The organism is Aureimonas sp. CAS (assembly GCF_059838215.1).
Genome location: NZ_CM187563.1, coordinates 1,958,278 through 2,013,428 on the forward strand (window position 1 = coordinate 1,958,278; position 55,151 = coordinate 2,013,428).

Annotated in this window: 54 protein-coding genes and 1 tRNA gene (2 of these 55 only partly in view); 20 read left to right on the top strand and 35 right to left on the bottom strand. The window is 68.8% G+C overall.

Annotated elements, in window-relative coordinates; genetic code table 11:
* Positions 1-61: the end of a hypothetical protein gene (locus tag AC6R2M_RS09510; RefSeq protein ID WP_500481535.1), read on the top strand. The gene continues 863 nt to the left of window position 1, outside the view; 61 of the gene's 924 nt are visible here — the last part of the coding sequence; its start codon lies beyond the left edge, outside the window; its stop codon occupies positions 59-61.
* A gap of 54 nt (positions 62-115) precedes the next feature.
* Positions 116-1,177: a dipeptidase gene (locus AC6R2M_RS09515; protein WP_500481537.1), complete on the top strand. Its 1,062-nt coding sequence runs from the start codon at positions 116-118 to the stop codon at positions 1,175-1,177.
* Between the two features lie 172 nt (positions 1,178-1,349).
* On the opposite strand, the gene glmM is transcribed toward AC6R2M_RS09515, so the two are convergent.
* The 15 genes from glmM to ruvC all read right to left on the bottom strand — a co-directional run bounded on the left by glmM (position 1,350) and on the right by ruvC (position 15,580).
* Positions 1,350-2,699 (bottom strand): phosphoglucosamine mutase, encoded by a 1,350-nt coding sequence (glmM, locus tag AC6R2M_RS09520; RefSeq protein ID WP_500481539.1) that lies wholly within the window; start codon positions 2,697-2,699, stop codon positions 1,350-1,352.
* A 159-nt stretch (positions 2,700-2,858) separates the two neighbouring features.
* Complete coding sequence (gene ftsH / locus AC6R2M_RS09525; RefSeq protein WP_500481541.1) at positions 2,859-4,796, bottom strand: ATP-dependent zinc metalloprotease FtsH; 1,938 nt, start codon at positions 4,794-4,796, stop codon at positions 2,859-2,861.
* Positions 4,793-6,220, bottom strand: coding sequence for a tRNA lysidine(34) synthetase TilS (gene tilS / locus AC6R2M_RS09530; protein WP_500487551.1), 1,428 nt, complete (start codon positions 6,218-6,220; stop codon positions 4,793-4,795). Before tilS ends, ftsH begins: the two co-directional genes overlap by 4 nt.
* A 4-nt stretch (positions 6,221-6,224) precedes the next feature.
* On the bottom strand, positions 6,225-7,163 hold the full coding sequence (gene ybgF / locus AC6R2M_RS09535) for a tol-pal system protein YbgF (protein WP_500481543.1): 939 nt from the start codon (positions 7,161-7,163) through the stop codon (positions 6,225-6,227).
* A 189-nt stretch (positions 7,164-7,352) separates the two neighbouring features.
* A complete protein-coding gene (gene pal / locus AC6R2M_RS09540; RefSeq protein ID WP_500481545.1) occupies positions 7,353-7,904 on the bottom strand; it encodes a peptidoglycan-associated lipoprotein Pal in 552 nt (183 codons plus the stop codon).
* A 215-nt stretch (positions 7,905-8,119) separates the two neighbouring features.
* A complete protein-coding gene (tolB, locus tag AC6R2M_RS09545) occupies positions 8,120-9,430 on the bottom strand; it encodes a Tol-Pal system beta propeller repeat protein TolB (RefSeq protein WP_500481547.1) in 1,311 nt (436 codons plus the stop codon).
* A gap of 110 nt (positions 9,431-9,540) precedes the next feature.
* Entirely contained in the window at positions 9,541-10,608 is a 1,068-nt protein-coding gene (gene tolA / locus AC6R2M_RS09550) for a cell envelope integrity protein TolA (protein ID WP_500481549.1), read from the bottom strand.
* Positions 10,609-10,618: 10 nt separating this feature from the next.
* Positions 10,619-11,077, bottom strand: a complete 459-nt coding sequence (gene tolR / locus AC6R2M_RS09555) for a protein TolR (RefSeq protein WP_500481551.1) — start codon at positions 11,075-11,077, stop codon at positions 10,619-10,621.
* Positions 11,078-11,107: 30 nt separating this feature from the next.
* Entirely contained in the window at positions 11,108-11,824 is a 717-nt protein-coding gene (gene tolQ / locus AC6R2M_RS09560; RefSeq protein WP_500481553.1) for a protein TolQ, read from the bottom strand.
* Positions 11,825-12,056: 232 nt separating this feature from the next.
* Entirely contained in the window at positions 12,057-12,533 is a 477-nt protein-coding gene (gene ybgC / locus AC6R2M_RS09565; protein WP_500481555.1) for a tol-pal system-associated acyl-CoA thioesterase, read from the bottom strand.
* A 78-nt stretch (positions 12,534-12,611) separates the two neighbouring features.
* A complete protein-coding gene (gene ruvB, locus AC6R2M_RS09570) occupies positions 12,612-13,646 on the bottom strand; it encodes a Holliday junction branch migration DNA helicase RuvB (RefSeq protein WP_500481557.1) in 1,035 nt (344 codons plus the stop codon).
* 43 nt (positions 13,647-13,689) lie between these two features.
* A complete protein-coding gene (ruvA, locus tag AC6R2M_RS09575) occupies positions 13,690-14,310 on the bottom strand; it encodes a Holliday junction branch migration protein RuvA (protein WP_500481559.1) in 621 nt (206 codons plus the stop codon).
* On the bottom strand, positions 14,307-14,720 hold the full coding sequence (locus AC6R2M_RS09580; RefSeq protein ID WP_500481561.1) for a type II toxin-antitoxin system VapC family toxin: 414 nt from the start codon (positions 14,718-14,720) through the stop codon (positions 14,307-14,309). The genes ruvA and AC6R2M_RS09580 overlap by 4 nt, the downstream gene beginning before the upstream one ends.
* Positions 14,701-14,982 (bottom strand): AbrB/MazE/SpoVT family DNA-binding domain-containing protein, encoded by a 282-nt coding sequence (locus AC6R2M_RS09585; protein ID WP_500481563.1) that lies wholly within the window; start codon positions 14,980-14,982, stop codon positions 14,701-14,703. Before AC6R2M_RS09585 ends, AC6R2M_RS09580 begins: the two co-directional genes overlap by 20 nt.
* A 79-nt stretch (positions 14,983-15,061) precedes the next feature.
* Positions 15,062-15,580 carry a crossover junction endodeoxyribonuclease RuvC gene (gene ruvC, locus AC6R2M_RS09590; protein WP_500481565.1) on the bottom strand — a complete coding sequence of 173 codons (519 nt, stop codon included), beginning with the start codon at positions 15,578-15,580 and terminating at the stop codon, positions 15,062-15,064.
* A 154-nt stretch (positions 15,581-15,734) separates the two neighbouring features.
* On the opposite strand from ruvC, the gene AC6R2M_RS09595 reads away from it, so the two are divergent.
* Positions 15,735-16,784, top strand: a complete 1,050-nt coding sequence (locus AC6R2M_RS09595) for a serine hydrolase domain-containing protein (RefSeq protein WP_500481567.1) — start codon at positions 15,735-15,737, stop codon at positions 16,782-16,784.
* Positions 16,785-16,790: 6 nt separating this feature from the next.
* Here AC6R2M_RS09595 and AC6R2M_RS09600 read toward each other — a convergent pair whose 3' ends face one another.
* The 6 genes from AC6R2M_RS09600 to gatB form a co-directional block, all read right to left on the bottom strand.
* Positions 16,791-17,411 (bottom strand): cell wall hydrolase, encoded by a 621-nt coding sequence (locus AC6R2M_RS09600; protein WP_500481569.1) that lies wholly within the window; start codon positions 17,409-17,411, stop codon positions 16,791-16,793.
* 88 nt (positions 17,412-17,499) lie between these two features.
* On the bottom strand, positions 17,500-18,183 hold the full coding sequence (locus AC6R2M_RS09605; protein WP_500481571.1) for a DUF2155 domain-containing protein: 684 nt from the start codon (positions 18,181-18,183) through the stop codon (positions 17,500-17,502).
* 64 nt (positions 18,184-18,247) lie between these two features.
* Positions 18,248-18,646: an NADH:ubiquinone oxidoreductase subunit NDUFA12 gene (locus tag AC6R2M_RS09610; RefSeq protein WP_500481573.1), complete on the bottom strand. Its 399-nt coding sequence runs from the start codon at positions 18,644-18,646 to the stop codon at positions 18,248-18,250.
* A 108-nt stretch (positions 18,647-18,754) separates the two neighbouring features.
* Positions 18,755-19,447: a dihydrofolate reductase family protein gene (locus AC6R2M_RS09615; protein ID WP_500481575.1), complete on the bottom strand. Its 693-nt coding sequence runs from the start codon at positions 19,445-19,447 to the stop codon at positions 18,755-18,757.
* 74 nt (positions 19,448-19,521) lie between these two features.
* Complete coding sequence (locus tag AC6R2M_RS09620; protein WP_500481577.1) at positions 19,522-20,025, bottom strand: GNAT family N-acetyltransferase; 504 nt, start codon at positions 20,023-20,025, stop codon at positions 19,522-19,524.
* On the bottom strand, positions 20,022-21,518 hold the full coding sequence (gene gatB, locus AC6R2M_RS09625) for an Asp-tRNA(Asn)/Glu-tRNA(Gln) amidotransferase subunit GatB (protein WP_500481578.1): 1,497 nt from the start codon (positions 21,516-21,518) through the stop codon (positions 20,022-20,024). Before gatB ends, AC6R2M_RS09620 begins: the two co-directional genes overlap by 4 nt.
* Before the next feature lie 136 nt (positions 21,519-21,654).
* On the opposite strand from gatB, the gene AC6R2M_RS09630 reads away from it, so the two are divergent.
* Entirely contained in the window at positions 21,655-22,242 is a 588-nt protein-coding gene (locus AC6R2M_RS09630) for a Uma2 family endonuclease (RefSeq protein WP_500481580.1), read from the top strand.
* Between the two features lie 4 nt (positions 22,243-22,246).
* Here AC6R2M_RS09630 and gatA read toward each other — a convergent pair whose 3' ends face one another.
* From gatA to AC6R2M_RS09650, 4 genes are all read right to left on the bottom strand, one after another.
* The gene (gatA, locus tag AC6R2M_RS09635; protein WP_500481582.1) at positions 22,247-23,728 is read right to left on the bottom strand and encodes an Asp-tRNA(Asn)/Glu-tRNA(Gln) amidotransferase subunit GatA; all 1,482 of its coding nucleotides are present in this window, start codon (positions 23,726-23,728) and stop codon (positions 22,247-22,249) included.
* Positions 23,725-24,240 carry a GNAT family N-acetyltransferase gene (locus AC6R2M_RS09640; RefSeq protein ID WP_500481584.1) on the bottom strand — a complete coding sequence of 172 codons (516 nt, stop codon included), beginning with the start codon at positions 24,238-24,240 and terminating at the stop codon, positions 23,725-23,727. The genes gatA and AC6R2M_RS09640 overlap by 4 nt, the downstream gene beginning before the upstream one ends.
* On the bottom strand, positions 24,237-24,524 hold the full coding sequence (gene gatC / locus AC6R2M_RS09645) for an Asp-tRNA(Asn)/Glu-tRNA(Gln) amidotransferase subunit GatC (protein ID WP_500481585.1): 288 nt from the start codon (positions 24,522-24,524) through the stop codon (positions 24,237-24,239). The genes AC6R2M_RS09640 and gatC overlap by 4 nt, the downstream gene beginning before the upstream one ends.
* 97 nt (positions 24,525-24,621) lie before the next feature.
* Entirely contained in the window at positions 24,622-25,323 is a 702-nt protein-coding gene (locus AC6R2M_RS09650; RefSeq protein WP_500481586.1) for a metal-dependent hydrolase, read from the bottom strand.
* Between the two features lie 70 nt (positions 25,324-25,393).
* On the opposite strand from AC6R2M_RS09650, the gene ruvX reads away from it, so the two are divergent.
* Complete coding sequence (gene ruvX, locus AC6R2M_RS09655; protein WP_500481587.1) at positions 25,394-25,879, top strand: Holliday junction resolvase RuvX; 486 nt, start codon at positions 25,394-25,396, stop codon at positions 25,877-25,879.
* 116 nt (positions 25,880-25,995) lie between these two features.
* Here the strand turns inward: ruvX and AC6R2M_RS09660 are convergent, their stop codons facing one another.
* Positions 25,996-26,478 (bottom strand): hypothetical protein, encoded by a 483-nt coding sequence (locus AC6R2M_RS09660; protein WP_500481588.1) that lies wholly within the window; start codon positions 26,476-26,478, stop codon positions 25,996-25,998.
* A gap of 172 nt (positions 26,479-26,650) precedes the next feature.
* On the opposite strand from AC6R2M_RS09660, the gene AC6R2M_RS09665 reads away from it, so the two are divergent.
* From AC6R2M_RS09665 to speB, 11 genes are all read left to right on the top strand, one after another.
* Positions 26,651-27,604 carry an aspartate carbamoyltransferase catalytic subunit gene (locus tag AC6R2M_RS09665; RefSeq protein ID WP_500481589.1) on the top strand — a complete coding sequence of 318 codons (954 nt, stop codon included), beginning with the start codon at positions 26,651-26,653 and terminating at the stop codon, positions 27,602-27,604.
* A complete protein-coding gene (locus tag AC6R2M_RS09670; RefSeq protein ID WP_500481590.1) occupies positions 27,601-28,905 on the top strand; it encodes a dihydroorotase in 1,305 nt (434 codons plus the stop codon). Before AC6R2M_RS09665 ends, AC6R2M_RS09670 begins: the two co-directional genes overlap by 4 nt.
* On the top strand, positions 28,902-29,513 hold the full coding sequence (gene plsY, locus AC6R2M_RS09675; RefSeq protein ID WP_500481592.1) for a glycerol-3-phosphate 1-O-acyltransferase PlsY: 612 nt from the start codon (positions 28,902-28,904) through the stop codon (positions 29,511-29,513). The genes AC6R2M_RS09670 and plsY overlap by 4 nt, the downstream gene beginning before the upstream one ends.
* A complete protein-coding gene (gene dprA / locus AC6R2M_RS09680; RefSeq protein WP_500481594.1) occupies positions 29,510-30,625 on the top strand; it encodes a DNA-processing protein DprA in 1,116 nt (371 codons plus the stop codon). Before plsY ends, dprA begins: the two co-directional genes overlap by 4 nt.
* A gap of 115 nt (positions 30,626-30,740) precedes the next feature.
* On the top strand, positions 30,741-33,428 hold the full coding sequence (gene topA, locus AC6R2M_RS09685) for a type I DNA topoisomerase (protein ID WP_500481596.1): 2,688 nt from the start codon (positions 30,741-30,743) through the stop codon (positions 33,426-33,428).
* 5 nt (positions 33,429-33,433) lie between these two features.
* Complete coding sequence (gene rnr, locus AC6R2M_RS09690; RefSeq protein WP_500481598.1) at positions 33,434-35,692, top strand: ribonuclease R; 2,259 nt, start codon at positions 33,434-33,436, stop codon at positions 35,690-35,692.
* Positions 35,689-36,126: a DUF983 domain-containing protein gene (locus tag AC6R2M_RS09695; protein ID WP_500481600.1), complete on the top strand. Its 438-nt coding sequence runs from the start codon at positions 35,689-35,691 to the stop codon at positions 36,124-36,126. The genes rnr and AC6R2M_RS09695 overlap by 4 nt, the downstream gene beginning before the upstream one ends.
* Positions 36,127-36,224: 98 nt before the next feature.
* Positions 36,225-36,854, top strand: coding sequence for an NUDIX hydrolase (locus tag AC6R2M_RS09700; protein WP_500481602.1), 630 nt, complete (start codon positions 36,225-36,227; stop codon positions 36,852-36,854).
* A 216-nt stretch (positions 36,855-37,070) separates the two neighbouring features.
* Positions 37,071-37,238: a 50S ribosomal protein L33 gene (gene rpmG / locus AC6R2M_RS09705; RefSeq protein WP_500481604.1), complete on the top strand. Its 168-nt coding sequence runs from the start codon at positions 37,071-37,073 to the stop codon at positions 37,236-37,238.
* Positions 37,239-37,757: 519 nt separating this feature from the next.
* A tRNA-Asp gene (locus AC6R2M_RS09710) sits at positions 37,758-37,834 on the top strand.
* Positions 37,835-38,179: 345 nt separating this feature from the next.
* A complete protein-coding gene (gene speB, locus AC6R2M_RS09715; RefSeq protein ID WP_500481607.1) occupies positions 38,180-39,259 on the top strand; it encodes an agmatinase in 1,080 nt (359 codons plus the stop codon).
* Positions 39,260-39,289: 30 nt separating this feature from the next.
* Here the strand turns inward: speB and rnhB are convergent, their stop codons facing one another.
* The 9 genes from rnhB to AC6R2M_RS09760 form a co-directional block, all read right to left on the bottom strand.
* Positions 39,290-39,979 (bottom strand): ribonuclease HII, encoded by a 690-nt coding sequence (gene rnhB, locus AC6R2M_RS09720; RefSeq protein WP_500487553.1) that lies wholly within the window; start codon positions 39,977-39,979, stop codon positions 39,290-39,292.
* A 40-nt stretch (positions 39,980-40,019) separates the two neighbouring features.
* Positions 40,020-41,777, bottom strand: a complete 1,758-nt coding sequence (gene ggt / locus AC6R2M_RS09725) for a gamma-glutamyltransferase (protein ID WP_500481609.1) — start codon at positions 41,775-41,777, stop codon at positions 40,020-40,022.
* A 91-nt stretch (positions 41,778-41,868) separates the two neighbouring features.
* A complete protein-coding gene (locus tag AC6R2M_RS09730) occupies positions 41,869-43,293 on the bottom strand; it encodes a phosphomannomutase (RefSeq protein ID WP_500481611.1) in 1,425 nt (474 codons plus the stop codon).
* 120 nt (positions 43,294-43,413) lie between these two features.
* A complete protein-coding gene (locus tag AC6R2M_RS09735) occupies positions 43,414-44,841 on the bottom strand; it encodes a M20 family metallopeptidase (protein ID WP_500481613.1) in 1,428 nt (475 codons plus the stop codon).
* Between the two features lie 39 nt (positions 44,842-44,880).
* Positions 44,881-45,882, bottom strand: a complete 1,002-nt coding sequence (locus AC6R2M_RS09740; protein ID WP_500481615.1) for an ABC transporter ATP-binding protein — start codon at positions 45,880-45,882, stop codon at positions 44,881-44,883.
* Positions 45,879-46,862 carry an ABC transporter ATP-binding protein gene (locus AC6R2M_RS09745; RefSeq protein WP_500481617.1) on the bottom strand — a complete coding sequence of 328 codons (984 nt, stop codon included), beginning with the start codon at positions 46,860-46,862 and terminating at the stop codon, positions 45,879-45,881. The genes AC6R2M_RS09740 and AC6R2M_RS09745 overlap by 4 nt, the downstream gene beginning before the upstream one ends.
* Complete coding sequence (locus AC6R2M_RS09750) at positions 46,859-47,782, bottom strand: ABC transporter permease (RefSeq protein ID WP_500481619.1); 924 nt, start codon at positions 47,780-47,782, stop codon at positions 46,859-46,861. The genes AC6R2M_RS09745 and AC6R2M_RS09750 overlap by 4 nt, the downstream gene beginning before the upstream one ends.
* Positions 47,779-48,756 (bottom strand): ABC transporter permease, encoded by a 978-nt coding sequence (locus tag AC6R2M_RS09755; protein ID WP_500481621.1) that lies wholly within the window; start codon positions 48,754-48,756, stop codon positions 47,779-47,781. The genes AC6R2M_RS09750 and AC6R2M_RS09755 overlap by 4 nt, the downstream gene beginning before the upstream one ends.
* A gap of 68 nt (positions 48,757-48,824) precedes the next feature.
* Positions 48,825-50,441 (bottom strand): ABC transporter substrate-binding protein, encoded by a 1,617-nt coding sequence (locus tag AC6R2M_RS09760; protein WP_500481622.1) that lies wholly within the window; start codon positions 50,439-50,441, stop codon positions 48,825-48,827.
* Between the two features lie 60 nt (positions 50,442-50,501).
* Here AC6R2M_RS09760 and AC6R2M_RS09765 point away from each other — a divergent pair, with 60 nt between their 5' ends.
* The 4 genes from AC6R2M_RS09765 to AC6R2M_RS09780 all read left to right on the top strand — a co-directional run.
* Positions 50,502-51,524: a LysR substrate-binding domain-containing protein gene (locus AC6R2M_RS09765; protein WP_500481623.1), complete on the top strand. Its 1,023-nt coding sequence runs from the start codon at positions 50,502-50,504 to the stop codon at positions 51,522-51,524.
* On the top strand, positions 51,521-52,687 hold the full coding sequence (gene argE / locus AC6R2M_RS09770; RefSeq protein WP_500481624.1) for an acetylornithine deacetylase: 1,167 nt from the start codon (positions 51,521-51,523) through the stop codon (positions 52,685-52,687). The genes AC6R2M_RS09765 and argE overlap by 4 nt, the downstream gene beginning before the upstream one ends.
* A gap of 174 nt (positions 52,688-52,861) precedes the next feature.
* Positions 52,862-53,059: a hypothetical protein gene (locus AC6R2M_RS09775; RefSeq protein ID WP_500481625.1), complete on the top strand. Its 198-nt coding sequence runs from the start codon at positions 52,862-52,864 to the stop codon at positions 53,057-53,059.
* Positions 53,060-53,112: 53 nt separating this feature from the next.
* Positions 53,113-55,151: the 5' portion of a helicase-related protein gene (locus AC6R2M_RS09780; RefSeq protein WP_500481626.1), read on the top strand. It continues 1,222 nt past the right edge of the window; only the first 2,039 of its 3,261 coding nucleotides appear in the window; its start codon is at positions 53,113-53,115; its stop codon lies beyond the right edge, outside the window.

Consider the following 55,151-nt stretch of genomic DNA (forward strand, 5'->3'; position numbering starts at 1 on the left):
CGGCCCGCGGCCCAAGCGCCGTCGCGGCTCGCAGCGGAACCGCTCGCAGCCGCCGCGCTGACGGGCAGGCACGACGCCGACCCCGACCAGGGGCCGATCACCGAAAGGATCGTCGATGGATCAGCCCGTTCGCGTTTTCGACGGTCACAACGACACCCTGCTGCGGCTTCTCCTCGACGGTTCGGATCAGGCCCTCGACCGCTTCCTGAACGGCGGTTCGGACGGCCACATCGATCTGGAGAAAGCTCGTTCGGGCGGTCTGGCGGGTGGTCTCTTCGCCATCTTCCCGCCTTCGGCCGACATCGCCGCCGTGGTCGACAGGCCGGACGGTGCGCCCCACGATTTTCCCCTGCCGCCGCCCTTGCCGGAAGCCGAGGCGATCCGCACGACCATCGCCATGGCCGCGATCCTGCACCGCCTCGAGCGCCGGTCCGGCGGCCGCCTGAGGATCTGCCGATCGGTCCCCGGGATCGAAGCCGCGATGGCGGACGGCGCCCTCGCCGCCGTTCTCCATGTCGAGGGCGCCGAGGCGATCGGCCCCGATCTCGACATGCTGGACGTTCTCCACGCCGCCGGGCTGCGCTCGCTCGGGCCCGTCTGGAGCCGGCCCAACATCTTCGGCCACGGCGTGCCCATGCGCTACGGCGACACGCCCGATGTCGGAGACGGCCTGACGGACGCCGGAAAGCGGCTGATCGAGCGCTGCGGCGAGTTGCGGATCATGATCGACCTGTCGCATCTCAATCTGAAGGGCTTCGAGGACGTCGCGAACCTCTCGCGCGCGCCGCTGGTCGCGACGCACAGCAACGCCCACGCCGTGACGCCCCATTGCCGGAACCTGACGGACCCGCAGCTGGACATGATCGCGGGCAGCAAGGGGCTGGTCGGCCTGAACTTCGCCACGGCCTTCCTTCGCCCGGACGGGCGGACGGACGCCGACACGCCGCTGGACGACATGCTGCGCCACCTCGACCATCTGCTGTCGAAGCTGGGGGAGGACGGCGTCGCGCTCGGATCGGACTTCGACGGCGCGACGATCCCGCAGGCGATCGGATCGGCGGCCGGCCTGCCGCGACTGGCGGACGCGATGCAAAAGGCCGGCTACGGCGCCGAGCTGATCGATAAGATCACCTGGCGCAACTGGCTTTCGGTTCTGTCGCGCACCTGGGAGCGATAGAGCGCCGTGCGTCCGGTTGGACGCCCAAAGGACGCTCTATCGCTTTGAATCGACGCATCAGGCTTTCCGAAGATCGATTCGGATTTTCGGGCCGATGCTGTAGCACCCTCGCTCTTTCGCGAAGGGCACCGGGGTCGGGCCGCGGCCGAGCGGCGGCCCGCAGACCGTCCGATCAGGCGGCCACCTGACGCAGGGCGTCCACGATGTCGTCCACGACGTTGTGGACGAGGTCGCGGTCGTCCCCTTCCGCCATCACGCGGATCAGGGGCTCGGTGCCGGACGGACGGATCACGATCCGCCCGGATGCGCCGAGGCGCCCCTTTCCGTCCTCGATCGCGCGGCGAACGCCATCGCGCTCCAGCGCGCCGCCATCCGCGATCCGCACGTTCTTCAGAAGCTGGGGCACCGGCTCGAACTTGCGGCAGACCTCCGAGACGAGACCGCCCGTCTTGCGCACCACGGACAGGATTTGGAGGGCCGCCACGAGCCCGTCGCCCGTGGTGCCGAAATCGGACATGACGATGTGGCCGGACTGCTCGCCGCCGAGATTGTAGCCGTGCTGGCGCATGTGCTCGACGACGTAGCGGTCTCCGACCTTGGTGCGCGCGAGCTCGATGCCCTGGCCCTCGAAGAAGCGCTCCAGGCCGAGATTCGACATGATCGTCGCGACCACCCCGCCCGCCGCCAGACGGCCGTCGGCCGCCCAGGCCTCGCCGATGACCGCCATCAGCTGGTCGCCGTCGATGATCTCGCCTTCCTCGTCGACGATCATGACGCGGTCCGCGTCGCCGTCGAGCGCGATGCCGATGTCGGCGCGCACCTCGCGCACCTTTTCCTGGAGCGCGAGCGGATTCGTCGAGCCGCAATTCAGGTTGATGTTCGTCCCGTTGGGCTCGACCCCGATCCGCACGACTTCCGCGCCGAGCTCCCAGAGAACGTCGGGCGCGACGCGATAGGCCGCGCCGTTGGCGCAGTCGATCGCGACGCGCATCCCGTCCAGCGTCAGTTCACGCGGCAGAGTGCGCTTGGCGAACTCGGCATAGCGGTCGCGTCCGCCGTCGTCGTAATGCTTGGCGCGCCCGAGATGCGCGCCGACGGCGAGACGGGAGCTCAGGTCCTGGTCGATCAGCGCGTTGATCTCGGCTTCCACCTCGTCGGAAAGCTTGTAGCCGTCGGGGCCGAAGAGCTTGATCCCGTTGTCGTCGAAAGGATTGTGCGAGGCTGAGATCATCACCCCGATGTCGGCGCGCATGGAACGGGTCAACATGGCGACGGCCGGGGTCGGGATCGGCCCGAGCATCAGGACGTCGACGCCTGCTGCGGTGAAGCCGGCGCAAAGCGCCGGCTCGATCATGTAGCCGGACAGGCGCGTGTCCTTACCGATCACGACCCGGTGCCGGTAGCTGCCCCTTCGGAACGCGAGTCCGGCGGCCATGCCGACCTTCATCGCGATCTCCGGCGTCATCGGATGGCGGTTGGCGCGCCCGCGAATGCCGTCGGTGCCGAAATAGGACTTGGCCATGAACACTCGTTCCCGTTGATCGCCGGAGGGTCTAGCCTTCCGAGCATAGTCCAAGAAGTAAAAACTTGCGTTTGCGCGAAGCGCGGCGTGATCACCGCCACCGCAACACGAAAAGGCCGGCGTCTCCGCCGGCCTTTCACTGTCGTCTCGATTCAGCCGTCAGGCCGAGGGCTGCGGCTCCAGCCCGTCCTCCGGCCGGTCGCGCGGCCCGAGCGGCTTGGCGGTGCCGACCTTGGGAACGGCAGAGCCGCGGCTCGGCGGCGTGTCGTCGCCCATGTCGCGGGCCAGCGGCTTGCCCGCCAGTAGATCGCGAACCTCGTCGCCCGACAGCGTCTCGTATTCGAGAAGGCCGTTGGTCAGCGTGTGAAGCTCGTCGATGCGCTCCTGCAGGACCTGCCGGGCCTTGTTCTCCGCGACCTCGATGATCGCGCGGACCTCCTGGTCGATCAGGCGCGCGGTGTCCTCGCTCATGTTCTGCTGCTGCGAGACGGAGTGGCCGAGGAAGACCTCCTCCTGGTTCTGGCGGTAGCGCAGACGGCCGAGCTTGTCGCTCATGCCGTATTCCATGACCATCGCGCGGGCCATGTTCGTGGCCTGCTGGATATCGTTCGAGGCGCCGGTCGTCACGTTCTCCGGGCCGTAGATGATCTCCTCGGCGGCGCGGCCGCCGAAAATCATCGCCAGACGCGCCTCCATCTCGCTCTTGCGCATGCCGTAACGGTCGCGCTCGGGCAGGTTCATCGTCACGCCCAGCGCGCGGCCGCGCGGGATGATGGTGACCTTGTGCAGCGGATCGTTGCCCGGAACGTGGAGGCCGACGAGAGCGTGGCCCGCCTCGTGATAGGCGGTCAGCTTCTTCTCTTCTTCGGTCATGGCCATGGAGCGGCGCTCAGCGCCCATCATCACCTTGTCCTTGGCGTCCTCGAACTCCAGCATGGTGACGAGGCGCTTGGAGCGACGCGCCGCCATCAGCGCCGCCTCGTTGACGAGGTTGGCGAGATCAGCGCCCGAGAAGCCGGGCGTGCCGCGCGCGATGGTCCGCAGATCGACGTTCGGGGCCAGCGGCACGTTGCGCACATGGACCTTCAGGATCTTCTCGCGCCCGCCCACATCCGGGTTCGGCACCATCACCTGACGGTCGAAGCGGCCCGGACGCAGGAGCGCGGGGTCGAGAACGTCGGGGCGGTTGGTCGCCGCGATGAGGATGATGCCCTCGTTCGCCTCGAAGCCGTCCATTTCGACGAGGAGCTGGTTCAGCGTCTGCTCGCGCTCGTCGTTGCCGCCGCCCAGACCCGCGCCGCGATGACGGCCGACCGCGTCGATCTCGTCGATGAAGATGATGCAGGGCGCGTTCTTCTTGGCCTGCTCGAACATGTCGCGCACGCGACTCGCGCCGACGCCGACGAACATCTCGACGAAGTCCGAACCCGAGATCGTGAAGAAGGGAACGTTGGCCTCGCCCGCGACGGCGCGCGCGGTCAGCGTCTTACCGGTTCCCGGAGGTCCGACGAGGAGGACGCCGCGCGGGATCTTGCCGCCGAGGCGCTGGAATTTCTGCGGCTCGCGCAGGAATTCGACGATCTCCTCGAGGTCGGCCTTGGCCTCGTCGACGCCCGCCACGTCCGCGAACGTGACCCGGCCGTGCGCCTCGGTCAGGAGCTTGGCCTTGGACTTGCCGAAGCCCATGGCCTTGCCGCCCGCGCCGCCCTGCATCTGGCGCATCAGGAAGATCCAGACGCCGAGGATGAGGAGGATCGGACCGAAGGACAGCAGCATCGACCAGATCGGGTTGGTGTTGTCCTGCAGCGGGCTCGCCGAGATCTGGACGTTCGAGTTCTCCAGACGCTGCACGAGGCCGGGGTCCTCCGGCGCGTAGGTCTGGAAGCCCGTCGACTGGTCGTTGTAGGTGCCGGAAATGCGCTGGCCCTGAATGGTCACGGAGCGCACGCGGTTGTTGTCGACCTCGGAGAGGAACTGCGAATACGGGATCTCCCGGGTGTTCGCCTGCTGGCCTCCGTTGGAGAAGAGCTGGAAGAGCGCGATCAGGAGAAGCGCGATGATCGCCCAGAGGGCGAAGTTACGGAAGTTCTGATTCATCGTCCGTCCTGAGACTGCGCCACCACGGGCCGGGCTGTCGCGTCGGCCTGCATGCGCTCCATATGTCGAAGGGGAAGATAGTCAGCCGGAAAATCCTTGCCAACCTGCGAGGGCTCTTTTGCCGCGATTTGGCTAATGGGCTCTGCGCTTTGCAGGTCGCGGGCAAGGCGCCAGGACACGCGCTCCGTCAGACGGAGGGCCCGGACCGGCTCGCGCAGGCGGCGGAGCGCCGCCGGGTGCGCCGCGACCGGCCGACCGTCCCGATCGATGGCGACCGGCAACGCCGCATCGAGGATTCCGCCCCGGCCCAGCGCGCCGAGCGCGACGATGCGGTCCGGGCGAGGCTCTTCCGGATCGAGATCGAAGCGCTCGTCGAAGCAGGTCCCTTCGGCCGTATCGAGCGTCGGCGGTCCGACGCGTCCGAACTCCCGGCTCACGCAGATGTCATCGGGACCGGCCGCCAGCCGGCAGCCGCCGAGCGTCGCGACGAAGCCCCCCTCGCCGCCGGCCAGCCGTTCGGCCAGGCGCAGGACGGACGAGCCGGACGCGGGGCGGGCCGACCCGCCCGCGGCCGACAGGATGCGCGAGAGAAGCGCGATTCCGCCCGCGTCGGGGGCCGCGACGAGCGCGCGCGGAGCCGCGACGAGCCCCCTCGCATCGACGGTGATTTCGCTCAGGCGCCGTGCGACCGCGTCATCGACGGCAACGCGGGCCTCCGCCGCCTCGGCGATGGCGCGAAGCAGCCGGTGACGTTCCGCCGAACTGGCCTCGGCTAGGTGCCGGCGCCAGCGCACCCGCGTATAACGCGGGTCGGAATTGGTCGGATCGCTGGCCCAGGCCAAGCCGCGTGTCCGCAGGCTCGCCACGAGCCGGGCCTTCGGCAGGCCGAGGAACGGGCGCAGAAGCACGAGACCGGGCTCGATGTCGCGACGCTCGCGCATGCCCGCCCGACGCTGGACGCCCTCGCCGCGCTCCATCGCCATGAGATGCGTCTCGATCTGATCGTCCTGGTGATGCGCGGTGACGAGGGCCTGCGCTCCGCACTCCCGCGCGGCGGCGGCCAGCAGACGGTAGCGCCCGTCCCGCGCGGCGGCCGACAGATTGCCGGAGCGAGACCCGCGCCGCCATCGCAGCGTCCGGTGCGGCAGGCCGTAGCGCGCGGCCAGACGACCGACCGCCCTCGCCTCCGCGTCCGCCTCCGGACGCAGGCCGTGATCGACGGTCGCGACGCTGAACCGGCCACCGAGGCGCTCGCGGTTCTCGCCGACGAAGACGAGGAGCGCCAGGGAGTCGGGCCCGCCCGAGACCGCGAGCAGGCGATGACCGGACGAGGACAGGCAACGGCTGAGAAGGCCGTAGGCTTCCTCCGCCCCGACCGGCCAATCGAGGCAGGGTTCGGGCGCGAAGGGTACGGGTGCGCCCAGCGGATCAGCTGCAGCTGGCGGTGCGCTCTTCCTCGCCGAGCTTGCGGCGCACGTTCTCGCTCATCTGCGGGTAGCGGCGCTCGACCTCGGCATAGGTCACGCAGGCGGTGTCGCGGTTGTCGAGGCGCGCGAGCGACATGCCGAGCTTCAGCATCATCTCCGGCGCCTTGCCGCTGTCGGGATGAGCCTTTTGCGCGTTCAGGAACACCTCGGCCGCGTCGCGGAACTTGTTCTGCGCGAAGAGGCTCTCGCCGAGCCAGTAGCGGGCGTCGGCCGCTTCGGCCGAGTCGGGATAGGTGTCCGCGTACCGCCGGAAGGTCTGCTCGGCCAGCTGGTAGTCGCCGGCGAGGAGGTAATTGTAGGCCAGCGAATACATCTCCGCCGGACCGCTCGGGTCGATCGAGGCGACGGTGGAGGACGGGGCAGGCTGCGAGCTGGCGCTGCCCGGCTGGGGCAGGCCGGTCGCGGCCACGCTTCCGAGAATGCTGCCGATCTCGTCGTTCTGCGTGGGCGAGGTCGCGGAGGTCGGCGGCGTCACCGGCGGGAGGCCGAGCGCGAACTCCTGATCGCCGCTGGACGGCGTCCCGGGCACGGGCGCCGCCTCGCTGCGGCGCTCGCCGTTGCCGCCGGAGGACGAGCCGCCTTCCAGATCCTGGAAGCGGAGCTCGTTGTCCTCCTGCGCATTGCGCAGCTGCTCCTGCAATTGCAGGACGAGGAAGGACATCTCCTCGACCTTGCCGGTGAGCCGACGCATCTCCTCCTCCATCTGCGAGATGCGGACGGACGCATCGCTGGACTGGGCGAGGATGACGGGAGCCTCCTGTCCGGACGGCGCACGGGAGTTGCCCCAGCCGAACGGGAGATCGATGGCTGCCGCCGGGGCCGCACCCATCAGGAGAGCGAGGGAGGCTGCGCCGGTCAGGCGCGAAAGGAACTGGGCCATGCCGCTGAACTCCGCTGCGGAGACGGGGTCCTTCCGCCGCTCCGGCGGATCTGGCAGGTACGCCGCTCCTGAAATTCAGGCAAGCCGGGTGAGTTCGTCCAAAGTTTGGCCGCTCGGCCCGACCCGAGGCTCAAACGGAAGCGGGCCGCGTCAGCGGCCCGCAAAGGCAACAGCTGTTGCCGAATTGCCTCAGGAGCCGGCGCCGGAGAGCACTGTCACCGCGCGGCGATTCTGCGACCAGCAGGAGATGTCGTCGCAGACCGCGACGGGCCGCTCCTTGCCGAAGGAGATCGTGCGCATGCGGTTCGGCGCGACGCCCTGGGTGGCGAGGAAGTCGCGGGTCGCGGCGGCGCGGCGGGCGCCCAGCGCGATGTTGTATTCGCGCGTGCCGCGCTCGTCGGCATGGCCTTCGATCACGATCGCATAGGCCGGATACTGGTTCAGCCAGCGGGCCTGGTTGGCGAGGGTCTGCTGGGCGTCGGCGCGGATCGAGGAGGAGTCCGTGTCGAAGAAGATGCGGTCGCCGACATTGACCGTGAAGTCCTGGCTGGAGCCCGGAGCGGCCGAACCGCCCGCGCCGCCGAGACCACCGGCACCGCCCATGCCGCCCGGCCCGCCGAGGCCGAGACCGGCCGCGTTGTCGGGGAGCGTCTGGTTGCGGTTGGCGCAGCCCGCGATCATCAGCGTCGCGGCGAGAACGAGTGCGATGCGGCCGGACGGCCCCGAGGCGAGACGGCGCATGGCCTGCTCCTTGAAAACGATGGATTCGCGTAAGGCGGTCTTTACCATGACGAGGATTAACGGCCCGTCAACGCTGGCGGATTCCCTAGCGATCCAGAACGGGAACCCGGTGCCGCGATTGACGCGCGATTGAGTCCGCACCGCGGCAGATCGCGCTCGAACGACGAAAGGCGGGCACGAGGGCCGCCTTTCGTTCAGCCTCGCGAAAGCTTCGGTCAGTCGAGCGCCGGCGACCAGGCCGGGTCGGAGCCGAAGTTCGGCGTCGCCACGCGCTGCTCGTTCCGCCCGGTCAGGTCGATCGAGTAGAGCTGCGGGCCACCCGCCCCCTGCGCGTCGCGGAAGAACATCAGGACGCGTCCGTTCGGAGCCCAGGTCGGCCCCTCGTTGTGGAAGCCCGAGGTGAGGATGCGCTCGCCCGAGCCGTCCGGCCGCATCACGCCGATCTGGAACTGCCCGCCCGACTGCTTGGTGAAGGCGATCAGATCGCCCCGCGGGCTCCAGACGGGCGTGTTGTAGGAGCCCTGGCCGAACGAGATGCGCTGCTGGTTCGAGCCGTCGGCGTTCATCGTGTAGATCTGCGGGCGCCCGCCCCGGTCGCTTTCGAAGGCGATGCGGGTGCCGTCCGGCGAGTAGGACGGCGAGGTGTCGATCGCGTTGGTCGAGGTCAGGCGCGTCGTGGCGCGCGAGCGCAGATCCATCGCGTAGATGTTGGACGCCGCGTCCTGCTGCAGGCTCATGATCACGCGCTGCCCGTCCGGGGAGAAGCGCGGCGAGAAGGTCATGCCGGGGAAGTTGCCGACGATCTCGCGCGCGCCCGTCTCCAGCTGGAGAAGGTACACGCGCGGCTCGCCCTGGCCGTAGGACATGTAGGTGATTTCCTGCCGGCTCGGCGAGAAGCGCGGCGTCAGCACCAGATCGCGCCCGTCGGTCAGGTAGCGCACGTTCGCGCCGTCCTGGTCCATGATGGCGAGCCGCTTGAGGCGCTGTTCCTTCGGGCCGGTCTCGTCCACGAAGACGACGCGCGTGTCGAAATAGCCCTTCTCGCCCGTCAGCCGCTCGTAGATCGCGTCGGAGATGATGTGGGCGATGCGGCGCCAATTGTCCGGGTTGGCGTAGAACTGCTGCCCGTCCAGCTGGCTCTGGTTCACCACGTCCCAGAGGCGGAACTCGACGCGCAGCCGCCCGTCGGCCTCCGGCGTCACGCGTCCGGCGACCAGCGCCTGCGCGTTGATGACGGTCCAGTCCTGGAACCGGGGCGTCGTGTCCGGTCCGACGTCGCGCTGGATGAACGCCGCCTGGTCGATCGGCGCGAAGAGGCCCGAGCGCTGCAGGTTCGAGCGCACCACGTCGACGATCTGGCTGCCGAGCTGATTCGACGACTGGAACGGCGGCAGCGCGATCGGCAGCGGCTGGATGTTGCCCTGCGTGATGTCGATCTCGATCTGGGCGTGCGCCGGCGCGGCATAGCCTGCGACGGCGGCCGTCAGAGCGAGCGCGGCGGCCAGCGTCCGGATGGTGGTCTTCATGGGTCAGTCCCCTTGGAAACGTTTGTCGCGCGCGCCGTCTTCGCGCGCCGCCGCGGGCCTTCGTCGGTCGAACTCGTGCGGCCGCCCTCGCCGGGCGGCCGAGCCTGTCGTCAGAACATCTCGCTCGGATCGAAGTTGATCTGCACCTGGCTCCAGGTCTCGTACTTCTCAATCGGGAGATTGTATGGCGCGCAGCGCCGGATCGCCCGCAGCGCGGCCTCGCCGGCCACGCGCTCGATGGTCGAGGCGCCGCCACCGGACACGATGGTCGGGACACCCTGGAGCGCCCCGGAGGGATCGAGCTGCATCTGGATCGAGATCCGCAGCGAACCGGCTTCGGAGACCCCGGCAGGCGGGCTCCAGCAGCGCTGGATCTGGCCGCGAAGCGCGTCGAGCTCGCTCTGCGTCAACCGCTCGCCCGTCGAGCGGGTGTTGCCGATCGCCGCCTGCGTCTCGGACCGGCGCGCGCCGCCGCCTGCCGATTCCTGCCGGTTCAGGAGCGCCGCGATCTCGTCGGCGTCGAACTCCGGCTCGGAATCGTTCGCGGCCTGGGCGGTCTGCGTCTCGCGCGGGGTCTCCTGCCGCTCCGGCGTCGGGGTCGGCGGCGTCTCGCGCACCGGCTCGGCCTGCCGCACCGGCGGCGTCGGGCGCGCCTGCGGGGCCGGGATGTTGCGCGGCGTCGGCTCGGGCTCGGGCGCGGCCTCCGCGACCTGCGGGGCGGCCTCGTCGATGACGGGCTCCGGCTCCGGCGCGGGTTCCGCGACCTCCGGCTCGGCGGGAGCGGGCTCGGGCTCCGGTTCGGCGACGGGCTCGGGCGCGGGCGCGGGCGCGGGCGGCGGCGGAGGGGGCGGCGGCGCCTCGGCGGTCGCCGTGTTCACCTGCTCGCGCGGCGCCGTCACGGGCCGCGGGGGCGAGGCCAGGTCCACCTCGTTATCGCCGACGTTTTCCGCTGGCATCGGCAGCGTCTCGGGCGTCTCCGTCGGAGCCGGCGCAGGCGTCTCGGCGGCGTCGGCCTCCCGCTCGCCCTGCACCATGGTCGTGAACTCCTCGATCGACACGACCTCGACCGGCAGGGACTCGCCGGTGGTCATGTCGAGCTCGCGCGCGCCGCCGAACGACCACAGCCCCCAGGTCAGGAGCACGGCATGCAGCGCGGTGGAGGTTGCGAAGGACTTCATGGGATCGCGGTCAGCTGCCCGACTCGCTCGCCGTGACGAGGCCGATGTTGCGAAAGCCGGCGGACGAGATTCGCGCCATGACGCGCATCACGGTGCCGTAGTCGGTCGCCTGATCGCCGCGCACGAAGATGCGCTCGTCATAGCCGGCCATGCCGATCGCCTGGAGCTGGGCCACAACGTCTTCGGCCGCGACCGGCGTGTCCTGGATGAAGATCGAGCCGTCCTGCTGGACGGAGATGGTGATCGGCTGCGTGTCGGAATTGAGCGCGCGAGCCGCCGTCTCGGGCAGCTGCAGCGGAACGCCGACCGTCATCAGCGGCGCGGCGACCATGAAGACGATGAGGAGCACGAGCATGACGTCGACGAAGGGCGTGACGTTGATCTCGCTCATCGGCGCGCGGCGACGACCGCCGCCGCGCCGACGGCGCCCTCCTCCGGACGATGCTGCTGTGCCTGCGGACATGCCCATGGCGAACGGCTCCCTGGCTTCGCTCGGCGCTCAGCGCGCCTGCGAGCGCTCGTCGATCTGACGCGACAGGATGGCGGAGAACTCGTCCGCGAAGGCCTCGAGGCGCGCCCCGATCCGCCCGGCGTCCGCCGTCAGCTTGTTGTAGGCGACGACGGCGGGAATGGCCGCGACGAGGCCGATGGCCGTGGCCAGAAGCGCTTCCGCGATGCCGGGCGCCACGACGGCGAGGCTCGTCTGCTCGGAGGCGGCGATCGCCTGGAACGAGGTCATGATGCCGACGACCGTGCCGAAGAGGCCGACGAAGGGCGCGGCCGAGCCGACGGTCGCGAGAAAGCCGAGGCGCGATTCCAGCCCGTCCATCTCGCGCGCGATGGTCACGTCCATCGCCTTCTCGATGCGCTGCTGAAGGCCGATCGGCGAGCGTGCGCCCTTCTCGAAGCTCTTCTTCCATTCGCGCATGGCCGCGACGAAGAGCGCGCCCATGCCGCTCGTCTTGCGGTCGGCGAGCGTGTGATACAGCTCCTCCAGCGACTGGCCGGACCAGAAATTGCTCTCGAACTTGTTGAGCTGGCGGCTGAAGGCCGCGTAGCGCATCCACTTGTCGAAGATGATCGTCCAGGTCCAGACCGAGGCCGCCACCAGACCGATCATGACCAGCTTGACGATGAAACCGGCCTGCCAGAACAGTCCGAGAAGCGACATGTCATGGCCTGGCGCAGCAAGCGCCGTCTGGGCGACTTCGTTCATGCCTTGTGGTCCCTCGAAAGATCGGCGGCTTCGCGTCGGAACGAAGCCGGGCAGGCGTTGAAGTGATCGTCGGAAGGAAGCCTCGCATGCGAGGCATTCCGCCCTGCCGCCGCACGTCGCCCCCGGCCCCTCCCTTCACCTTCGATTCCGGTGAAAGAATGGCGTCGGGCGCTCGCTGCGGCACCGCACAATCATCGGACCTTAAGGTTAACAGGCGGTTAGCGGACGCTCTTCAGGCGTCGGACGCGGGAGGCCCGAGCCGTTCCGCGACCGCTGGCGGCATTCGGCGCGGCTTGCCCTCGGGCGAGATGACCGCAACCTTGACCGAGGCCGTCACGAGGACCGTTTCGCCTCTGGATATGCGCTGGTCGAGGAGGACGCGCGCGCCGCCGAGCAGACGCGTACGGGTCTCCACCGTCAGCACGTCGTCGATGCGGGCGGGCGCGAGAAAATCGATGTGCATGTGCCGGACGGCGAAGGCCATCGGCTCGCCGAACCGGCCGTCCATCAGCTCGCGATGGCCGATGCCGTGAAGGCGAAGATAGTCGGTCCGCCCGCGCTCCAGGAAGTGCAGGTAGCGCGCGTGATAGACGACGCCGGAAAAGTCCGTGTCCTCGAAGTAGACGCGCACGTCCAGCCGGTGCCCGCCCTCAATGAGGCGGCCGGCGAGCCCCCCGCCCGCTTCGTTCGTGGAATGCTCTCGCGTCATCGCCCCGCGCATAGAGGAATGTCGGCCGTCTGTCATGGGCACGCGGCCCTTGCGGCTGCCCGCCTCCGCCCTCGAAGACTACTCGTCGAAGAGCGCGCCCTGCGCCCCCTGCCATCCGCCCGGCACGGCGAGCCCGAGATGGCGGAACGCCTGCGCGGTCATCATCCGGCCGCGCGGGGTGCGCTGGATGAAGCCCTGCTGAAGGAGATAGGGCTCGACGATGTCCTCGATGGCGTCGCGCGGCTCCGACAGCGCGGCGGCGATCGTCTCGATCCCGACCGGGCCGCCGCCGAAGCTCATCGCGATCAGGTCAAGATAGCGTCGGTCCAGTTGGTCGAGACCGAGGCTGTCGACCTCCAGCCGCGAGAGCGCTTCGTCGGCGATGCGACGGTCGACGATCGCCGCGCCTGCGACATCGGCGAAATCGCGCACGCGCCGCAGCAGCCGCCCGGCGATGCGTGGCGTGCCGCGCGAACGCCGGGCGATCTCGCGCGCGCCGTCATCGCCCATGGAAAGGCCCATGAGCCGTGAGCCGCGCCGTACGATGTGCTCCAGTTCCTCGACCGTGTAGAAGTTCAGCCGCACGGGAATGCCGAACCGGTCCCGCAGCGGCGTCGTCAGGAGCCCGATGCGGGTCGTGGCCGCCACCAGCGTGAACTTCGAAAGATCGATCTTCACCGATCGCGCGGCCGGTCCCTCGCCGATGATGAGGTCGAGCTGGAAATCCTCCATCGCGGGATAGAGGATCTCCTCCACGGCCGGCGACAGACGGTGGATCTCGTCGATGAAGAGAACGTCGCGCTCTTCCAGATTGGTGAGCAGCGCGGCCAGATCGCCGGCCTTGGCGATCACGGGACCGGAGGTGGAGCGGAAGTTGACCCCCAGCTCCTTCGCCATGATCTGCGCCAGCGTCGTCTTGCCAAGTCCCGGCGGGCCGACGAAGAGCACGTGATCGAGCGCCTCGCCCCGCGTGCGCGCCGCCTCGATGAACACCTTCAGGTTCGCGCGCGCGGCCGCCTGCCCGACGAAATCGTCGAGCCGCTGAGGACGCAGCGTGACGTCGATGTCCTCGCCCCGCTTCTCCGGGCTGATGATGCGTGTGCCGTCGCTCATGAGCGGAGGGCTTCGCGGTCGCGGGCCGACCTGTCAACGGCTCTCATCGGCTGAGCGCCTTCAGCGCCAGCCGGATGAGCGTGGCCGACGAGGCGCCCTCGCCCGCCTCCTTCACGCCCTGCGCGACGGCGCCCGCCGCCTGATCGCGCGAGTAGCCGAGATTGGCGAGCGCGGAGACCGCGTCCGCGACGGGGGCCGAGGCGACGCCCTCCCCGATGTCGCGCTTGAGGCCGAAGGACGCGATCTCGCCGGCGCCGGAGAAGGCCGGCGCCTTGTCCTTCAGTTCGGCGACGATGCGCGCGGCGACCTTCGGCCCCACGCCGGGCGCGCGGGCGACCATCGCCTTGTCCTGAAGCGCCACCGCGTTAGCGAGATCGCCCGCCGACAGGGTTCCGAGAACCGCGAGCGCGACCTTGGCGCCCACCCCCTGAACGTTCTGGAGCAGACGGAACCAGCCGCGCTCGGATTCGCTGGCGAACCCGTAGAGCCGGATCATGTCCTCCCGGACATAGGTCTCGACGAAGAGGATCACCGCCTCGCCGACCGTCCCGATCGAGCCGAGCGTGCGCGCGCCGCAGAAGGCGACATAGCCGACGCCGTGGACATCGACGACGACGTGGTCCTCGCCGATCTCGTCGATCGTACCCTTCAACTTGCCGATCAAGGATGGGTCTCCGGGCAGATGATGTTGAGGTCCGGGAAATAGGCGCGGTAGCGGCCCGCGTCCCGCGTCAGAAGGCGATGGCCGGCGACGAGGGCATGGGCGCCGATCAGGAAGTCCGGCAGGGTCCGGTCGCGCCGCCCGCCGCGCTGGCGGTAAAGACGATGGGCCTGCCCAGCCGGGAACGCGGCGGCGAAGGGGAGCGGTTCCGCGACGGGCTGCAGCCATGCCACCCGCTCCCAGAGCTCGCCTTCCCGAGGCATACCGAACGCAAGCTCCGCCCAGACGACGGCGCTGAGAACGAGGGGACCTGTCTGGCTGGCGTCCAAGACCGCATTCCGCGACGCGTCCGAAAAAGGACCGCCGCCGAGAAAGTCGATCAGGATGTTGGTATCAAGAAGGGTCGATGTCATCGCGGGGTCCACGAAGCCAGTCAACATACTCCTTGCCGTCCATTCCCATCGTATCGATCGTTCCCCTCATGCGTTCGACATGGCGATCGAACCATTCGCGAAACTCTTCGGGGTCCTGCGGCCGCTCGTCCTCGGCCTTCGTGCGAACGAGCTGGACGACATTGTCCTTTTCGACGAACTCGACCTCGCTGCCCGGCACGATGCCGAGCTTGTCCCGAATGGCCTTGGGGATCGTCACCTGCCCCTTTTCCGTCACGCGCATGGCGGCTCCGAGCGAGTAATACCAGTCGGTATTACCTAACGGTGAGCGAAGAACAAGTCAAGAACACCGCATTCGGGCGTCAAGCGTTCGCCAGCCGCGCCCGGCCGATCGCGGACTGGCGATGATGGGTGTGGCAGATGGCGATAGCGATGGCGTCGGCCGCATCGTCGGTGTCGAATTCGGCCTTCGGCAAAAGCACCTTCACCATCATGTGAATCTGCTTCTTCTCGCCGTGACCGACGCCGATCACCGCCTTCTTCACGGCGTTCGGCGCGTATTCGGCGACCGGCAGGCCCGCGAGCGCCGGCACGAGCATGGCGATGCCCCGCGCCTGCCCGAGCTTGAGCGTCGCGGCCGCGTCCTTGTTGACGAAGGTCTGCTCCACCGCCGCCTCGTGCGGCTTCTGCTCGTGCACGACCGCCGACAGCCCGTCATGAAGCTGCCGCAACCGGGACGCGAGATCGAGATCGCCGTCGGACGTGACGGTGCCGCTGGCGACGAAGCGCAACGAATTGCCGAAGGTCTCGACGACACCCCAGCCGGTGCGGCGCAGGCCCGGATCGATTCCGATAATGCGGATGACGCCCTCCTGAAACATCTTCTTAACCTTTCGCATATCCGAACATGCGAGGGTTAGACAGACAAATCATGAACGAAGCGGAAACGAACTCAACGCGCGGACATCTCGGACGGCCTTCAAAAAGGACATGATCGCGCGGTCTTCTGAACGCCATCGACGCGAGGACCTTCGAATGCACGCCTGGCCTTCCCTTTCCATGCTCGCGGTCCTCGCAGCCTTCACCCTCCAGGGCGCCCATGCTCAGGAGGCTCCTGGCGCGGCGCCGGACTTTGCCGCCGCCATCGAGCGGGCCAACGCCTTTCCCAATCTGCGCACCCTTCTCGTCGCGCAGGACGGCGAAACGCTCGTGGACGAAGGGTTCGGCGGCTATCGGACGGACCGGGCCGCGAACATCAAGTCCGCATCGAAATCCGTGATCTCGGCGCTTGTCGGCATCGCCATCGACAAGGGCGTCCTCGAAGGACCGGACCAGAAGATCGCCGATTTTCTCGAGGACGAGTTCCCCGGCGAGCCGGATCCCCGCCTCTTCGAGATCACGATCGGAAACCTCCTCTCGATGCAGGCCGGGCTGGAGCGCACCTCGGGCGGCAATTACGGCGCCTGGATCTCGTCGCGGAACTGGGTTCGCGACGCGCTCGGCCGTCCCTTCGAGGACGAGCCCGGCGGACGGATGCTCTATTCCACCGGATCGACCCACCTTCTCTCGGCCATTCTCACCGAAGCGTCCGGCCGCCCGACGCGCGAGCTCGCCCGCGAATGGCTCGGCCCCGCCGGCATCCCGGTCGCGGGCTGGGAGCGCGATCCGCAGGGCATCGATCTTGGCGGCAACCAGACGGCCATGACGCCGCAGGCGCTCCTCGCCTTCGGCGAGCTCTACCGCAACGGCGGCGTCTCGATGGAAGGCGAGCGCATCCTCTCGCAGGACTGGATCGACCGGTCCTGGACGCCGCGAACCCGCTCGCGCTTCCACGACGGTCGCTACGGCTATGGCTGGTTCATCGACACGCTCGCCGGGCACGAGGTCTTCTACGGCTGGGGCTACGGCGGACAGATGATCTATGTCCTGCCGGACCTCGAACTCACCGTCGCCATCACCTCGGACGAGACGCTGCCCTCGGGGCGCGGCGGCTATGTCCGCGACCTCCACCGCCTCGTCGAGGAGACCATCGTCCCGGTCGCGGAGGAGCGCATGAGGGATCGGACCCCGAACGCGGCCGGCTGAGGAGGGTCAGAGAGCGCCGTTCGAGCGGAGGAGATCCTCGATGGTCATCTCGGCGGGCGCGGGAGCCTGGACGGACGCTGAAACGGCGGCCGGCGAAGGCGCGACAGGGCGCGGCGCCGACGCCACCTGCGCGCCGGCCGTCCGGGCGGACTGTCGCGCGCGCACCTGTTCCTGCGTCACGGAGGCGTCGCGGCGCTTTTCGTAGAAGGCATTGCCGCCGGCGATCGCGACATAGTGCATGTTCGAATAGGGGAACGAGTAGCCGGCGGTGTGGAAGAACATCGAGCGGCCGCCGACCTCGCCGTGACGCGCACCGCGCATCACCTTCGCGGCCGTCTGGAAGGCGAGGTCGCGCCCCCGCTCCATCGGTCTGGAAAGGACGCCGGGCGCGAACTGGTTCTTCTGGCCGACCACCTCGCAGATCGTGCTCGGAAACTGCGGCGAGGCGACGCGGTTCATGACCACCGTTCCGACGGCGACCATGCCCTCCTCGCTCGACCGGTTGGATTCGAAATACATGGCGCGCGCCATGCACTCCTGCTCGCTCATACGCTGGGGCTTGTTCGCGCAGGCCGCGAGAAGAGCGGCGCAGGACAGCGCCGCAAGCACCGAAACCGTGCGGTTCATCGCGTCGATCCGTTGGATGTCGTCGCCGCGATCATCGCCCACAGGCGTTAAGGTCCTGTTGACGATGCCAATTGCGGACAGCGCCCGGTCATCCCCCGGAGGCCGACTCGTCCGCTTCCTCGGCCTCGCTCCGGCATTCCCGCAGCCAGACGTCGTAGACCGGATGCTCGAGCGCGTTGAGACCGGGCGAATCGGCGAACATCCAGCCCGTGAAGATGCGGCGGATGTCGCGGTCGAGCGTCACCTCGTCGATCTCGACGAAGGTGTCGGTCTTCGGCGTCTCCTCGGGCGGCGCCGTGTAGCAGGCGCGCGGCGTGACCTGCAGCGCCCCGAACTGGCGGGTCTCGTCCACATGCACGTCGAAGGACGTGATGCGCCCGGTGATCTTGTCGAGACCGGAGAAGACCGCGATGGGGTTTTCCACGCGGGGCGGCGGGGCCGGCGCGGCGGCGGGCGGAACGCCCTGCGAGAACGGCGCGAGCTGCGTTCCCTCCGGCGCCTCGAAGCCTCCGGGAAGGCCTTGCGGAGCGTCCTGCGGCTGTTCGAAACCGTCCGGGGGTGCCTGTTCGGGCAGCGGATCCAGCGGCGCCGGCTGATAGGGGTCGAGCGGCGCCTGCGAGGGATCGATCGGCGCGGGCTCGTAGGGATCGACCGTCAGCGGAGCGCCACTGAACGGATCGATCGGCTGGCCCCAGGGGTCCACCTGCGCGCCGGCCTGTCCCGGCGCCAAGGCCGCCAGCGTCAATGCGGCGGCCGCGATCCCCAGTCTCATCTCGAACTCCAACCGAAAGCGGAGAAATCTGCCCCGGTAACGCGCCCCCAATGTGGCGGCCGTCTCAGGGCAGCCAGGCGTCGTAGTCGCCGGTAACGCGCGGGCGCTCGCCCGTGTTGAGCAGCGAACCCTTGGGCCGATAGGCGCGGGCCGTGCCGGTGTGGTTCACCTCGTGCGGCTTCTGCCACTCGCGCGGAACATAGTTCTCCCGCGAGGGTGGCGTGTCCGTGCGGTGATGCATCCAGCCGTGCCAGCCCGGCCCGATGGCGGAGGCTTCGGCCGGGCCGTTGTAGATCACCCAGCGGCGCTTGCCGCCCTCGGACTGGTAGTAGACGTTGCCGCGCTCGTCCTCGCCCACCCTTTCGCCGAAGCGCCAGGTGTGAAAGCGCGTTCCGATCGTCTGCCCGTTCCACCACGTGAAGATCTGGGTCAGCCATTCCCACGTCTTCGAGGTCTTCGTCATCGGTCCGTCCACGGATGGCAGCGCCGGGGCCGCCCTAGAGTTCGATGGTTTCGGCGCGACTTATGGGCCGGACGCCGCCCAATGTCCATCGCGCTCGCTTCTCCGGCCTCAGGCCGAGTTGCGGACCTTGTAGCGCAGCCAGACCGCACCGCCCTCGATCACCTCGTGCGACATCAACTCGATCCCGGAGACCGGGGCCTTGCCCGCTTCCTCCGCCCCGTGGAACATCGAAGGCGCGCCCTCCCGCCCGTCCACGGCCGGCGCGATGACGACGCTGATCTCGTCGACGAGCCCGGCTCGCAGGAATGCGCCGTTCGCCCCGCCGCCGCCTTCGATGAGCAGCCGGTCAAGGCCGAGCAGGGACCCGAGCTTCGACAGGGTGAGTGCGAGATCGACCTCGTCGCGTCCCGCGAAGATGTAGGACACGCCGTCGGCGCGAAGTCCGGCGAGGTGCGAATCGGACACCGCCTCCGTGAGGACGACGACGATCGCGTCGCCGCCGATCTCCTTCATGCCCCAGGCGATCTTGCCGTGGGCGTCGAGGACGATGCCGTAGCTGGCGGCGCCCTTGGCGACGATGTGGTCTTCGCGCGGAAAGGTCTCGGACGTCTGCGGATAGGCCTCGCCCCTGGCGAACTCGTCGCCCGTCACACGCCCGACGATCCAGGAGCCGCCGCCGAGCTGGTTGTCGTGAACGCTCTCGAACAGATCGCCCATGTCGATGCCGCCGGGAGCCCAGCGGCTGCCGAGCGTTCTGCCGTCGATGCTGGTCACCATGTGGCAGATCGTGTGAGGGCGCATGCGGGAATCTCCGATTGGCAAGGGGTGCGAGCAAAAGGCGCGCGACCCGAACGGAGTTCCGACCTGTCCGCCCGTCAGGCGATGCGCTTTTCCAGGAGCGCCACCGTCACCGAACGGCCGCTGCCCGGAAGGATGTGCGCGGTCTCGCCAACGGAGGAGAAGCCAAGCCGCTTCCAGAAGGCCATCGCGCCCGTATTGGCCGTCTCGACCTCAAGCCGGAAGCGGCTGGCCTCGAAGAAGGAGTTTTCCATTTCGGAATAGAGGTCGGTTCCGATCCCGAGCCGCTGGTCGTCGGGATCGACATAGAGCTGGTGCAGGAAGACGCTGGAGCCGTCCGGCTTGCCCGCCGCGGCGAACGCCATCCCGGCGATGCGCCGCCCGTCGTCCGCCACGAGGAACTCGCCGGCCGGTCGCGCCAGATTGACGGCGAGCGCGGAGGGCGAATGCCATTCGGCGGTGATCGCCGCCACGTCCGCCTCCCCGTAGAGCGAATCATAGGTCGCGTGCCAGCACCGCCCCAGAAGCTCCGACACCGCCTTCAGGTCCGCCGCACCCGCCGTGCGGATGAAGAAGGTCATTCGAGGCCGAGCTTGGCTTTGACGAGGTCGTTGACGGCCTGGGGGTTGGCCTTGCCGCCGGTCGCGCGCATCACCTGACCGACGAACCAGCCGGCGAGCGTCGGCTTGGCCTTCGCCTGTTCGACCTTGTCCGGGTTCGCCGCGATCACCTCGTCGACCGCCTTCTCGATGGCGCCCGTATCGGTGACCTGCTTCATGCCGCGCGTCTCGACGAGCTCGCGCGGGTCGCCGCCCTCGGTCCAGACGATCTCGAAGAGGTCCTTGGCGATCTTGCCGGAGATCGTGCCCTCGCGCACGAGATCGAGGATCGCGCCCAGCTGATCGGCCGAGACCGGCGTCTCCTCGATCCCCTTGCCCGACTTGTTCAGCGCGCCGAGGAGATCGTTGATGACCCAGTTCGCCGCCTGTTTCGCCTCGCGGCCGGATGCCACCTTCTCGAAGAAGTCGGCGATCGCCTTCTCGGACACGAGGATCGAGGCGTCGTAGGCCGAGAGGCCGGACGCGATCAGCCGCTCGCGCTTGTCGTCCGGCAGTTCGGGCAGTCCGGCTTCCAGTTCGGCCACGAAGGCGTCGTCGAACTCCAGCGGCAGAAGGTCCGGGTCGGGGAAGTAGCGATAGTCGTGCGCGTCCTCCTTGGAGCGCATGGAGCGGGTCTCGCCCTTCACCGGGTCGAACAGGCGCGTCTCCTGGTCGATCGTGCCGCCGTCCTCGATGATCGCGATCTGGCGCCGCGCCTCGGCCTCGATCGCCTGGCCGACGAAGCGGATCGAGTTGACGTTCTTGATCTCGCAGCGCGTGCCGAAGGCGCCGCCGGGCTTGCGCACGGAGACGTTGACGTCGGCCCGCATGGAGCCCTCGTCCATGTTGCCGTCGCAGGTGCCGAGATAGCGCAGGATCGTGCGCAGCTTGGTCAGATAGGCGCGCGCCTCGTCCGCCGAGCGGATGTCGGGCTTGGAAACGATCTCCATCAGCGCCACGCCCGAGCGGTTCAGATCCACGAAGGACATGGACGGATGCTGGTCGTGCATCGATTTGCCCGCGTCCTGCTCGAGATGCAGACGCTCGATGCCGATCTCGATCTCGTCGAACTCGCCCTTGGAGTCCGGCCCGACCGAGACCTTGACGATCCCCTCGCCGACGATCGGGTCCTTGAACTGCGAAATCTGGTAGCCCTGCGGGAGGTCCGGATAGAAGTAGTTCTTGCGGTCGAAGACCGAGCGCTTGTTGATCTGCGCCTTCAGTCCGAGGCCGGTGCGCACGGCCTGGCGCACGCACTCCTCGTTGATGACGGGCAGCATGCCGGGCATCGCCGCATCGACGAGCGAGACGTTCTCGTTCGGCCCCTTGCCGAACCGCGTGGACGCACCGGAGAAGAGCTTGGCCTCGGACAGCACCTGCGCGTGCACCTCCATGCCGACGATGATCTCCCACTCGCCGGTGGCGCCGGGGATGAACTTTTTCGGATCGGGAGTGCGGGTGTCGACGATGGTCATGGATGGCGGCCTTGCGGGCGAAAACTCGTGGTCGAACGGCTAAGGGAAAGTCGGTGTCGCTTCAAGCGTCCTTGCGAACGGTTCAAAGCCGTCGCCCGGCGCGCTATCTTGGAAGGCGACAGAGGAGACGACCGACATGAACGTGCAGTCTCTCGACCGGCGGACCGATCCGACCCCGTACTTCGATACGATCGAGGCCTTCTTCGACTGGAGCGACCGAAGGGAAGAGAAGTACGAGCTGGTGGACGGAGTGCCGCGCTTGCTGCCGAATGTTCGACTGAATCACATGCGGGTCGTCGTGGACCTCACGGCACTTCTGGCCGAACAGCTCGACATGGACGAGTTCGAACCGACCATCGGCGACTTCGCGGTCGAGGTCGGTCCGCGGTCCGTCCGCTATGCGGACATTATGATCATCCCCGCCGGCAAGCCGGGACGCAGCCTCCGGACGTCGGACGCGATCGTTCTCTTCGAAGTCCTGTCGGATTCGACGATGCACGTCGATTTCGGCGCCAAGCTCGGAGAGTACCAGCGTCTCGACAGCCTCTCCACTTACCTGATCCTCGACCAGAACCAGCCGAGGGTATGGCGCTGGAGCCGGCAGGACGACGGGAAATGGCCGAACGAACCGGCCATTCTGACCGAAGGTACGATCGAACTGGAGCGCCCGACGCTCAGCCTTCCGCTCGAACGGATCTACGCTCGCATCCGACCTGACGGCTGAGCGCTCACCACCATTTCGAAGGGCTGAACCGCCCGGCCGCCTTCTCGATGACCGAAGCCGTCGCGAACAGCGTCTCCTCGTCGAAGGGCCGGCCGATCAGCTGAAGCCCGAGCGGCAGCCCCTTCTCCGACAGGCCGGCGGGAACGGCGATGCCGGGCAGGCCGGCCATGTTCACCGTCACCGTGAAGACGTCGTTCAGATACATCTTCACCGGATCAGAGTTCATCTCCTGGTCCGCGATGCCGAAGGCGGCCGACGGCGTCGCGGGCGTCAGCAGCGCATCGACGCCGCTTTCGAAGACGGTCTCGAAGTCGCGCTTGATCAGCGTGCGGACCTTCTGGGCCTGCAGGTAGTAGGCGTCGTAATAGCCGGCCGAGAGCACGTAGGTGCCGATCATGATGCGGCGCTTCACCTCGCGGCCGAAGCCGGCCGCGCGGGTGTTCTCGTACATCTCGGCGATGTCGCGGCCGGGCACGCGCAGGCCGTAGCGGACGCCGTCGTAGCGCGCCAGATTCGAAGAGGCCTCGGCGGGCGCGACGATGTAATAGGCCGGCAGGGCGTATTTCGTGTGGGGCAGCGAGACCTCGACGATCTCGGCGCCCGCCTCGCGCAGCCATTCGATGCCGCGCTCCCAGACGGCATCGATCTCGCCCGGCATGCCGTCGACGCGATACTCCTTCGGGATACCGATCCGCAGCCCTTTCACGGAGCGACCGACCGCCGCCTCGTAGTCCGGCACGGGACGATCGACCGAGGTCGTGTCCTTTTCGTCCACGCTCGCCATGGATTTCAGAAGGATCGCCGCGTCGCGGACGTCGCGCGCGATGGGACCAGCCTGATCGAGCGAGGAGGCGAAGGCGACGATGCCCCAGCGCGAGACGCGACCGTAGGTTGGCTTGATGCCGACCGTCCCGGTGAAAGCCGCCGGCTGGCGGATCGAGCCGCCCGTGTCCGTCGCGGTGGCGCCGGCGCACAGATGCGCCGCGACGGCCGCCGCCGAGCCGCCGGACGAGCCGCCCGGCACGAGATCGGCGTTCGAGCCGGCGGCGCGCCAGGGATTGACGACCGGACCGTAATGGCTCGACTCGTTGGACGAGCCCATGGCGAACTCGTCCATGTTGAGCTTGCCGAGCATCACCGCGCCGTCGGCCCAGAGATTGGCGGTGGCGGTCGATTCGTAGCGCGGCTCGAACTTGTCGAGGATATGCGAGCAGGCCTGGGTGTGGACGCCCTGCGTGGCGAACAGGTCTTTCACGCCGAGCGGGATGCCCTCCAACGCGCCGCCCTCGCCGCGGGCCAGCCGCTCGTCGGAGGCCGCCGCCATCTCCGTCGCGCGCGACTGCGTCACCGCGACATAGGCGTTCAATCGCTCGTTGGCGGCTTCGATCGCGCTCAGATAGGCGTCGGTGAGCTCCCGTGCGGAGACATCCTTGGCGCGAAGCTTGTCGCGGGCCTCGGCGATGGTGAGAGCGGTCAGATCGGTCATCGGGTCGCTTCGAAGTCTGGAGTATGATCCGGCGTCCGCGCAGCGGGAACCAGCAGCTTTTCGTAGAAGGCGCAATACGGATTGTCCGGGTAGTCGCCGAACGCGCCGCACCGCTGGAAGCCCGCGCGCTCATAGGCCTTTCGGGCCGCGTGATAGTCGAGGCCGGTCTCGAGCGCGAGGCGCGAGAACCCGGCCTCCCGCGCATGCGCCTCCACCGTGGCGATTAGGCGAGCGGCAAGGCCCGTTCCGCGCGCGGCGGTCCGGACATAGAGGCGTTTCACCTCCGCCAGACCCTCGCCCAGCTCGCGGATGGCGCAGCAGCCGAGCGCCTCTCCGCCCGACCGCGCGACGAAGACCGTCGTCTCGGGCCCGGCCATCTCCTCGGCCGTCATCGGAAAGTTGAACTCGTCGGGCGTGTCGGGCTCCTGCTCGCGCATCGCCGCGTCGAGCTCGGCGATCATCGCCCGTACATCGTCCTGCAGCGGCGTCTCCTGCGAGATCGTCACGCTCATTCGACGACCTTCGGCACCATGAAGAAGTGGTCTTCTGTGGCCGGCGCGTTGGCGACGACGTCGTCCGCCTTGTTGCCGTCCGTCACCACATCCTGGCGCTTGCGCATTTCCATCGGGATGACCGACGTCATCGGCTCGACGCCGGAGACGTCGACCTCGCCGAGCTGTTCGACGAAGCCGAGGATGGCGTTCAGCTCGCTCTGCATGGACGCCACCTCGTCCTCGGTGACGGCGATGCGGGCGAGCTTGGCGACGCGGCGGACGGTGGCGGTATCGACGGACAAGAGGCTGCCTTCGAAGGATGGAAAACTCGAAGGCAGCTATAGTCAGGCGTAGGCTCCAAAACAACGCCCGGCTTCGGGCCGGGCGTCGTCGCGGGCGTCAGACCTCGAAGGGCTCGCCCGGCGTCGGGTTCACGATCTTGTCGGCGTCGCCTTCCATCGCCTGCGCGAACTTGTCGGGGTTCTCGTCGAGGATCGGCAGGGTGCCCCAGTGGATCGGGACGATCTTGTCGAAGTTGAAGTAGCGGCGGCAGGCAAGCGCCGCGACCGCCGCGCCCATGGTGAGCCGGTCGCCAACGGGCACGAGGCCGATCTTCGGGCGATGCAGCTCCTCGATCAGCGCCATGTCGCCGAAAATGTCCGTGTCGCCCATGTGATAGACGCTCGGACCTTCATTGAAGTGGAAGACCAGCCCGTTCGGCATGCCGAGATAGGTGACCGCGCCATCCTCCTCGACGTTACCGGAGGAGTGGAAGGCCTGCGTCAAAGTGACGGAGAAGTCGTCGAACTTCACCGTGCCGCCCGTGTTGGCCGGCTCGATGTTCTCGACCCCCTTCTTGTTCAGCCAGCTCACCAGCTCGAAGGTCCCGATGACCTTCGCCCCCGTGCGCCTGGCGATCTCCACCGTATCGCCGACATGGTCGAAATGGCCATGGGACAGCGCGATGTGGGTGGTGCCCTGCGTCGCGCTCTCGACGTCGCCCTTGAAGTGCGGATTGCCGGAGATGAACGGATCGATCAGGAGGACCGAGCTCCCGGTCTCGATCTTGAAGGCGGAATGGCCGAAATAGGTGATCTTCAAGGGTCTCTCCTTCCGATGATTCTCCCGCCTAAGGTAAGGCGGTCCGTGCTCGATCAAGGACTATCACCCCATGCCCATCGTCGACATCGCCGAGATCGACGCGCGTCTGGCGCCGGGCCGCACGGTCGCGGGCCTCGATCTGGGGACCAAGACGATCGGCCTCGCGGTCTCCGATCTCGGCCTGTCCTTCGCGACGCCGCGTCCCGTCCTGAGGCGCGTGAAGTTCACCCCCGACGCACTGGCCCTCAAAGCTGCGCTGGACGAGGCACGCTGCGGCGCGATCGTCGTCGGCCTGCCGCTGAACATGGACGGGTCGGAGGGACCGAGGGCGCAGGCGACCCGCGCCTTCGTGCGGAACTGGCTCAACCTCGACGACCGTCCCCTCGCCTTCTGGGACGAGCGGCTTTCGACGGTGGCAGCCGAGCGCGTCCTGATCGCCTCGGACGTCTCGCGGGCCAAGCGTGCCGAGCGGATCGATTCGGCGGCGGCCGCCTTCATCCTTCAAGGCGCGCTCGACCGGATCGCGGCCTTGCGAGCCTCCGACAAGGACGAGTGATCCGGTTCTCGGCCCTGATGATACGGATCAAGGCCTACAGCATCGGCCCGAATAGCGGTGTCGATCTTTGGAAAGCCCGATGCGCCGATTGAAAGAGTTGGAGCGACCGTTGTGCGCTAGCGGCGCTGGCGCTCGTTGCCATCGCCCCGCGCATCCGCGCCGAGTTCGGCGGCAAGGCGCATGAAGGCGCGATGGTCCGCCTCGTCGACCTCCTCCGAGCTGTCGGACCCGGTCCATCGGTCGAAGGTGAGGCCGGCGAGCGTCGCCGCGACGAAGGCGGCGTAGACGCCGGGCGATTCCGCTCCGTGCCCGGAGGCGGCGGCGAAGATCGTCACGCCGAGCCCTCCGGCCAGGGCGAGAAGCCCTCGCAGCTCGGCGCGGTCGATGTCCGTGTCGGTCTGGAGGTGGACGACGACGAGCGCGCAAAGGCCCGCGAGCGCCGCATGGGAAAGCGCCAGGAGCGACGCTCCGCCACCCGTCACGATCGACAGGAGAAGAAGGCCGCCTCCCTCCGAGATGGCCAGCGCATAGAAGAGCGCGGAGACGGCATGGAAGGCGCCCCAGGCCGACAGACTGAACGTGGAGAATGCCCGAACCATCGAATTCGCCTCCCGTACCCTTTCCTCAAGGCACAACGAAAAGAAGCGCAGAGCGTTCGCGTTCCCGCAATCGAAAGGATTGGTTAAGGTTAACGGTCGTTCAGACCTGTGGGCGCCGCTCGTCCCGCGGCTTGTCGCGACGGCGCCTTTTGCCGTAAGAGCCGCGCTCAAGATGAGCGCGCCCCTCCCCTCCGCCGCCCCGCCCCGACGCCACCTTCTCGGCATCGCCGGCCTGTCGCTTCCCGACATCCACGAGCTTCTCGACCGGGCGGAGGATTCGATCCTCGTCAGCCGGTCGCGCGAGAAGAAGAAGGCGGCGCTGAAGGGGCTGACCCAGATCAACCTCTTCTTCGAGGCCTCGACACGCACGCAGGCCTCCTTCGAGCTCGCCGGCAAGCGGCTGGGCGCCGACGTGATGAACATGTCGGTCGCCAACTCGTCGGTGAAGAAGGGCGAGACCCTGATCGACACGGCGATGACGCTGAACGCGATGCGGCCGGACCTTCTCGTCGTCCGGCACCATTCGGCCGGAGCCGTGGCGCTTCTCGCGCAGAAGGTCGCCTGCTCGGTCATCAACGCGGGCGACGGCGCCCACGAACACCCGACGCAGGCGCTTCTCGACGCGCTGACGATCCGCCGCCGCAAGGGTCCGGTCTCGAAGCTCAGCGTCGCCATCTGCGGCGACGTCCTGCACAGCCGCGTCGCGCGCTCCAACATCCTGCTTCTGAACGCGCTGGGCGCCAGCGTGCGCGTCGTCGGCCCGTCGACGCTCCTGCCATCCGGCATCGCCGAGATGGGCGTTCAGGTGTTCCATCGCCTGGAGGACGGCATCCGCGACGCCGACGTCGTCATGATGCTGCGCCTGCAGCGCGAGCGGATGGAGGGCTCCTTCGTCCCCTCGGTGCGGGAATATTTCCGACATTACGGGCTCGACGCGGCGAAGCTCGCCGTCGCCAAGCCAGACGCGCTCGTCATGCATCCCGGTCCGATGAACCGGGGCGTCGAGATCGCGTCCGAGATCGCCGACGGTCCCCAGAGCGTGATCGAGGAGCAGGTCGAGATGGGCGTCGCGGTGCGCATGGCGGTCATGGAATGGCTGGCCGGCGGCGAAGGAGCGAACGCATGAGCGCCCCCCTCCTGATCGAGAACGCCCGCATCCTCGATCCGAGCCGCGGGCTGGACGAGACCGGCACGATCCTAGTGCGCGACGGTCGCATTGAGGCCTCGGGCGCGAGCGCGCTGAACCAGGGCCGGCCCGAGGGCGCGAGCGTCATCGACGCGCGGGGCCTCCTGGCCCTCCCCGGCCTCGTCGATGCGCGCGTCTTCATGGGCGAGCCCGGCTTCGAGCATCGCGAGACCATCAGCTCGGTCGGCGAGGCGGCGGCCAGCGGCGGCGTCACCTCCCTCCAGACCATGCCGGACACCGATCCGGTGATCGACGATCTGGCGCTCGCCGAGTTCGTCATGCGCACCGCACGCGAGACCTCGCCGGTCAATTTCTTTCCCGCCGCCGCCATGACGAAGGGCCTGCGCGGCCAGGAGATGACCGAGATCGGGCTTCTGTCGGCCGCCGGCGTCACCGCCTTCTCGGACGGACGGCGGACGGTCTCCAACCCGGCGCTGCTGCGCCGGATCATGACCTATGCGCGCGACTTCGGCGCGCTCGTCTTTCACGAGACGCAGGACCGCGACCTCACCGGCACCGGCGTGATGAACGAGGGGCTGCTCGCCTCCTGGCTCGGGCTTCCCGGCGTGCCGCGCGAGGCGGAAATCATTCCGCTGGAGCGCGACCTGCGGCTGGCGGAGCTGACGGGCTGCCGCTACCACGCCGCGCAGCTCTCCTGCGCCGGCTCGGCGGAGGTCCTGCGCCGCGCCAAGCGCGACGGCGTGGGCGCCACGGGCGGCGCCTCCATCGCCCATCTGTCGCTGAACGAGAACGACATCGGCGAGTACCGCACCTTCTTCCGCCTCTCCCCGCCCCTGCGCCACGAGGACGACCGGCGCGCGATGATCGACGCGCTGAACGACGGGACGATCGACATCATCGTCTCCTCGCACGACCCGCAGGACGCGGACGGCAAGCGCCGCCCCTTCGCGGAGGCCGAAAGCGGCGCGATCGGCCTTGAAACGCTGCTGCCCGCCGCGCTGCGACTCCATCACTCCGGCGCCGTTCCCCTGATGCGGATCGTCGAGGCGCTGACGAGCGCCCCGGCCAGGCTCCTGAAGCTCGACCGCGGGACGCTCCAGCCCGGACGGCCCGCCGACATCGTCCTCGTCGATCTCGACGAGCCGTGGATGTTCGGGGAGCGGCACATCCGCTCGCGCTCGAAGAACACCGTCTTCGAGAACGCTCGCTTTCAGGGCCGCGTCGTGCGTACCATCGTCGCCGGACGGACGGTGTTCGAGAAGGCGGACGAACGCGCATGACGGACTTCTTCGCGCAGAGCGCGCCGGCCTGGCTCGTCGTCTCGGCGGCTCTCGGCTATCTCTGCGGCTCAATTCCCTTCGGCCTCGTCCTCGCGCGCGCCTTCGGGCTCGGCGACGTGCGCAAGATCGGCTCCGGCAACATCGGGGCGACCAATGTCCTGCGCACCGGCAACAAGAAGGTGGCGGCGCTCACCCTCCTCGCCGACCTTCTGAAAGGCACGGTGCCGGTTTTCATCGCCTGGAACTTCGGCGCGCCGGCCGCCGCCATCGCGGGCGTCTTCGCCTTTCTGGGGCACCTCTTTCCGGTCTGGCTCGGCTTCAAGGGCGGCAAGGGCGTCGCGACCTATATCGGCGTGCTCCTCGGCTTCGCGCCGCTCGGCGTCGCGGTCTTCGCGGTGAACTGGCTCGTCGTCGCCTACCTCTTCCGCTACTCGTCGCTGGCCGCACTCGTCGCGACCGCCGTCGTGCCGCTCGTCTACTGGACGACCGGGAACGTCCCCGCCGCCGGCCTCTCCGGCCTCCTGACGGTGATCGTCTACCTCAAGCATCACTCGAACATATCCCGGCTTCTCTCGGGAACCGAAGGCAAGATCGGGGCCAAGGGGTGAGCCACGGGCGCGGGCCTCTGAGCGAGCGACAGAAGCTCGCCTGGCTGCGCCTCATCCGCTCCGAGAATGTCGGTCCGGCCACCTTCCTGACCCTGATCAACCGCTTCGGCGGCGCCGAGGCCGCGCTCGAGGCCCTGCCCGACCTCGCCGCGCGGGGCGGCTCGCGCCGGATCCGCGTCGCCAGCGAAGCGGACGCGCAGGCCGAATGGGCGACCGCCGAGCGTCTGGGCGCGCGCTTCGTCTGCCGGGGCGAACCGGACTACCCGGCGATCCTCAACGTGACCGAGGCCGCCCCTCCGGTTCTCGCCATCATGGGCGACGCGGCGCTTCTCTCCCGCCCCGGCCTTGCCGTCGTCGGCTCGCGCAACGCCTCACTGGCGGGCTGCAAGTTCGCCGGCCGCCTCGCCGAGGAGATCGGGCGCGCGGGGCACGCCATCGTCTCGGGCCTCGCCCGCGGCATCGACGCGGCGGCTCACGAGGCCGCTCTTGCGACGGGAACCGTCGGCGTCTTCGCCGGTGGGCTCGACCGGCCCTACCCGAACGAGAACCGGCCGCTGATGCGCCGGATCGTCGATCGGGGCGGCTGCCTCGTCACCGAGATGCCCTTCGGCTGGACGCCGCGCGCGGTGGATTTTCCGCGCCGCAACCGCGTCGTCGTCGCTCTGTCGCTCGGCGTTCTCGTGGTGGAAGCGGCGATACGCTCCGGCTCCCTGATCTCGGCGCGGCTTGCCGGGGAGATGGGCCGGCTCGTCTTCGCCGTGCCCGGCTCGCCGCTCGACCCGCGCGCGGCGGGCGCGAACAAGCTTCTGAAGGACGGCGCGATCCTCGTCACCGAGGCCGCGGACGTCCTCGATGCGCTGCAGCCTCTTCTCGGCCGGACCCGAATGTCGGGGCAGCTGGACGAGGAGGCCGACCTTCCCGCGAACGAGGAATGCGCCGAAGGCGAGCGCGAGCGGATCCTTCAGGCGCTGGGACCGACGCCCGTCTCGATCGACGATCTCGTGGCCCATCTCGGCGCTTCGCCGGGGGCCGTCCAGCTCGTCCTCCTGGAGCTTGATCTGGCCGGTCGTCTGGAGCGTCATCCGGGGGGCGGCGTCTCGCTTCTCGCCTGATTCGCGGGCCGGCGCCCCGGTGCGACGGGGTTGACCGCTCGAAGAAGCCAATCCATGTGAGCGGTCGAACTGCACCGCGCTCTCCCGTCGCGGCAACCTCCAGGATCGCCATCACATGGAAGTCGTCATCGTCGAATCGCCCGCAAAAGCGAAGACGATCAACAAGTATCTCGGCTCTGGCTACAAGGTCCTGGCGTCCTTCGGGCACGTGCGCGATCTGCCGGCCAAGGACGGCTCCGTGCGCCCCGACGACGACTTCTCCATGGACTGGGAAGTCGACAAGCCGTCGCAGAAGCGCCTGAACGAGATCGCAGCGGCCGTGAAGTCCGCCGACGCGCTCGTCCTCGCCACCGACCCGGATCGCGAGGGCGAGGCGATTTCCTGGCACGTGCTGGAGGTTCTGCGCCAGAAGAAGGCGATCAAGGACAAGCCGGTCAGCCGCGTCGTCTTCAACGCCATCACCAAGAAGGCGGTCCTCGACGCCATGGCGAACCCGCGCCAGATCGACGAGCCGCTGGTGGACGCCTATCTGGCGCGCCGCGCGCTCGACTATCTCGTCGGCTTCAACCTCTCGCCCGTCCTGTGGCGCAAGCTGCCGGGCGCCCGTTCAGCGGGCCGCGTCCAGTCGGTCGCGCTGCGGCTCGTCTGCGAGCGCGAGGCCGAGATCGAGCGCTTCAAGTCCGAGGAATACTGGCAGATCGGGGCCAAGCTCTCGACGCCCCGCTCGGAGGATTTCACGGCGCGTCTGACGGCCTATGAGGGCCAGAAGCTGCAGCGCCTCTCCATCGGAGACGAGGCCCGAGCCTTCGAGATCCGCGACATGCTGCAGGGCGCGAGTTTCCGCGCCCTGTCGGTCGAGGCCAAGCCCACCCGGCGCAACCCCTCGCCCCCCTTCACCACATCCTCGCTGCAGCAGGCGGCCTCGGCGAAGCTCGGCTTCTCGGCATCGCGCACCATGCAGGTCGCCCAGCGGCTCTACGAGGGCATAGACCTCGGCGGCGAGACGGTCGGTCTCATCACCTATATGAGAACCGACGGCGTGCAGATGGCGCCGGAGGCGATCGACGCGGCGCGCAAGGCCATCGCCAAGACCTTCGGCGAGCGCTTCGTTCCCGAGAAGGCGCGCTTCTACTCGACCAAGGCCAAGAACGCGCAGGAAGCGCACGAGGCCATCCGGCCGACCGGCTTCGACCGGCTGCCCAAGGACATGGAGCGCTTCCTCGACCGCGATCAGGCGCGCCTCTACGACCTGATCTGGAAGCGGGCGATCGCCTCGCAGATGGCGTCCGCCGAGATCGAGCGCACCACCGTCGAGATCGCGGCGGAGAACGGCCCGAAGCGCGCGCAGCTGCGCGCCACCGGGTCGGTCATCCGCTTCGAGGGCTTCATCGGGGCCTATCAGGACCACCGCGACGATTCGAAGTCGCAGGCCGATCAGGCGGAGGAGGATGCCGAGGATTCGCGCCTGCCGGAAATCCGCGCCGACGAGGATCTGAAGCGCCGCTCGATCGAGACGAGCCAGCACTTCACCGAGCCGCCGCCGCGCTATTCGGAAGCCTCGCTCATCAAGCGCATGGAAGAGCTCGGCATCGGCCGCCCCTCGACCTACGCCGCGACGCTCCAGACGCTGCAGGACCGCGACTACATCGTGCAGGACAAGCGCAAGCTCCTGCCCGATTCAAAGGGGCGGCTGGTCACGGCCTTCCTGCAGAACTTCTTCGAGAAATATGTCGAGTACGACTTTACGGCCGACCTCGAAGGCAAGCTCGACCAGATCTCGGCGGGCGAACTCTCCTGGAAGGAGGTCCTGCGGGACTTCTGGCGCGACTTCTCCGCACAGATCGACGGCACGAAGGAGCTTCGCGTCTCCGACGTTCTCGACGCGCTGAACGAGGAGCTCGCGCCGCTCGTCTTCCCGCCCCGCGAGGACGGCTCCGATCCGCGAGCCTGCCCGCGCTGCAACGCCGGGCGCCTGTCCCTGAAGCTCGGCAAGTTCGGGGCCTTCGTCGGCTGCTCGAACTATCCCGAATGCGGCTACACCAAGCAGCTCGGCACCTCGCTGTCGGCCGACGGCGCGGATGCGGGCGGGCTCGACGGGCCGAAGGAGCTCGGGGCCGATCCCGCGACGGGCGAGATGGTGACCCTTCGCGACGGCCGCTTCGGGCCTTACGTCCAGCGCGGCGAGGGCAAGGAGGCCAAGCGCTCGTCGCTGCCCAAGGGCTGGGTCGTGGCCGAGATGGACTTGGAGAAGGCGTTGCAGCTTCTGGCGCTGCCGCGCGAGGTCGGCCTGCACCCGGAAACGGGCAAGCCGATCCTGGCCGGTCTCGGCCGCTACGGCCCCTTCCTCCAGCATGACGGCGCCTATGCCAATCTGGAGACGGTGGAAGACGTCTTCACGGTCGGCCTGAACCGGGCCGTCACCGTGATCGCGGAGAAGAAGGAACGCGGCGGGCGCGGACGCGGCACGCCCGCGGCGCTCGCGACCCTCGGCGAGCATCCGACGCTCGGCGGACAGATCACCGTGCGCGACGGCCGCTTCGGGCCCTACGTCAACACGGGCAAGATCAACGCGACCCTGCCGAAGGGCAAGGACCCGGCCTCCGTCACGCTGGAGGAGGCCATCCAGATCCTGACCGACCGGGCGGAGAAGACCGGCAAGGCGCCGAAGGCGAAGGCCGCACCGAAGAAGGCCGCCGCCAAGAAGCCCGCGAGCAAGACGGCGGACGGCGAAAAGCCGGCTGCCAAGAAGGCGCCCGCGAAGAAGGCTCCGGCCAAGAAGCCGGCCGCCAAGGCGGCGGAGTAGAGCCGGTGGCGCGGCGTTCGAAGGATCGATCGTTCGCCCCGACGCTCGACCGTGAATCGGTCCTCCGCTTCATCGCGGAGAACCCCTCTCGCGCCACCAAGCGCGACCTCGCCAAGGCCTTCGAGGTCAAGGGCGAGGACCGCGTGATCCTGAAGACGATCCTTGCCGAGCTCCAGTCGGAGGGCGTCATCGAGGGCGGGCGCAAGCGCTACTCCAAGCCGGGCGCCCTGCCCTCCGTCGGCGTCTTCCGGGTCTCGGCGCGCGACGACGAGGGCGGCGTTCTCGTCGAGCCCGTCCAGTGGGACGAGGAGGGCGAGCGCCCTCTCTTCCGCCTCAAGCAATCGCGCGACCAGCGTGCCGCGGGCCTCGGTGACCGCGTCCTCGCGCGCATCCTCGACGACGAGGAACAGCCGAGCGCGCGCGTCATCCGCGTTCTCGACGAGGTCAAGGCCAGCGCCCTCGGCGTCTTCCGCGCGATGCCCGGCGGGTCGGGTCGCGTCGATCCGGTGGAGAAGCGCGGGCTGGAATATTCGATCGGGCCGGACGGGGTGAACGGCGCGCGCGACGGCGACCTCGTGGAGGTGAACGCCCTGTCGCGCCCGCGCGCGGGCTTCCCGAAGGGCCGCATCTCGCGCATCGTCGGCTCGATGGGTTCGGAGCGCGCGATCTCCACCATCGCGCTCTTCGCCCATTCGATCCCGCATGTCTTCCCGAAGGCGGTGCTGGACGAGGCCGAGGCGGCGGGCGCGGCGACGATGGAGTCGCGCGAGGACTGGCGCTCGCTCCCGCTCGTCACGATCGACCCGGCCGACGCAAAGGACCATGACGACGCGGTCCATGCGGCCCCGGACGAGGACCCCGCCAATCCAGGCGGCCACATCGTCACCGTCGCGATCGCGGACGTCGCCTTCCACGTGCGACCGGGCTCCAAGCTCGATACCGAGGCACGCCTACGCGGCAATTCGGTCTACTTCCCCGACCGCGTCGTGCCGATGCTGCCGGAGCGCATCTCCAACAACCTCTGTTCGCTGCGCGAAGGCGAGGACCGTCCCGCCCTCGCCGTGCGGATGGTCTTCTCGGCCGATGGCGAGAAGCGTCGGCACGCCTTCCATCGCATCATGATGCGCAGCCACGCCAAGCTCGCCTACGAGAAGGCGCAGGCCTCGATCGACGGCGACGAGACGGCCGCCCCGGCGGAGATACGCGACACGGTCCTGCGCCCGCTCTGGGCCGCCTATGCGAGCCTGAAATCCGCCCGCGAGCGGCGCGGACCGCTGGAGCTCGACCTGCCGGAGCGCCGGATCAAGCTGAACGCGGAAGGGCGCGTGGAGCGCGTCTACATCCCGCCCCGCCTCGACGCCCATCGGCTGATCGAGGAGTTCATGATCCAGGCCAATGTCGCGGCTGCCGAGACGCTGGAGGCCAAGCGCCAAGCGTTGCTCTACCGTGCCCATGACGCGCCCTCGCTGACCAAGCTGGAATCGCTTCGCGACTTCCTGCGCACGCTCGACATGCCCCTCGCCAAGAGCGGCGCGCTGCGGCCGTCGCATTTCAACCAGATCCTCTCGCGCGTGCAGGGCAGCGAGCACGAGCATCTGGTGAACGAGATGGTCCTGCGCTCGCAGAGCCAAGCCCTGTACCAGCGCGAGAACATCGGCCATTTCGGCCTGAACCTGACGAAATACGCGCATTTCACGTCGCCCATCCGGCGCTATGCCGACCTCGTCGTGCACCGCGCGCTGATCCTGTCCCTGGGGCTCGGTCCCGGCGCGCTGACGAAGGCGGACGAGGACCGGCTCGACCTGACGGCCGAGGAGATCAGCGCCGCCGAACGGCGCGCCATGGCCGCCGAGCGCGACACGGTGGACCGGCTGATCGCGCATCATCTGGCGGACCGGGTCGGCGCCGACTTCACCGGCCGCATCACCGGCGTGACCAAGGCGGGGCTGTTCGTGCGGCTGGAAGCGTTCGGCGCGGACGGCTTCGTCCCCATCTCGACGCTCGGCAACGACTACTTCCATTACGACGAAGCCATGCATAGCTTGGTGGGAGAGCGGAGCGGCGAGGGCTTCCGCCTCGGCGACGTGGTCGAGGTCCGGCTCGTGGAGGCGGCGCCCCTGGCGGGCGCCATGCGCTTCGAGATGCTGAGCGAGACGCGCGAGCTGCCGCGTTCGAACGTGTCCTTCCACAAGTCGCGGAAGGGGTTCGGGGCGCGGCGCGCCAAGCCGCCCGGGCGGCCGGGCGGGAGAGGAAAGAGGCGATGACCCGTTCGACGGGCGAGACGATCGGCGGAGCGGACGGGATCGAGCCCGTCATGGAGCCGCGTTCGATCGGACAGGCCATGTGGCGGGGCTTCAAATGCTCCTGCCCCCATTGCGGCGAAGGCGCGCTCTTCAAGGGCTTCCTGACGAGCGTGGAGCGCTGCGAAAAGTGCGGCGAGGCGTTTCACCATCACCGCGCCGACGACCTGCCGCCCTACCTCACGGTCTTCATCGTCGGCCATATCGTCGTCGCCGCCTTCATGGCGGTCCAGCATGTCGGCGACCTGCCGCTCTGGGCGCATATCGCCCTCTGGTGCTCGGTGACGGTCGTCCTGTCGCTCGTCCTTCTGAAGCCGCTCAAGGGCGCCACCATCGGCCTGCAATGGGCGATGCGCATGCACGGCTTCGGCGGCCACGGCGCGGAGCACGACCACTGAGCGCGCAGGCGGAGGCGGATCCGCAACGATCCGGGCGCAGGGCGGCGGTTCGAATCCGCGACGCGGCGACCCTGATCATCGTCGATTCGTCCGGCTCGGTGCCGCGCATCCTCGCCGGCCGCAGATCGAGCGGCCATGTCTTCATGGCGGGGCGCGTGGTGTTTCCGGGCGGCCGCGTCGATCCGGGCGACCTCAGGCTCGCCGCCTCGCACGAGGTCGCCGGCGAGACGCTCCGGCGCCTGACGGCACGGACGCGCTCCGGCTTCCACGCGCGGCGCGCCGTCGCCCTGCCGCTCGCAGCCATCCGCGAGACCTGGGAGGAGACCGGCATCATGATCGGGCGCAGGGACGCGGCCTTTGCCTCCGCCCTGCCCGTCTGGAACGAGTTCGCAGCCGAGAACGTGGCGCCCGAGCCCGCGCGTCTTGTCCCGCTCGCCCGCGCGATCACGCCGACAGGAAATGTGCGCCGCTTCGACACCCGATTCTTCGCCGTCTCGGCCGACTCGATCGCTCATCGGGTGCCGCTGGAGAGCCGCCCGACCGACGAGTTCGACCGCGTGGACTGGCTGACCCTCGACGAGCTGGCGTCGGAAAACCTCCACCACATCACGAGGCACGTTCTGGATCAGGCGGTGAAGCGCCTCGAGGACGGCACGCTTTTCGACGCTTCGACGCCGATGCCCTTCATTCGTCGGCGCGGCGAGCGCGTGCGGGTCGAGCTGCTGTAGCCTCGACGGGTCCCCGCAGCCCTTGACTTCGCGGGCGCGATGAATAGTGTGCGCGCTTCAGAAGGGACCCGTTCCGACGGGTCCGTCGATGCTTGCCGGTGATCCGGCCTCGGCGAGACTTCGAAAGATGAACACACCAGCGCCTCGCGTCGGCCCGTTCCCCGGAGGGTGGACGACGCCGGGAGGCCCGATCGCAAGGCGGATGGATTAAGTACGATGGCCAAGGCAACCACCATCAAGATCAAGCTTCTCTCGACGGCCGACACCGGTTTCTTCTACGTGACGACCAAGAACAGCCGTACGATGACCGACAAGATGGTCAAGACCAAGTACGACCCGATCGCGCGCAAGCACGTCGAGTTCAAGGAAGCCAAGATCAAGTAAGGCGCATCGCCTTCGATCAGACTGTCGACGCCGCCTCCGGGCGGCGTTTTGATTCGTGGAACCGGCAAGGCCGGCTCCCCCTCCGGCAGCGAGCCGAGCCGGACCGGGCGTTGGGAGAGTCCCGTGGCGCCGTGCCGTCGCGCCTGAGCACCCGCGAAGCTCCCCTGCCGGACGCGCCGGCCTGCCCGGCTGCGATCGGCCGCCGAAACGCCCGGCACGTCACGTCTCCCGTTCAAATCAGCGCCGACGCCGCCGGCGTCACGGTCCCGCTGTCCTCATTGGGTCGGCCTGAGCCCTCGGTCGGCCATGCGATTCTGTGATCCGACGCGAAGGGGCGAACGATTCCAGCCTGCGATTCGTCCCGAGCGTCCCGATCCGCTCCTCCGACGTAGACGGAAAGCGCGCGAATCCAAGGCTTTCAAGGGTTTCCAACTCGGCCGTGCGACAGCTGCTTGACAGGGCCCGGCGCCTTCCGTAAACGACCACCAACGCCGACGGACAAACGCCTCGGCGGCAAGCGCGGGTGTAGCTCAGTCGGTTAGAGTGCCGGCCTGTCACGCCGGAGGTCGCGGGTTCGAGCCCCGTCACTCGCGCCATTCATTTCCCAATTTGAATCAGTCAGATCCGCGCGCAGGCTGAAGTCGTCTTTGAACGACTGGTTCGCGTTTCGGTGGCGTTGGCTTTCAACGATGGCGCGGCCGCGGGACGTCTTCCAAGGCGACCATTCGCGCCCGCAAGACCGCCTTCCGAACACCCCTTCGCCCGACGCTCCGAACGGCACGCAAGCTCGCCTCCGACTGTCCGAGCGCTGTCCCTGCATCCACGCCCCGACCGCCCTTCCGCTCGACGCTGGCGAGAGCGCGACGGGACGCGTATGAGGACTCGCATGCGGCGACTCGTTCGTCGCCTCCGGCCCTTTTTCGACGATCGGATGGAGCGACATGGCGGATTTCGACGACGAGCTCCGGCGCCTGCGCGGAAAATACGCTCAGCCCGGCAAGGAGGGCGCCCTTTTCGACGAGCGCTTCCAGGCGATCGCCTCGCGCGTCATCTCGGGCCGCGGCACGCGCCAGACGCCCTATTCCGGCATTCCGACCTTCCTGGCGGCGCCCGCGGTCTCGCTCGAGCGCGAGCCGGGTGCTCTGGACGAGCTCGACGTCGGCCTCTTCGGCGTTCCGATGGACATCGGCGTCACCAACCGCAGCGGCGCGCGCTTCGGCCCGCGCGCGGTTCGCACGATCGAGCGTGTCGGCCCGTACAATCACGTCCTCGACTGCGCGCCGGGCATCGAGATGAGAATGGCCGATCTCGGCGACGTGCCCTTCGCCGGGCGCTATCGCCTGGAGGAATGCCACGCCGACATCGAGCGCTTCGCGCGCTCCATCGTCGAGGCGGGAACGCTGCCGCTGGCCGTCGGCGGCGACCATTCGATCTCGCATCCGCTGCTGCGCGCCGTCGGGCGCGACCGCCCGGTCGGGATGATCCACATCGACGCGCATTGCGACACGGCGGGCGAGTTCGACGCCAACCGCTTCCATCACGGCGCGCCCTTCCGCAACGCCGTTCTCGACGGCGTCCTCGACCCGCGCCGCACGATCCAGATCGGCATTCGCGGCTCGTCCGAATATCTGTGGGAGTTCTCCTACGACTCGGGAATGACCGTCGTCCACGCCGAGGAGATCGGCCGCTCCGGCGTCGAGCCGGTGATCGCCAAGGCGTTGGAGGTCGTGGGAGACGGGCCGGTCTATCTCTCCTTCGACATCGACAGCCTCGACCCCGCCTTCGCGCCGGGCACCGGCACGCCGGAGATCGGCGGACTTTCCACGCGCGAGGTGATGGCGCTCCTTCACGGCCTGAAGGGGATCGACATCGTGGGCGGCGACGTCGTGGAGGTCGCGCCCCAGTACGACGCGACGACGAACACCGCGCATGCCGGCGCGCAGATGCTGTTCGAGATCGCCAGCCTCATGGTCTTCGCGCCGGGCCGCAAGGGCCGCGCCGCTACGGCATCGGCCCGATAATCGGAATCGATTTTCTGAAAGCCTGATCGGTTAGATCAGGAGCGGGTCTTCCGGCCGGATCGGCCGGAAGCTCATCCGGTGGAAGGGGCACGGGCCGAGCGCCGTCAGCGCCGCCAGATGAACCGGGGTCGCATAGCCCATGTGCCGGCTGAAACCGTAGGCCGGGAAGGACCGGCAGAGTCGCTGCATCAGACGGTCGCGCGTGACCTTGGCCACGATGGAGGCGGCGGCGATCGAGAGCGAGCGCGAGTCGCCCTTCACGATGGCGGAGGCCTTCGACAGAAGCGGCAGCGGCACGTCGTTGCCGTCGATCAGCGCATGGCACGGCACCTCGCCCAGCCCGCGAAAGGCGCGCACCATCGCCAGAAGGGTCGCCTGGCGGATGTTCAGCCGGTCGATCTCGGCCGAGGAGGACGAGGCGATGGACACCTGCGCCCAGCGCAGGATTTCCGGGAACAGGCGCTCCCGGTCCTCCATCGTCAGCTGCTTGGAATCGTTGAGCCCGTCCGGCACGGCGTCCGGGTCGAGGATCACCGCGGCGGTCACGACGGGTCCGGCCAGCGGCCCCCGGCCCGCCTCGTCGATGCCGGCGACGCGCAGCGCGCCCCGCGACCGACGCTCGGCCTCCAGCGAGAGATCGGGCCGGACGGGCGGGGCGACGGCACGCGCCTTTCGGACGGCCTTCGAAGCGGGCGAATCGGTCTTGGTGCGGGGCATGATCGGCGGAATGTCCGTCAGCACCCTGCCCCGCGCAAGCCCGTCAGCGGCCCTCGCTCGAAACCGCCGCGCCCTCGCGGCGCGGATCGACCCCCGCGACGAGTTCGCCGTCGCGGATGAGGATGGCGTGGGTGCCGCTCGTCAGCTCCATCCGCCGAACCTGATGGCCGAGCGCCGTCAGCGCTTCGTCGAGCTCTGCCGGCGCGCGGCCTTCCTCCAGATCGACCGGACCGCCGAGCGTCGTCACATGCGGCAGCGAGACCGCCTCCTGCGGGTCGAGGTCCCACAGGAGCGTGCCCAGAATCGTGCGCGCCACATAGGGGATGATGCGCGCGCCGCCGGGGGAGCCGACGACGAGCACGGGCTCGCCGCCCCGGTCGAGGACGATCGTCGGCGCCATCGAGGAGCGCGGCCGCTTGCCCGGCTCGACCCGGTTGGCGACGGCCCGGCCCTCTTCCTCGGCCACGAAGGAGAAGTCGGTCAGCTCGTTGTTGAGGAGAAAGCCCCGCACCATCAGGCGCGAGCCGAAGCCGGCCTCGATCGTGGTCGTCAACGACACGGCGTTCCCGTCCCGGTCCACGATGGAGACGTGACTGGTGGAGGGCAGTTCGAGGCTCCGGTCGGGCGCGCGGAGCTCGGCCTCGCGCCAGGGCGGGTTGCCGGCCGAAACCGCCTCGGCCGCTCCCGAGCGCGAGATCGATTGGGCGCGGGCCGTCAGATAGGCCGGGTCGAGCAGCCCGCGGCTCGGCACGCGCACGAAATCCTCGTCGGCCATGTAGAGGGCGCGGTCGGCATAGGCGAGCCGGGAGGCCTCCACGAAGAGATGCGTCGCCTCCGGCGACAGCGGGTCGAGCGAGCCGATGTCGAAATGATCGAGCAGGGACAGCATCTGGCCGAGCGTCAGCGCGCCGCTCGACGGCGGCCCCATGCCGCAGACCTCGTAGACCTGGAAGGGGGCGCAGACGGGCTCGCGCACGGCGACGCGGTAGTTCGTCAGATCCTCCGTCTCAAGACGTCCCGGATTGGCCTCGAAGCCCTGGACGGCATCGACGATGTCCTGCGCGATCTCGCCCGAATAGAAGGCCGAGGCGCCGTCCTGCGCGATGGCCCGCAGCGTCGCCGCGTAGTCCGGATTGCGCAGCGTGGAGCCCGCCGCGATCGGCTCGCCGCCGGGCAGAAAGTAGTCTCGGATCGCGTCCTGGCGCATGTTTTCGCGGTCGCCCGCGACGAGCGAGGCGAGACGGTCGCCGACTTCGAAACCGTCTTCCGCCAGACGGATGGCGGGTTCGAACAGCCGCTCCCACGGCAAGCGCCCGTGCAGGCGATGGCTGAGCTCCAGAAGGCGGACCGTGCCCGGCGTCCCGACCGAGCGGCCGCCGACGACGGCGTCCATGAAGCCGAGCGGCTCGCCGTCCTCGCCGATGAAGAGGTCCGCGTCGGCCCCGGCGGGCGCGGTCTCGCGTCCGTCATAGGCGACCATGCGGCCCGACTTCGCATCGTGATGAATGAGGAAGGCGCCGCCTCCGATCCCCGACGACTGCGGCTCCACGAGCCCGAGCACCACCTGGGTCGCGATCATCGCGTCGATCGCGCTGCCGCCTTCGGCCAGGATCTCGGCCCCCGCTTCCGCGGCCAGAGGATGCGCGGCCACGACCATGTCGGTCCGGCTAGTGACGGCCTCGCGCGCCTCGAACCCCGTCGCCGCTTCCGGCTGGGGCCGCTGCGCGTCCTGTGCGAAGACCGCCGTCACACCGACCGAAAGCGCCGCGACCGTCGTGAAAAGAAGCCCGCTCCGTGCCATCGTCCCGTTTCCCCCGTCCTCGTTTCGGTCGGGGGATGATGGCGCAAGCCTCTCTCGGCGGCCACCCTCGGCGGGAATTTAGACGAACCGATCAGCCCGCGCTGCGGGTCTCCCGCTCGGCGAGATCGAGCCCGAGCCCGAGCAGGGTGCGGGCACGCGCTTCGTCCGAGGCCTCGACATAGACGCGCAGCTCCGGCGCGTTGCCGGAGGCGCGGAAGTGGACGATCGAGCCCTCCTCCAGCCGGAAGCGGACACCGTCCAGCGTATCGCGCTCGGCGATCCGGCCGACCTCCGCCAGAAGAGAATCGGCATAGGCGGGATCGGCGGCGAGGCGGTCGAGAAACGGGCGGCTGGCGCTCGCAGGCACCTCCTTCAGGCGGTCGGCCAGCGCATGGCCCGCGCCGAGCGTGTCGGCGAGCGCGCGCAGGCTCAGGCCCTTCGCCTTGGCACCGGCGAGCGCGCAGAGGATCGGCAGGACGGCGTCGCGCGTCGGCAGGGCCGACAGCGAACCGCCCGCGAGGGTCGCCTGCGAGCCGAGCAGCACGCCGCCATTCGCCTCGAAGCCGAGAACGCCGGCCGCGCCGGCCGCGATCTCCTTTTCCATCGCCTCGATGACGAAGGGCGAGCCGACGCGGGTGCGCACGACGCGCTCCGCCACGCGCGAGGTCTCGACCGCGCCGCTCGACGTGACGGGCGTGACGATCGTGCGGGACTTCAGATGGGCGGCGGTCAGGAGCCCGAGAACGTCGCCCCGCAGAACATGGCCAGCACCGTCCGCGACCAGCGGACGGTCGGCGTCTCCGTCCGTCGAGACGATGGCGAAGAAGCGTCCCTCGCCCGCCCAGTCCTGGATGAGAGCCAGATCCTCCGGGCGATGCGCCTCGGTGTCCACCGGCACGAAGCGTGTGGCGCGCCCGAGCGGAACGACGTCCGCTCCGAGGCCCGACAGGATCTCCGGCAGGATGTCGCGCGCGACCGAACTCTGCTGGTAGACGCCGACCGTCAGGCCGTCGAGGGCGTCGGGTGCGAAGGCATCGAGATAGCGGGAGCAGTAGGCCGCCAGAGCCTCGGCCGAGATGTCCTCGACGGCTTCGGCGTCACCCGGGCCCGCCGGCTGCGACAGGGCCTCGAAGGCGGCGCGGATCGGCGCCTCGTCTGCCTTTGTGATCTCGCCCGGCGAATAGAATTTCAGCCCGTTGCGGTCGTCGGGAATGTGGCTGCCCGTCACCATCACGGCGGCGGCGTTCCGGCGCAGCGCCTCCAGCGCCAAAGCCGGCGTCGGCAGAGCGCCGCAGTCGATCGCGTTCCAGCCGCGCGCCTGCGCCGCCGCCGCGCAGTCCTTCGCGATCGTAGGGCTCGAAGACCGCAGGTCGCGGCCGACGAGAAGGGTGCGCTCCACCGATCCCGAGGATTCTAGATGGGCGAGGAACGCGGCGGTCCAGCGCCGTGCGGGTTCGCCCGTAAGGTCCGTCACGAGACCCCGCAGGCCGCTGGTTCCAAAGCTCAGGCTCGTCATCGGGTCATCCGTCTGAAGGCAGAAGGGGTCGGGGACCGAGGGGCCGGCGCGACCTCTGCACCGCCCCCTGATCCGCCTGCCCTTAACCCATGGAACGGACGACCGGAACCGTCCGCTCCCTCAGACGCCGGCGGGGCGCGGCTGGATCGGCGCCTTCACGTCGGCCGGGATCGGGCTTTCGTAGGGCATGCGCGTCGTGCGGGCGCGATGATCGGCCTTGGCGCTTTCCAGGAGATCGGGATCGGTGAGGAGATCGACCGCCGTGCCCGCCATCACCTTGGCCGCATAGACGAGGCCCTTGTGCGCCGGTCCGGCCTTGCCCTGCGCCGTGATCTGCCAGGAATGGCCGGGCGTTCCGATCGCATGGGTCGCGACGCGCGCCTGAACGGTCGGCACCGCCCACGAAACGTCGCCGACGTCGGTCGAGCCGATCATCGCCTCGCCCTCGGCCTCCAGCGGAACCAGGAAGTCGCACAGCGGCGTGTCGTCGCGCACCGGCGCGCCGGAACGCGCATAATCGCTGCGGATGTCTTCCTCGGTCAGCGTGCCCTGGATCTGGCGCGCATAGGCCCGGTCGCTCTCGTCGAACTCGACCGGACCGAGACGCTCCATGTTGGCGAACATGATCTCCTCCATCGGCGTGTTGCCGAGAAGGTTGGAGACCGCCGACAGCACCTTCACCTCGACCTCGGTCTCGGTCATCATCGCCGCGCCCTTGGCGACCTTGATGACCCGCTCGTTCAGCGCCTTCATGCCGTGGATGTCACGTGAGCGGATGGCGTAGCGCACCGTCGCCCTGGCCTGCACGACGTTCGGCGCGATGCCGCCGGAATCGATCATGGCGTAGTGGATGCGGCTGTCCTGCGGCACGTGCTCGCGCAGATAGTTCACGCCGACATTCATCAGTTCCACCCCGTCGAGGGCGGAGCGGCCGAGATGGGGGGCGGCCGCCGCGTGACTGGCGCGGCCCTTGAAGGTGAAGTCGATTCGGGTGTTGGCGAGCGAGCGGGCATCGTCGACGCGGGTGATCGCCGCCGGGTGCCAGGTGATCGCGGCATCGACGTCGTCGAACAGCCCGTCGCGCACCATGAAGGCCTTGGCGGCACCGCCCTCCTCGGCCGGGCAGCCGTAATAGCGTACCGTGCCGGGCAGCCCGTTCTCCTCCAGATACCTCTTGTAGGCCGTGGCGGCGAGGAGCGCGGCCGAGCCCAGCATGTTGTGGCCGCAGCCATGGCCGTAGCCGTTGCCGGGCAGCGGCTTGTGTTCGGTCGCGCCGGCCTCCTGGCTGAGACCCGGCAGCGCGTCGTACTCGCCGAGGAACGCGATGACCGGGCCGCCGCTGCCCGCCTCGCCGATCACCGCCGTCGGAATGCCGGCGGGCTCGTCGGTGATGGCGAAGCCTTCCTTCTCCAGCATCGCGCGGTGCTCCGCGACCGAGCGGTACTCGGTGTAGGCGATTTCGGGCATGCCCCAGACGCGGTCCGACAGGTCGAGGTAATCGGCGCGGCGGTCCTCGACGAGGTCCCAGATGCGGGCGGTGTTCTGCATGTCGGTCTCCTTCATGCGTATGCGAATGGGGGAAAGGGTTCAGGCCGCGCGGTCGTTCAGATGACAGGCCGAAAGCCGGCCGGGCGCGATCTCCTTCAGCACCGGCCGTTCCGCCGAGCAGCGATCGAAGGCGTGCGGGCAGCGTGGGTGGAAGTGGCAGCCGGACGGGGGTTTGAGCGGCGACGGGATCTCGCCCCGGATCGGATTGTAGCGCCGCTTCTGCGTGTCGAAGCGCGGGATCTCGGCGATCAGCGCCTGGGTGTAGGGATGGTTCGGCTCCGCGAAGAGCGACTGCGCCTCGCCGGTCTCGACGATACGGCCAAGATACATGACGGCGATGCGGTCGGAGATGTGCTGCACGACGCCCAGATCGTGGCTGATGAAGAGATAGGTCAGGCCGAGCTCTTCGCGCAGGCGCATGAAGAGGTTCAGCACCTGCGCCTGGATCGAAACGTCGAGCGCGGCGACGCTCTCATCGCAGACGATGAACTCGGGGTTCACCGCCAGCGCCCGCGCGATGCCGATCCGGGCCCGCTGGCCGCCGGAGAACTGGTGCGGGTAGCGGCTGCGCACCGAAGGATCGAGCCCGACGCGCTCCAGCGTCTGCGCCAGGAAGCCGTCCATCTGCTTGCGCGGCACGAGCCCATGGACGCGCGGCGCCTCGCCGATGATCTCCGACACGCGCATGCGCGGATTGAGCGAGGACATCGGGTCCTGGAAGACGAACTGGATGTTGAGCGCCGCCTCGCGGGCCTCCGCCCCTTTCAGAGCCGCGACGTCCCGACCCTTGTAGAGAATGCGCCCTTCGGTGGCGCTGAGGAGCCCGGCGACCATGCGCCCGAGCGTGGACTTGCCGCAGCCCGACTCCCCGACGAGCCCCACGACCTCGCCCTTCTGGACCGAGAGATCGACCCCATCGACGGCATGGACCGTCTTCGCCTCGATCGTCGAGCCGAGCAGGCGAGCCGTCTTCTGCGCGACGTCGAGCTCCTGCCGGAACCGCTTGGCGACGCCCTCGACGGCCAGCAGCGGCGCGCTCATCGTGCCGCCTCCGGTGCGGCGCCATGCGGGTGAAAGCAGCGCGCCCGGCGCGCCGCGCCCATCTCGCCCAGCGGCGGCTCGACGAGACAGGCCTCGTCGGCGCGCTCGCAGCGCGGACGGAAACGGCACCCTTCGGGTAGATTGAGAAGAGACGGAGCCATGCCCTTGATCTGCTTCAGCATTGTGCCATGCGTCTTTCCATGCGGCACCGACTCGATCAGGCCCTTGGTGTAGGGGTGGCGCGGGTCCGCGATCACCTGTGCGGTCGGCCCTTCCTCGACGATCCGGCCCGCGTACATGACCGCCAGACGGTCCGCGAGACCGGAAACGACCGCCAGATCGTGGGTGATCCAGATGAGCGACGTACCGGTCTCGGCGCACAGCTTCTGCACTTCGGCGAGGATCTGCGCCTGGATGGTCACGTCGAGCGCCGTCGTCGGTTCGTCCGCGATGATGAGGTCGGGTTTGTGCAGGAGCGCGATGGCGATCGCCACGCGCTGGCGCATGCCGCCGGAGAATTCGTGCGGGTAGGATTTCAGCCGCTCGTCCGGCGCCGAGATGCCCACCTGCACCAGCGCCTTGCGCGAGCGCTCCAGCGCTTCGGCCTTCGAGACCCTGTCGTGTGCGAGCACGGTCTCGACCATCTGCGTGTCGACCCGGAGCACCGGGTTCAGCGTCATCATCGGGTCCTGGAAGATCATGGCGATCCGCTTGCCGCGCAGGCGCCGCATCATCCGCTCGCCGCCCGCGACGAGGTCGTCCCCGTCGAAGATCACCTGGCCGGATACGATCCGTCCCGGCGGATCGACGAGGCCGAGCAACGAGAAGCCGGTGACCGACTTGCCGGAGCCGGATTCGCCGACGAGCCCGAGGATCTGGCCGCGTTCCAGGCGCAGGTCCACCCCGTCCACCGCCTTGGCGACGCCGTCCTCGGTGAGGAAGTGGGTCTTCAGGCCCCGCACATCGAGAAGCGCGCTCATCGCTGGAGCCTCGGGTTCAGGACGTCGCGCAGCCGGTCGCCGACGAGATTGATCGCGACGATGGTCGTGAGCAGGGCGATGCCCGGAAAGACGGAGACCCAGTAGCGGCCGGAGAGGAGGTAGTCGTAGCCGTTGGCGATCAGGAGCCCGAGGGAGGGCTGGGTCACCGGCACGCCGACGCCGAGGAAGGAGAGCGTCGCTTCCAGCGCGATGGCGTTGGCGATCTGGACCGTGGCGACGACGATCAGCGGCGGCACGCAGTTCGGCAGGAGATGCCGGAACATGATCCGCCGATGCGACAGCGCCAGACACCGTGCCGCCTGAATGTAGTCCTTGCGCGTCTCCACCAGCGCCGAGGATCGGACCGTGCGCGCGTAATAGGCCCATTGGACGATGACGAGCGCGACGATGACCATGCCGATGCCGCGTCCGAAGAGCGCGAGCAGGATCAGCGCGATGAGGATGGAGGGGAAGGAGAGCTGCAGATCGACGAGGCGCATGATGGCGCTTTCGAGCTTCCCGCCGAAATAGGCTGCCGCCGTGCCCGCCGCGACGCCGATGGTGATGGCGAAGACGAGCGAGACGAAGGCGACGATCAGCGAAATGCGCAGGCCGTAGAAGATGGCCGACAGCATGTCGCGTCCCTGCGCGTCGGTGCCGAGCCAGTAGGTCATGCCCGAGAAGCTCGTCTCGCCGGGCGGCAGGCCGCCATCGAGAATGTCGAGCGAGCGCAGGTCGTAAGGGTTCTGCGGCATGATCCAGGGCGCCGCGAAGGCGAGCACCGCGATCAGGGCAAAGACCAGGAGGCCGAGAACCGCGAGCCTGTCGGCGAAGAAGCCGCGCACGAGGCGCCTGAAGGGCGTGTCCCGCTTCGCCCGGTCGGGCTGCGGCTCGGCGGCGGGAAGCGTCGTCTCGCTCATGCCGCGTCTCCCGCAAGGCGAACCTTCGGATCGAGGAAGGAGTAGAGAACGTCGACGACGAGGTTGATCGTGATGATGATGACCACCGTCAGCATGAGGTAGGCGACGATCACGGGCCGGTCGAGGAGGTTGATCGAGTCGATCAAAAGCTTGCCCATTCCCGGCCAGGCGAAGACCGTCTCGGTCACGACGGCGAAGGCGATCATCGAGCCGAGTTCGAGACCGAGGATCGTCACCACCGGGATCATGATGTTCTTGAGGATGTGCACGAGCACGATGCGGCGCGGCGATATGCCCTTGGCGCGCGCGAACTTCACGTAATCCTGCAGCGAGACCTCGCGGGTGTTCGCGCGGGCCAGCCGGATCACCAGCGCCATCTTGAAGAGCGCGAGGTTGAGCGCGGGGAGCAGGAGATGCCGCCAGCCGTCCGCCGTCAGGAAGGAGACGCGCAGGCCGAACAGGTCCACCGTCTGGCCCCGCCCGCCCGCCGGCAGCCATCCCAGGAAGACGGCGAAGACGAGAATGAGGATGAGCCCCTGCCAGAAGTTCGGCAGGGAGAAGCCCAGGATCGAGCCGGCCATGACCGAGCGGCCGCCGATCGAATCCGGCTTGAGGCCGGCGTAGACGCCGAGCGGGACGCCGAGGAACACGGCGATGAAGAGCGCGACGAAGGCCAGTTCCATCGTCGCCGGCAGGCGCTCCAGGATGATCTCCACCGCCGGCCGCCCGTAGACGAAGGAGGTGCCGAGATCGCCCCGCAAGGCGTTGCCGACGAAGGTCAGATATTGCTGCCAGAGCGGCTGGTCGAGGCCGAGGCGGGCGATGGTCGCGGCACGCTCGGCCTGCGTGGCGTCGGGGGCGACGAGCACCTCGATCGGGTTGCCGATCGCATAGACGCCGAGGAAGACCAGCGTTCCCATGACCGCGATGGCGATCAGGCTCTGGCCGAGCCGGCGGATCAGATAGACGAGCATCGAGGGTTCACGCTCCGGCGGGGACGAGGGCGCAGAGCCGCCCTCGCCGCCCGTTTTCGCTGGTCGGCTTACTGCGCGCCTTCGGCCTGCTTCACCGCGTAGGCCAGAGTGTACTGGTCGACGCGCGGCACGTAGGTGACCTTCGGCGACATCGCCCAGGCGGACCGCTCGTAGTGGAGCGGAATGATGCCGTGGTCGTCGAGCGCCAGCGTCTCGGCGTCCTGGAGAAGCTGCGAGCGCTCGTCGTCGTCGATCGTCACCATGGCGCGGGCCAGGATCTCGTCCATCTCCGGGTTGGAGTAACGGCCGGCATTGGTCACGCCCATGCCCGCCTCCGGGTCGTAGGTCGCCACCAGCGAGCGCAGCGGCGAGGACATTTCGCCCGAAGCCGCGCCCCAGCCGGCCAGGAACATCGGAAACTCGAGCGCGTTCCGGCGCGAGAAGAACTGGCTCGCCGTGGAGGCGTCCACGTTCACCTCGATGCCGACGCGCGCCAGCATCTGGGCCACGGCCTGCGCCACCTGCTCGTCGTTGATGTAGCGGTCGTTCGGCGTTCCGAGGGTGATGCCGAAGCCGTCCGGATAGCCGGCCTCCGCCAGAAGCTCCTGCGCGCGCGCCGGGTCGTAGGAATCGGCCGCGCGGCCCGATGTGCCGAACATGGGCGGCGGCAGCAGCTCGCCGGCGGCCTCCGCATAGCCGCCCATGATGCGCTCCACGATCGCCTCGCGGTTGACCGCCAGCGAGATCGCCTCGCGCACGCGCTGGTCCATCAGAGGGTTCTGGCCATCGGTCCCGGTGATGGACGGGGGATTCTCCTGCTGGAACAGCGCCAGATAGATGACGCGGTTGGAGAGGGAATCGACGACCGAGAAGCCGGACTGCTCCAGACGCGGCAGATCCTGGATCGGCGGCGACTCGATCAGGTCCACGTCGCCCGACAGGAGCGCGGCGACGCGGGGGCCGGCGCTGGAGATCGGGCGCAGGATGACCTGTTCCCAGTCCGGCGCCTCGCCCCAGTAACCGTCGTTGCGGTTCAGGACGATCTGGGCGCCGCGGGTGTATTCGCCGAGCGTGTACGGCCCCGTGCCGGACGCCACCGACGGATCGTTGAAGGCGGCCTGCTGCGGTACTTCGCCCAGACCCTCGCAGGTGTTGTTCGGGCCGAAAGTGACCGTATCCTCGGCGCCGGCCGCTGTCGCCGACAGGATCGCCCAGGTGGAGCTCTCCACGGGAAGCAGCGGGTTGGGGCCGTCCGTCTCGATGATGAGGGTGTGGTCGTCCTCCGCCGTCATGGACGTGACGGAGGAGGTGTAGAGGCTGAAGGAGGACGGGGAGTTTTCCACCAGCGGAATGCGGCAGACGCTGTAGATCACGTCGCGGGCGGTGAAGGGCGATCCGTCATGGAAGGTAACGCCCTCGCGCAGCCTGTAGCGCCACGTCGTGTCGTTCACCGCCTCCCACTCGGTCGCGAGCTGCGGCTCCAGCGCCTGGGTGGGATCCTGCTGGATCAGCGATTCGAAGACGTTCTGCCGGACCTGCGTGTTGGTCGCGAGATTGTGGAACTGCGGGTCCATCGAGGTCGGCTCCGAGGCCAGACCGATGCGCAGCGTCTGGGCCTGCGCCTGCGCGGCCAACGCCCCGAAGGCGATGAGGCCGGCGGCCAGACTCGTCGTATGTCTCATCATCGTCGCGTCTCCTGAACTCCGCGTCATCGGCCCTGCGGCGCGATTGGCAGGGACGCTATTATGCGTTATGCGAAACGCAAAGCAGAAATTTCATGCACGATGGTTATAGACGAGGCACGGATTTCGACGCCCCTCCCCGACGACCGGACGCCGAACGCCCGCCGGTCCGCCGTCACGTTGCGCGAGCTGGAGGTTTTCCAGGCGATCGTCGAGACCGGGACCGCGACCAATGCGGCCCGTCGGCTCGGCCTCTCGCAGCCGGCGGTGAGCCGCGCCGTCGCACAGCTGGAAGCCCAGCTCGCCAAGCCCCTGTTCGAGCGATCGGGCGGCCGGCTGCTGCCCACCGCGCACGCTCTGGCGATCGCCGCGGAGGTCGGGCCGCTGTTCGTGGCGCTGGAGCGGATCACGCAGGCCGCGCAGGAGCGGCCCTCCGGTCACGAGGGCGAGCTGACCATCGCCGCTTCCCCGACCATCGCCCACCGTTTTCTGCCGCCCTTCGTGGCGAGCTTCGCCAAGGCCCATCCGCGGCTCGACCTCCGCTTCGAGATCGTATCGAGCGACGTTCTCGTCACGAGCGTCGCCGAGGGCCGTTTCGACGTCGCGCTGACCGACAATGCGGTCCATCATCAGGGCGTCCAGAGCGAACTCCTTCTGGAGACGAGCGCGATCTGCGTGATGCCGGCCCAGCACCGCCTGGCGGGGCGGCTCGAAGTCACGCCGGAAGACCTCGACGGCGAGCCTTTCGTCGCTTTGACGCGCAGACATTCCGGCCGCGCCGCGGTGGACCGCATCTTCGATCAGGCAGGCGTTCGCCCGAAAATCGCGATCGAGGCCGCGACCGTGGTCTCGGCGCTCGAATTCGTCCGGCACGGGCTGGGAATCGCGATCCTCAATCCGATGGCGATCCAGCGCTCGCTGGACCCGTCCGTGACGGCCCTTCCCTTCGCGCCCGCCATCGCCTATCGCGCCTCCTTCCTGCTTCCCGCCAGCCGCCCCTGCCCGCCCGCCGTCGCCGACTTCATGAGTCTGGTGTCGGCCGGGGCCGGCGAAGCCGTTCCCGCCTTCCAAAGGACCTTCCCATGACCTCTCCGACGAGCGCGGACCTCCTCGCCCGGCTCGTGGCCTTCGATACGACGAGCCGCAACTCCAACCTCCCGCTCATCGAGTTCGTCGAAGGCTTCTTCGCCGATCACGGCATCGGCGCGCGGCGCATCGCGGACGAGACGGGAGAGAAGGCCAATCTCTGGATCACGATCGGGCCGGACGTGCCGGGCGGAATCATCCTGTCCGGCCACACCGACGTCGTGCCGGTGGACGGGCAGGACTGGTCGAGCGATCCCTTCCAGCTGACGGAGCGCGACGGACGCCTCCATGCGCGGGGCGCCTGCGACATGAAGGGCTTCCTCGCCTGCGTCATGGCGGCGGTGCCCAGGATGCTGACGAGCGAACTGGTCCGACCGATCCACATCGCCTTCTCCTACGACGAGGAGGTCGGCTGCGTCGGCGCGCGCCGCATGGTCGAGCGTCTCGCCGAGGACGGCGTGGCGCCGGCCTACTGCGTCGTCGGCGAGCCGACGATGATGGAGGTGGTGACCGGCCACAAGGGCAAGCGCTCCATGAAGGTGACCGTGCGCGGTCTCGCCTGCCACTCGTCGCTGGCGCCCCAGGGTGTCAACGCGGTCGATTACGCCGCACTGATGGTGGTGCGGATGCGCGAGATCGCCAAGCGCCTCGCCGGAGACGGCGCGCGCGACGAGGCCTTCGACGTTCCCTTCTCCACCGCCCACACCGGCACCATCGCCGGCGGAACCGCGCTGAACATCGTTCCGGACGAGTGCTCGTTCCTGTGCGAGTTCCGCGCGCTGCCGAGCGAGGATCCGGACATCTATGTCGAGGAGCTTCGCGCCTATGCGCGGGAGCTGACGGCGGAGATGCGGGCGGTCTCGCCGGACACTGGGATCGACGTCGAGGTCTATGCCGGGTTCCCCGGCCTCGACACCCCGCCGGAGGCCGAGATCACGACACTGGCCAAATCCTTCGCCGGAGCGAACGGGCATTCGAAGGTCGCCTACGGCACCGAGGCCGGACTGTTCGCGAAGGGTCTCGGCTGCCAGACGATCGTTTGCGGACCGGGCTCAATCACGGTCGCGCATCGGCCGGACGAGTATGTCGAGCAGAGCCAGCTCGACCGCTGCGACCGGTTCCTGGACAAGCTGATCGCCTGGAACAGCAGCGAAGCCCGCTGACCGCGGGCCGACGCACGCAGTCCGTGCCGAAGGGTTGCGTGCGCGGGCAATCTGCCGCAAGTCGCAACCTTCACCCCGTCCTGTCCATTTCCGACATCGAGCCCCCCGGGGGCCGCGCGATCCTCCGCTTCCGTGGAGCGGTCGGCGATGCACGTGAGAGAGATCGAAATTTCCATGTCCGTTCGCAACGAAAGCCGCACCGCCCGCACGATCGACACCCTCCGGCCGTCCACGGACGGCGGCATGCCGCTTGCCAAGTCGCGCGCCGCTTCCACCGGGGATGCCCGCCGCCCGACCCGAGCCGACGAGAAGCGCGCCTTCCTCACCCGGCTCGAACGTTCCCGAACGAGCCTGTTCCACGGTTCGGACTGACAGACCGGTCGCGAAGGCGACCGGCGAAAGACCCGCATGATTGGATTCCCGCCGTGCTCCAGACCGTGACGCTCGAGACCCAGGCTGCGAGCGTGGAGCATCTCAGCCCGCTACGCCCCGTCGGCGCCGTGGCTGCGACGGTCGCCCGCCTCGCGGCGCGACCCAAGGCACGGCCGATCCTCTATGTCGCCCGCAATTCGAGCCGCGCGCGCGAGATCCACGCCGTCCTCTCCATCCTGACGGGACCCGAGCGCACGGCGCTGCTCCCGCGCTGGGACGGCTACCCGGCCGACGGCGTCGCCCCGAGCGCGACGGCGGTCGGAAAACGCATGAGCCTCCTGCGCTGGCTGCTGAACGAGGAGAAGCGCCCGGCGGCGGTGGTGACGACGGCGGCCGCGCTCATGCGGCGCGTGCCGCCGCGACGCGTCTGGCAGGACATCCACATCGAGTTCCGCGTCGGCGATTCCATCGAAATCGGCGACGTCGAGGCCCGGCTCGCGCGCATCGGCTACGTCCTCGACGAGCGCTGCGACGAGCCCGGCGAGGCGGCGATCCATGGCAGCGTCATCGAGTTCTTCCCGGCCGCCGCGCCGCGCCCGTGCCGGATCGAGCACAAGGACGGGGTCATAAGATCCATCCGCTCCTTCGACCCCGTGACGCAGCGGTCGGTGGCCGGCACTGAGCATCTGATCGTCGATCCGGCGAGCGAGCGCGTGGGCGAACTGGGGGACGATGCCCGGAACCGCTCGCTTTCGCTGGCCGAGCTCTACGGTGAAGCCGAGACGCTTTTCGACTACCTCCCGGACGCCGAGATCGTCCTGGAGTCGGAGGCCGACCGGTCCGCGAGCGCCTTCCACGCTTCTCTGGAGGATACGGACAAGCGGCAGGCACGCGACTTCCTCACCGACCAGGAATGGGAGACGAGGGTCGCCGAGCGGCTGAGTGCCGTCGTCGAGGAGGCGCGTCCGTCGGACGAGGATTCGCACGTTCCGCTCTTCGCCAGCCGGCGGGACGCGCTGACGGCCGTTGAGGCCTTCGCCGAACCGCTTCGCGAGCGCGGCTACCGTATCGTTCTCGCGGCGCCCAAGGGCGGCGAGGCCGGGCTGTGGAGCCGGCGCCTCGCCCGACTGTTCGGAGCCCGGACCGCCAGGGCCGATGATTGGGGAACGGTACTGAAGGCCGAACCCGGAGCGCTCCTTCGGCTCGAAGCCGAGATCGCCGAAGGCTTCGTCGCCCATGAGGACAAGGTCGTCGTCCTGACGCTGCGCCACCTCGCCGGGCAGTCCCGCGGGAGCAGCGCCGAAGCGGCGGAGGACGTGTTCCGCCGCAACGACGAGCTGTTCGGCATCGGCGACGCGGTCGTCCATATCGATCACGGGGTGGGCATTCTCGAAGGTCTGGAGACGGTCGGAGACGAGATCGAGAACGAGGCGATCCGGCTGCGCTTTGCCGACGATGCGACCCTGCTCGTGCCTCTGCACGAGATCGGTGCACTCTGGCGATATGGCGGCGAAGGGACGGAGGTCTCTCTCGACAAGCTGAAGGGCGATTCCTGGATCGCCAAGCGCAACCGCATCGTGGGCGAGATCGCCGCGACCGCCGGGCGCATGGTGGAGCGGCTCAAGGAGAAGGACAGGGCGAAGGCCAAGCCGCTGCAGCCGGACCGCGTGGCCTTCGAGCGCTTCTGCGAGCGGTTCGCCCACGACCTGACGCCCGGCCAGGGCCGGGCCGTGGACGCGATCCTGGCCGATCTGCGCTCCGGGCGGCCGATGGACCGCCTGCTGTGCGGCGACGTCGGCTTCGGCAAGACCGAGGTGGCGTTGCGCGCGGTGGCGGCCGCCGCGCTCTCCGGCCGCCAGGTCGCCGTCGTCGCCCCGACGACCGTTCTGGCGCGTCAGCACTTCGAGACCTTCGCAAAGCGCTTCGCCCGGGATGGAATCGAGATCGCGCTTCTCTCACGCCTGCAGAGTTCGCAGGAGGCTCGCGACATCCGCGAGCGTCTGGCGGACGGGCGCATTCGCGTTCTCGTGGCGACCCATGCCATTTGCGGAAAGGACGTCGCCTTCGACGACCTCGCTCTCGTCGTGATCGA

Bases quoted from the DNA above. Each gene is read 5' to 3' on its own strand.
- tolA (WP_500481549.1), bottom strand. From the start codon at position 10,608: ATGAAGTCCTTCGCAACCTCCACCGCGCTGCATGCCGTGCTCCTGACC.
- tolQ (WP_500481553.1), bottom strand. From the start codon at position 11,824: ATGAACGAAGTCGCCCAGACGGCGCTTGCTGCGCCAGGCCATGACATG.
- AC6R2M_RS09605 (WP_500481571.1), bottom strand. From the start codon at position 18,183: ATGAGACTGGGGATCGCGGCCGCCGCATTGACGCTGGCGGCCTTGGCG.
- AC6R2M_RS09730 (WP_500481611.1), bottom strand. From the start codon at position 43,293: ATGACGAGCCTGAGCTTTGGAACCAGCGGCCTGCGGGGTCTCGTGACG.
- AC6R2M_RS09610 (WP_500481573.1), bottom strand. From the start codon at position 18,646: ATGACGAAGACCTCGAAGACGTGGGAATGGCTGACCCAGATCTTCACG.
- AC6R2M_RS09735 (WP_500481613.1), bottom strand. From the start codon at position 44,841: ATGCAGAACACCGCCCGCATCTGGGACCTCGTCGAGGACCGCCGCGCC.
- AC6R2M_RS09515 (WP_500481537.1), top strand. From the start codon at position 116: ATGGATCAGCCCGTTCGCGTTTTCGACGGTCACAACGACACCCTGCTG.
- AC6R2M_RS09595 (WP_500481567.1), top strand. From the start codon at position 15,735: ATGCACGCCTGGCCTTCCCTTTCCATGCTCGCGGTCCTCGCAGCCTTC.
- ruvC (WP_500481565.1), bottom strand. From the start codon at position 15,580: ATGTTTCAGGAGGGCGTCATCCGCATTATCGGAATCGATCCGGGCCTG.
- AC6R2M_RS09755 (WP_500481621.1), bottom strand. From the start codon at position 48,756: ATGCTCGTCTATCTGATCCGCCGGCTCGGCCAGAGCCTGATCGCCATC.
- AC6R2M_RS09745 (WP_500481617.1), bottom strand. From the start codon at position 46,862: ATGAGCGCGCTTCTCGATGTGCGGGGCCTGAAGACCCACTTCCTCACC.
- AC6R2M_RS09630 (WP_500481580.1), top strand. From the start codon at position 21,655: ATGAACGTGCAGTCTCTCGACCGGCGGACCGATCCGACCCCGTACTTC.
- AC6R2M_RS09670 (WP_500481590.1), top strand. From the start codon at position 27,601: ATGAGCGCCCCCCTCCTGATCGAGAACGCCCGCATCCTCGATCCGAGC.
- AC6R2M_RS09580 (WP_500481561.1), bottom strand. From the start codon at position 14,720: ATGACATCGACCCTTCTTGATACCAACATCCTGATCGACTTTCTCGGC.
- AC6R2M_RS09695 (WP_500481600.1), top strand. From the start codon at position 35,689: ATGACCCGTTCGACGGGCGAGACGATCGGCGGAGCGGACGGGATCGAG.
- ybgF (WP_500481543.1), bottom strand. From the start codon at position 7,163: ATGGCCCAGTTCCTTTCGCGCCTGACCGGCGCAGCCTCCCTCGCTCTC.
- ftsH (WP_500481541.1), bottom strand. From the start codon at position 4,796: ATGAATCAGAACTTCCGTAACTTCGCCCTCTGGGCGATCATCGCGCTT.
- glmM (WP_500481539.1), bottom strand. From the start codon at position 2,699: ATGGCCAAGTCCTATTTCGGCACCGACGGCATTCGCGGGCGCGCCAAC.
- AC6R2M_RS09585 (WP_500481563.1), bottom strand. From the start codon at position 14,982: ATGCGCGTGACGGAAAAGGGGCAGGTGACGATCCCCAAGGCCATTCGG.
- plsY (WP_500481592.1), top strand. From the start codon at position 28,902: ATGACGGACTTCTTCGCGCAGAGCGCGCCGGCCTGGCTCGTCGTCTCG.
- AC6R2M_RS09640 (WP_500481584.1), bottom strand. From the start codon at position 24,240: ATGAGCGTGACGATCTCGCAGGAGACGCCGCTGCAGGACGATGTACGG.
- AC6R2M_RS09600 (WP_500481569.1), bottom strand. From the start codon at position 17,411: ATGAACCGCACGGTTTCGGTGCTTGCGGCGCTGTCCTGCGCCGCTCTT.
- ruvX (WP_500481587.1), top strand. From the start codon at position 25,394: ATGCCCATCGTCGACATCGCCGAGATCGACGCGCGTCTGGCGCCGGGC.
- AC6R2M_RS09750 (WP_500481619.1), bottom strand. From the start codon at position 47,782: ATGAGCGAGACGACGCTTCCCGCCGCCGAGCCGCAGCCCGACCGGGCG.
- ybgC (WP_500481555.1), bottom strand. From the start codon at position 12,533: ATGACGCGAGAGCATTCCACGAACGAAGCGGGCGGGGGGCTCGCCGGC.
- AC6R2M_RS09660 (WP_500481588.1), bottom strand. From the start codon at position 26,478: ATGGTTCGGGCATTCTCCACGTTCAGTCTGTCGGCCTGGGGCGCCTTC.
- topA (WP_500481596.1), top strand. From the start codon at position 30,741: ATGGAAGTCGTCATCGTCGAATCGCCCGCAAAAGCGAAGACGATCAAC.
- gatA (WP_500481582.1), bottom strand. From the start codon at position 23,728: ATGACCGATCTGACCGCTCTCACCATCGCCGAGGCCCGCGACAAGCTT.
- rpmG (WP_500481604.1), top strand. From the start codon at position 37,071: ATGGCCAAGGCAACCACCATCAAGATCAAGCTTCTCTCGACGGCCGAC.
- tolB (WP_500481547.1), bottom strand. From the start codon at position 9,430: ATGAAGACCACCATCCGGACGCTGGCCGCCGCGCTCGCTCTGACGGCC.
- ggt (WP_500481609.1), bottom strand. From the start codon at position 41,777: ATGGCACGGAGCGGGCTTCTTTTCACGACGGTCGCGGCGCTTTCGGTC.
- ruvB (WP_500481557.1), bottom strand. From the start codon at position 13,646: ATGAGCGACGGCACACGCATCATCAGCCCGGAGAAGCGGGGCGAGGAC.
- gatB (WP_500481578.1), bottom strand. From the start codon at position 21,518: ATGACCATCGTCGACACCCGCACTCCCGATCCGAAAAAGTTCATCCCC.
- AC6R2M_RS09665 (WP_500481589.1), top strand. From the start codon at position 26,651: ATGAGCGCGCCCCTCCCCTCCGCCGCCCCGCCCCGACGCCACCTTCTC.
- AC6R2M_RS09740 (WP_500481615.1), bottom strand. From the start codon at position 45,882: ATGAGCGCGCCGCTGCTGGCCGTCGAGGGCGTCGCCAAGCGGTTCCGG.
- AC6R2M_RS09615 (WP_500481575.1), bottom strand. From the start codon at position 19,447: ATGCGCCCTCACACGATCTGCCACATGGTGACCAGCATCGACGGCAGA.
- pal (WP_500481545.1), bottom strand. From the start codon at position 7,904: ATGCGCCGTCTCGCCTCGGGGCCGTCCGGCCGCATCGCACTCGTTCTC.
- AC6R2M_RS09765 (WP_500481623.1), top strand. From the start codon at position 50,502: ATGCGTTATGCGAAACGCAAAGCAGAAATTTCATGCACGATGGTTATA.
- AC6R2M_RS09760 (WP_500481622.1), bottom strand. From the start codon at position 50,441: ATGATGAGACATACGACGAGTCTGGCCGCCGGCCTCATCGCCTTCGGG.
- AC6R2M_RS09775 (WP_500481625.1), top strand. From the start codon at position 52,862: ATGTCCGTTCGCAACGAAAGCCGCACCGCCCGCACGATCGACACCCTC.
- AC6R2M_RS09620 (WP_500481577.1), bottom strand. From the start codon at position 20,025: ATGACCTTCTTCATCCGCACGGCGGGTGCGGCGGACCTGAAGGCGGTG.
- tolR (WP_500481551.1), bottom strand. From the start codon at position 11,077: ATGGGCATGTCCGCAGGCACAGCAGCATCGTCCGGAGGAGGGCGCCGT.
- argE (WP_500481624.1), top strand. From the start codon at position 51,521: ATGACCTCTCCGACGAGCGCGGACCTCCTCGCCCGGCTCGTGGCCTTC.
- speB (WP_500481607.1), top strand. From the start codon at position 38,180: ATGGCGGATTTCGACGACGAGCTCCGGCGCCTGCGCGGAAAATACGCT.